The sequence below is a fragment of the Flammeovirga aprica JL-4 genome, from assembly GCF_012844305.1.
GTDB lineage: Bacteria > Bacteroidota > Bacteroidia > Cytophagales > Flammeovirgaceae > Flammeovirga > Flammeovirga aprica.
In genome coordinates, this window is record NZ_JABANE010000018.1 from 57,672 (window position 1) to 102,335 (window position 44,664).

Sequence of the window (44,664 nt, forward strand, 5' to 3'; positions counted from 1 at the left end):
AAATTTAGAAATTAGTTTTGAAGGAACAGCTTTTGATGTAATTCCTCCTGCCCTTCAGCTTTTACCTGTTATTAAATCTCTGAATATTAAGAACAGTAAAAAACTAGACTGCACAGGAATCAGTAAAATCAAAAAAATAGAAACTCTACACCTCTCTAATATCAAAGAGGAAAGCAAAGCTGAGATTATGAGTATCAAAAACTGTAAGCGTTTTGTTGGTTTTAGAGGAACCAGAACAGTTCATTCAGATGCTTCTAAGTTTTATGCTATTCTCTTTGGTTCCAATGTCACATTAACCCTCAAAGAGAAAATAATCAAAGTAATTCAGAAAAAAGAAGCTTTAGATCATTTCAGCATTTATGAATTATTGTGCAGTATTACAGTATCCAATAAAGAATGGCAATTGAAGGTGGAAAAAGTGCTTCAAAAAAGAATTTCGGAGCAATTGGAAGTGCCTTTAAATAAAGATTCAAACCTATTTATTCTAGGTAAAATATCAACTACGAAAACAGAATTTAAAGAGAAATATGCTCCTTATTTCAACATCAGCAATCGCCTAAATGATAAGGTGACGCATTTTGTGTTGGGAAGAATGCCGAAAGAAGTATTGAAGCTAGAGGAAGAACAAATTGATAAAAAGTTTATTTCTGAATCTGACCTTACGGATTATGTCAATAACATCAATCCAGGTTATATTATTGAAGAGGCAAGCAATGATTCTCAAATCAGTGACAATATTAAAAATTTACTCCTCTCAGAAGATGAATCAAGCCAATTGCTTGCTTTAGAAATGCTCAAAACAGGTGGTATTCCGAAGGACATTATCAATGAACTTTTCTTTATTCAGAAAACAACCAACAATAGTACAATTCGAAAAGCAACTGCAAATGTATTGAAAGCCAATGCTCCTAATGAAATGCTTGTGGCGGTCAATGATAGATCAGGTTTAAGAAATCCAGAGAAGTTTGAAGAATATGAACTTTATGCCAAATTCAAAAAGCTTAGTAAAAAATGGAATACAGAAGTAGCATGTCAATTGGCTTATCACATTTATCAAAAGCATAAAATAGGTCTTCGTTATATCGTTGTTTTCGGAAAGAAAACTACCCTATGGGAAAAAGTAATACCTTTCTTTTTAAAAGACGGTGTATTGGACTGGACAAGTGCATTAGGATATGAGAAAAGAACAGATGTTCCTAATTATCATGAGAGTTTTTTCAATGCTCATCGACCTCTTCCTAATGAAATTCTGAAGAATCATAAAGTGACAGAGCTAATTTTACACAACTCTAGACAGGAAAAAATTGAAGACACAATTTCTGAATACGTAGACCTTGAAATATTAGATATTTCATATAATGACCTGAATTCACTACCCTACTCGATCAGTGAACTTTCGAAATTAAAAGTACTTGATTTAAAGTATAATTTTAGCATTAAAGTACTTCCCAAAGGAGTATATGATATTCCTTCTTTAGAGCAACTTCATATCTCTGAACATGTGGAATTTAATGAAGAGATCTTCAAGAAAAAACTTCCAAACTGTCAGGTAATTAAATATGAATCAAAAGTAAAAATAGAATATTAATGATTTAAGAATGAAGAATGATGAATGAAGAGAAAATGGTTTTTGGGGTGGTCCGCAAAGTGCTTTTTTCGTGTTTTGATGAATGCTGTATTTCAAGGTCACCAGATCACAACAAGAACCATTTTTTCATCATTCTTAATTCTTCATTTTAAAAAGTAGAATACTACGCCTGTGCACTATTAAACTGCTTCTTTTCAGCAGACTTCTTTTTCCCTCTCATAAATAGATATAGGTTGAAAAACAGAACTACACCTAAATAAATAGAGAAGCTACCTAATTTGTACGAAAGGGTTTCTATCATGTCCTGATAGGTGTCATTATAGAGGTACATTTCTAGAATTACTAAAGCAAAACCAATATTGAGAAGGTAAAAGCCGGTTTCAAATAACTTGTTGGTCGCCATAGCGATTTCCTCTCTCCCATTAAAAATATCCATCATATAGACTTTACTGTTGGAAAAAAGTGTTTTTGAAACATAAAATGTCAGACATAAAACGACTGGCAAATAGATTGAATAAGCGATGATTAATTTCATAAGAGTTTTGATATAAATTTGTTGATGAGAAAAATATTTAAATAATGTAATACACCTATTATTAGGAGTATAAAACCTACTTTGGAAGAGACAACTGCTATCATTTGAATAGGAGTTTCGATCTTCTCCCAAGAGATCAATGTGATAGCTGAATACCCTAGATTGAGTAAATAATAGCCAATTAGAAGTATTCGATTGACTTGCATGGAGAGCGCTATATTTTCTTGTAATAGATTTCTGACAAAGATATTTCCGTTATCATAACAGCGTTTTCCTACTTTGAATATGACTATCCCGACAAATAACAAGTAGAGACCATAGCCTAAAATATTATAGTTCATAGTAGTTATATTATTGAAGTTTCAGATATTATTGAAACTATTTTTCAAAATTTTTTATTTCAATAATTTCAAAATCAATTTACTCAACCAATTCTTTTGATATTGTGCCACTTTCTCCACCATATTATCCGCCTTATTGACAAAATCATAAAGTTTTGTTGTTTGTTGCATAAACAACTGCTCTTGACTAGAGTCATTTGCATCAAATTCTGAAACTTCTTTCAGCATTCTAATAGCAGGCTTTAACTCTCTCCTACTACGCTCTTTAGCGATAGTTACCGCCAATCTATCTGGGTCTTTCTCTGCCGTGAAAAATTCCTTTCTTTCTCCTGATTTTGTTTCTTTAAAAACAATACCCCAATCAATCAATGCTCTTATATTCATAGAAGCATTTCCTCTTGAAATCTGAAGTTCGCTCATAATCTCTTCAATAGACAATGCTTCTGAATAGATCATCAATAAAGCGTGGATTTGTGCCATCGTTTTATTAATACCCCATTGAGAACCTAATGCTCCCCATGTTTGAATGTACTTATTTTTTGCTTCTTCAAATTTCATAATCCAAATATATGTAAAATATTTTAAAGTTTCAGAAATAATTGAAAGTTTATTTACAAAAATAGAATTATTGTTTTGTTAATGATTTACGCTTAAATTGAAAACAAAATAATAAAGCAAGCGCAAACCGCTTCTTTTCTAATCAAAATGCAAACTTTTCAATCAACTTCAGCTGGTATATTATGTTACGATTTTTTCCGCTCCTACTCTTCCTTCTTCATTTTTATTCATGTGATAAAAAGAAAGATCAAGATGATCAGGCACTAAATGAAAAGGCTATTCCAGAACTTCAAGATAATAAAAGAGACAGCCTGCAAAGACAAAAAGCGATTTTAGAAGAAGAGAAACGTCAGAGAGCAATAGCTGAAAAAGACTCTATTGAGAAGGTAAATAAAAAGTACTTGTCAGAGTTAGTTGGAACTTACGAGTATTCTTATCCTGTTCCTGAAGGGTCGCTCAATGAAAATCAATACATAGTAATTGAAAAAAATGAAGACGATTTTGATTGCTTATTTTACGGTACTTCAGATGAGTTTGATATGAGTAGAGAAGGTTATTATCCTGGTTATTATGTCACTCCTATACAGAAATTAAGGGTAAATAAGGAAGAAATTTACTTCACGTTAAATATTTCCTCTAAAGAAATATTTACAGAACCAATTAACCGTCAACTTAAAAGTCGTCATGAAGTGGCTAATATGGGCTACGAAAATTGGGAAGTGTATCTAAAAACAGAACCTCAAAAATACAAAGGGATCATATTACCTGACAAAGTGATTCTCCTTGAAAATGTAACTAATGGTACCAAAAAAAGATACACTCTGATGACAAATCAGAAAAGTACTGAAACAATAATAAATCAATAGAATATGAAATTTATTATCCTCCTTTTTATTTTATATATTCCTGACACTAGAGAAGCCTATTTACAAGGAGTACAATGTCCTATTTGCCAAACAAGAAATGTAAGAATTGTTGACAATGACTCCCTTTATTATGCACATTATAATCGCATCTCAAATTATACAACCTATTTAGCAAGATGTAATGAATGCTTATTTATTGCCACAGAAGATGATTTCGAAAAAGAATATACTTTTGAAGAACAAAACTATATTCTCAACATCACTAGTAATTATGACTCAGTACCTTTAGACCATAACCCTTCCCTGTATTTTATCATCGCTTCCATTAAGTAACACCTTAACCACCCTTCTGTAGAAATTGCAGAAACATTACTCATTGAGTTGTTTTATAAGCAAAAGCAGGATATGGCAGAAAAAGCATTGAGATATCTTGAAAAGATTGAGGAAGAGTATTCCTCTCCTAATCACAATAACAAAGAGATCAGGGTATATCAAGATAAACTGATTGAAAAATTGAATGATTTAAGGAAAAATAAAGAATAATTAAAAGTCTATTATCAATATCAATACACCATACTTTCAATTATTTCTGAAAGTTTAAAAATGTTTTATATATTTGTCAACAACAAAATTCTCAAATCAAACATTTATCCTCCAAAATTTCATGAAAACATAGAGATAGATAATAAAAACCGACTCAAACTTTCAATTTTATCTGAAACTTTAAAAATTAAAATAACTATGAATACTCACTCTCTAAAAACAATCATCTCATCTGCTCAAAAAACCGTAAAACGGTTTACCTCAACATGGCTTTGTGCTGTTATCATATGTATAACCTTAAACTATACAATACTTTTTGACACACTTGATGATAATTATTTAGTATTGAACCTGGTATTATCCTTGACGTTAGGGATATCTTTATTTTTTGCATTAGATATTTGGTCTGAGACAAGAAAGAATACTTTGAAATGGAGGGTAATTACAAACAGTATTGGTTATATACTTTTGATCCTCTATTATTTCACTTTACCAACCTCAAATGATACGAATAATACAGAAATACACATTGTGTATTATATCATTTATTGTATTATCCTGCATTTATTAGTATCGATTGCCCCTGCTCTTTCATCTAAAACTCAACACTCATTTTGGTCTTTTAATAAAAACTTATTTATACGCTTTTGGGTTTCCTTACTTTATGCTGGTGTTATCTATATAGGTATCACGTTGGCTCTTCTTTCTCTAAAATACGCCTTTAATATTAGTATAGAGGGTGAAATCTATTTATGCATTTTAATTCTTTGTGCTTCTATCATTAACATATGGATCTTCTTATCAGGTATTGATGTTGATTTATTCAAAAATGATAAAGAAAACGTTTACCCCAAAGGACTGAAAATTTTCACACAATATATTTTATTACCGCTTTTACTGATTTATTTAGTTATCATTTATGCCTATGGAATTCAAGTTTTAATTACTGGTGATTGGCCCAATGGAAAAATTTCACTGATGATTATAGGAGTAGCGATTCTTGGATATTTAACCAATCTACTTTTATTTCCAATTGCCTATTTGAAGCAAAAAAACTGGTTAAAAACTTTTTATAAAGTACTCTATTACTTAATGATTCCACTTGCAGTACTCATTTTATACCTCATTTATATCCGAATCAATGAATATGGGTTTACTATTCATAGGTACTATGTTCTCCTTATTGGGATTTGGATTTTTTTCACTTCAATTTATCAAATCATTCAACCTGGCAATATCAAGGTCATCCCCATTAGTCTTACTATTTTTATCAGTTTGTCCACTTTTGGTTTTTGGAGTATGGAAAATGTCAGTGAAAGAAGTCAAGTGAATCATTTAAGAGAAGTGTTAACTGAAGTTGGTGTCTTAAAACAGGGAAAATTACTTTTTGAATATGATATTAAAACTGATTCCTTAATTAGTGAATCTAACACTATTCCAACTACAACAAGTGAGAAAGTTGAAGAAATAGAATCTACCATAAATTACTTAGGCAGGTATCATGGTTTTAAGTCAATTAACCCTTGGTTTAAGCAAGACTTAGAGGAAATTAGAATTTATAAAGATAGTTCCAAAATTGATGCTTGGAACCTCCACTTCATATTAGGTTTAAATAAATTTCATTACAAAATTGAAGGTAAAAAGAATATAAGATTTTATAATTCTAAGGATAAGGTACTTCAACTAAATAGATTTGACTATTATTTAGAATATTCAATTTATTACAGTGATAATAATCTGAAGCAATATAATCTGGATGATAAACTAGTAGAAGTTGAATTAGAGGATTGTATAAATCTGGGAATTAGGCTTAATGGTGAAATAGTTAAAACGATTAATCTTGTTGATTTTACTCTTGATCTGAATAGAAAGTATCCTTCTCAAAAAAATGATCCTCCTAAAGAGGAATTTATATTGCAGTTCCAAAATGATAGTATAGCATTAAAAGTCTGCATATATACTATTAAGCTTACAAGAGATAAATCAGAAGACAAAATTATTGATATTGATACAGGAATTTTTGTAAAAATTCTTTGAGTGGGATTTAAGGGGAATGAAGTTATTGATTCATTCCTTTTTTCCTAAACACACTCGGACTCACCCCATACTTCTCTTTAAAAGCAGTAGAAAACTTTTTCAAGGAAGAAAAGCCACAGTCCAATGCAATCTGAGTCATGGACAGACCTGTTTCCATTAAGAACTGCTTTGTAGTTTCAAATCTATAATTTTGAAAGTATTTGTAGACAGTAGTACCAAACATTTGCTTGAAGTCTTTTTGAAGCTTGGTTTCACTGATGCCAAATTGTTCACAGAGGGCAGGGAGATAGGGTAATTGAGCTACATCTTTGATAAGTTCTGCTTCCACTTGAATCATTCTTCGGATATCATCAGGGTTCATGTTCGTTTGCTCATCATTTCTGTTTTCAATCAGGAATAAAAACTTTGTGGTTAGTTCTAATAGACGATACGTGATAAAGCTTGAAGTGAGTGCTTTTTCTCCTTTATAATCCATGAGTTCATAGAGCGATTTACTGATTTCGAAAGGAAGTAGCTCTACGTATGCATATGTTTTTTCAGTGAGGTATTTATTGATATTGAGTGTGTCTTGATGTTTTATATTTTCAAAATAAGAAGAAGGAATCTCTATACTGATCCACTCTCTTTTTTCTTGAGGTTCAAAATGTAAAGTCACCTCCCCTATGTTTTTTTCTATCAGAGCAATAGGTGATTTTGTATTTTGAACGACAGTTTTATCTTCCCAGTTTTTTCGTTGGAAATCAATTTGTGGATAAAAGCTGAAATAGAGATTGGAATCGTTTTGATCCGTTTGGTAATGTAATGCTACTTGTTCATAAAATGTGATGGTATTGGTTGTGATTTTGATACCTTGGATCCATTCATAATATTTTACTTTCAAGTCAAAAGCACTGTTTTTAATCTTCAATACATCATCTTTATAAGTACCCTGATATTGATGAGCTAGGGTTTGAAGGAAATCTTCTACAGAGAAATTTCCTTCGTAATGAAATGTAAATTGTTGAATGTTTTCTTTCATTGAAATACTTAAAATAATGGATCTGATTGCTTAAATGCATTGTAATCTAAGCTGTCCTCAACTTTAAATCAACATTTCTACCAGGTTTCTATGATCTACTTCCAAGCTTCCTTCTTCTTCATTTTTGTCTTAACACAAAAACGAAGTAAAAAAGTCAAGGCTTTGAAGTCAAAAGCTAAATTTCATTCCTCTCGTCTAAATGATTTTAAACTCGCTAAAGCTCAAACAAGAAAATCATTTTTAACAGCTCAATACATAAAATTCTTAACGCTTTTCTCTTCAAGGCCGGGGGAGTGCTACCAAACTAATAAGGTAGAAAGCCCACTAGCGTAAAGGTAAGCGTTAGCATCATTTGTGTTCTTCAGATCATCAGAAATTTCTTAATGCTATAAAATCATAAGTACAAAGTCAAAAATAAATTATAGTTAATTCTAATTTATTTTTTGTGAGTACAACGCTAAAAAACGTATTAATAGTGGTTCTATTAAAAGTTTATTGAAGGAAGTAATCGCAAAACAATAAATAGAATTAGTATTAGATAATTTTGAATTTGTACTTAAATTGAAATTAAAACAAAAAAATACCTCAAGCAAAACCTGAGGTATTAATAAGTATACTTAAACGATTAAAACTAATGAAAATTACCTGTGAAACTCATTGTTCCGGTTAATATAAATTGTACGCCCATTGCAAGGATTATTAATCCCATAAAACGGGTTGTGATTTGACTAGTTTTGGAAGCCTTTGTTTGATTTTTTCTAGACAATAATGCAATGATGATCCATGTTGCTACTAATACCACCGCTATTGAAATCAAGGCTACTACTGGCAAATGATTTTCTGCTTCTGATATGGATAGTGTGATCACGCCGGTAATAGTTCCCGGACTTGCAGCAAAAAGAATCAAAGGCATTAAACTTTTCTCATTACTGTCTTCTTCTTGATCTTCCTTTTTATTCAACATTCCAAAGCCGATGGATACTAATACTAATCCCCCTGCGACTTGAAAAGCATCTAAACTAATTTCTAACAGGTTTAATAATTTCGCCCCAAAAAACGCTGAAAGGGCCAATATTAATCCTACAGTTAAAACTGTTTCTGTAAGATCTCTTAATTTATGACTGTAAGATTTCCCCCTTTCAATGCCTCCAAATATTTGAGAACATATAACGGGGTTGATCAATGAGAATATTGTCAGAATACCTTGAAAATAGACTTCCATAATTGTTTAAATTTATTTTGTTGTGTTTTTATAGATTACTCCATCTTTCATAATCATCAGGAAATTGTTTTCAGGATCAGCTACTAAATCAAGGTTTTCCAAAGGGTTGCCGTCTACTAAAATCATATCAGCATAGGCTCCTTCTTCTACTACTCCTAACGGTCCTTCTTGATAAGGGTGTCTTGAACCTGACATCTCCAATAACTCTGCATTTCCTGATGTTGCTATTCTTAAAGCTTCATAAGGAGAATACCAATTTCCTAACCTCGCTAATAAGACGTTTTGGTTCTTAGTGTTTTCAGCATCAAATAAAATATCTGTTCCGAATGACACTTTTACGCCAATTTTTGATGCTTTTTGATAAACATTGTCTACCGCCTTAACCACTTGAAGCCACTTCTCTTGACTTCCTGGATCAGCAAAAGAATTATCATTTTCTAGAAAAGGCTGTGGGCTTAACCACACTCCTTTGTCTTTCATCAACTGAAGTGTAGAATCTGAAGCGAAGAAACCATGTTCAATTGATTTTACACCTGCATTTACCGAAGCGATGATTCCTTTGTCAATCATTACATGTGATTGCACATAAGTACCATAGTTCTCTGCCTCTTCCACAATGGCTTTGATTTCATCCATAGAATATTCCATTACTTCTAGTGGATCATACTCTGATGACACTCCACCACCCGTACATATTTTGATCTGAGTTGCCCCATATTTCAAGATCTCTCTTGTCACTTTACGTACTTCTGGTACTCCATCGGCTGTGATCGCCATCATATTTCTTTCCCAATAACTCATATCACCTACTGATTTTCTAGGTTCATCTAAAATACAATAGTGATCAGCATGGCCTGTAGTCTGACTCATAAAAGGGCCCGAAGGTAAAATACGGTGACCTGGATATTCTCCACTATCAATCAACTTTTTAATAGCAAATGGATTCCCACCCGGATCACGGACAGTTGTAAAACCTCTCATTAAGGTCTGTTCCGCTCCCTTCATACTACGAATGGCTACTTCCGGCATATCACCTTGGTTCATTAATAAAACCGTAGCTGGAGTGTAAGCATATGTAGTGTGCCAGTGTGCATCAATTAGCCCTGGAATCAATGTCTTGCCTTCTCCATTAATCACCTCAACGGAATCAGCATGTATATTTTTGGAGATCTTCTGTACTTTATTTCCATGAATAAGTACATCTACTCCTTTTTGTAATTTCTCGTTTTTCCCATCAAAAACATCAACGTTCTTGATGAGTATATCATTTTGTGCAAACAGTTGGCTACTTGTAAAAAGCCACAGTAGAATAAATAATTTTTTCATAATAGATTTTGATTGAATAATGTGTAGTCTGTAAGATTTCTTTCTTTCCCTAAATCTTACAATACAAAGGTCATACATTCACCAGCCAATCATTTGCACCATCCTAAAAGATATTTACACAAAAAAGTCAAAAGTAATTTTCAGGGTATTTTTCTTATTGAATTGATTTTCAATACAATCAACCTTGCTCATTTCTAGCTTAAATCTTTCCATAAAGAATTACACAAGAATTTGATATATATACAAAAGAGTCAGAAATCAATCCAATAGTACATTTGTTACAGTTATCACTCTCCCAAAAAAGATTGATAAACTCAAACCTCCCGTTTGAAAAGGATGCTATAGGATTTTTTTATTATTCAGAGTAAGTTTTGATCCAGCACTTTTTCTTGAAAAGAAAATTTAAACAATCGATTTCGATCAATAGAGTATGAAAAGTAATGTATTAAGATCTATATTATTGCTAAGCATTTTATTCTTTAGTATAAATGTTGAGGCTAAAAACAAACCTAAACCTAATGTCATTTTTATTTTAGTAGATGACTTGGGGTATATGGACTTGGGGTGTTATGGAAGTTCGTTTTATGAAACCCCTAATCTGGATGGTCTCGCTAAAAAATCCGTGATGTTTACAAATGCCTATGCCGCAAGCCCTGTATGTTCACCTACTCGATCAAGCGTCATGACAGGTAAATATCCTAGTAGAATAAAAATGACCAATCACAGTGGAATAGCTGGCCCAAAAGGTCCTGGATATAAAATGAATGCTCCTAAACCGGTAGGAAGTTTGCCACTTGAAGAGTATACACTAGCAGAGGCAATGAAAGATAATGGTTATTTTACAGCACATGTTGGTAAATGGCATTTGCAGAATCATGGAGAAAAGGGAAAAGCTCATTATCCTGAAGCACATGGATTTGATGTAAATGTAGCTGGTCACAATGCAGGGCAACCAGGCTCTTATTTCTTTCCTTATCAACACCCAAAACATATATGGAGCAATGTCCCAGGACTTGAGGATGGTTTACCTGAAGAATACCTCACTGACCGTTTGACAACTGAAGCAATCAATATTATTCAAGAAAAAAGAGAGAAGCCTTTCTTTTTAAACTTATGGTATTATACCGTACATACCCCATTGGAAGGTAAAAAAGAGAAAATTGAAAAGTATATAAAAAAGGCTAAAAAAATGGGTATTGATGGAGTGCTTGATGGTGTGCCTGAACATAATCATTACCAGAAAAAAATACAGAATAACCTTAGTTATGCCGCTATGGTAGAAAGTATGGATGAGAACATCGGAAGAATAATAGCGAGTTTGAAAAAGGAAGGATTATACGACAATACTATCATCATAATGACTTCTGACAACGGTGGTTTATCTACTGGTAGAGGTGCCTATTCAGCTACTTCTAATTTACCATTGAGAGCTGGCAAGGCTTGGGTCTATGAAGGAGGCATTCGAGAACCTTTATTAGTTTACTGGCCAGAAAAAACAAAAAAAGGAGTGCAATGTAACGAACCTGTTGTATCTACAGACTTCTACCCGACTATCTTGGATATGGTTGGAGCTAAAAAAGTAAATGAACAGCATTTGGATGGAGAAAGCCTTTTACCACTTTTGAAAAATAGCAATGCATCCCTGAAAAGAGAGGCACTTTATTTCCATTATCCACATTATCACAATGAAAATAGCATGGGTCCTTCTGGTGCTATTAGAATGGGTGATTATAAATTAGTAGAACGTTTTGATGATATGAGTGTGGAGTTGTATAACCTTAAAGATGATCTAGGGGAAACAAAAGACATTAGTAAGGAAAATCCTGAATTGACAGCAAAAATGAAAGAAAAACTGCATAAGTGGAGAAAGGAAACGGATGCTGTTATGCCTACTATGAATACAAATTATGATTCCTCCAAAGATCGTAATCTAATCAAAAGAACAATGGAAGAATTTTATAACAAGTAATAGCATCTGAAACTACCCCATTGTATTCATTTAAGTACTAGGACAGAAGAAATGGGATTTTTGAATGAAGAGGGAAGAATGAAGAAAAAATGGACCGTTTTGTGGTTCTAAAAGTGTTTTTTATGGTAGTTCAGTGGACGTTGCAATGCAAAATCCCAACAACGGAATCCATCATAAATGGTATTCTACCAAAAATTAAAAGTAGACTGTAGGGACGTTGTAGTCCAACGTCCGCTGAACCCAGCACAAACCATTTTTCTTACCTCTTCCTTCTTACCTCTTCCCTGAAAAAGTCCTAAAACTTTTTAATCTACCTTTTTTATTAAATATCATCAATTCCCAAAGCGTTGTAGCTCTCCAAAACATTTTTTTCCATTGGCAAATTCATATTAGTCACCCCTTGGTTTTTCATTGCATTCTCTTCCATTTCGAGCCACACCTTATATTGAAATTGATCTAAAATTTTCTTTACTTCTTCTTGATACCTCTTCTCAATTTTCTTAGAAACAGAAAAGAATTTTTGCGGTACGTTACCATATTCATAAAAAGCTTCAACCTTTGATAAATATCTTTTCTGAAGTGCTGTTCTCCATAATTTGTCATTATCAGTTGACACAAGGAAGCGTCTATACATTTGTCTCATTTCAAAATCAAGAACTTTCTTCTGGAAATAAAGTCCCATTTTCTTATCCAGATTCGTAAAACTATAAGTCATCCAATCCATTTTAGTAGGATTTTCCTGAATCTCTTTTGGAGTAGTATAACGCATCACATCTCTTGATTTTCTTCTTAATGCTACGATCACCTCTCCTTTTTGATGTGGAGCATAAAAAGCATTTATACCTTCAGGAGCTATACCTAAAAGTTTTCCATTGCAATAAACCTCTGCAGGTTCAGACAATAAGGTTACTACTTCAATACTATCTTCTGTTCCTGGTTCAAAGTAATTGACTCCATATTTTACTTCAGGATTTGTTTTCGAGAAGTATTTAGAATGATAGGCCTTATAAGAGGTCATTAATAGCTCTCTGTTGAGACTTAAATCTTCCTGCTTTTGCCATATTTTTTTATAATAACGGAGTAAAATTCCATATCCAAAACCATGATGAGCCTCCGGTGCGATGTGAGAAGCTTCATCAAAATGATTCCAAGAAGATAAATGAATCATTGCCGCATCATTTTCTATTGCATCGTTTAATAATGCACGATAAGTTGTTGTCAGTTTGAGATTTTGAGTTCTGACAAAAACATCATCCAATTTTAAACCTTTAGATTCCTCAGATTTTTCATCAATTTTCTTTTCTGAAGCTTTTAAATTCATTTGTGAACTCAAATGATCAGGGAACACATTTTGGATAAAAGGCTTTTTATTTTTATCACATACCCTCTTCATAGCTTCTACACTTCCTTCCAATGTGGTCGTTGATTTATTTTGGGAAATTGCAGGAAATACTTTTAAAACTTCAGCATTAAACTGCTCATCTAATGGGTATTTAGTCTCAAAGACAAATGCTAATTTTGACTTTACTGTAGATGCTAAACTATCAAAAACAGCACTTACTTCTTGCAACATTTCAGGCTGTGCTTCGAAATCTTTTTGCTTCGCTACTTTTGTTTTGTCTAAAACATCTAACGGTTCACTAGTAAAGATAACGATTTCATTTTTTGTATTTCTCAACCACTTATCAGAGTACTTTGTATTTTGGAAAACCTGTTTCAAACGCAACTCTAGAATCTCATACATCCGTTTTTCGGACATTGATTCAGGGTTTCTATCCAGCATCAATTCAATACTGAAATTAAAATCAAGATTCCTGTTATTCGCAGTATTTACATATTGAATTACATTGCTGATATAACGGTCAATATAATTTTTGTTTGAACTAACCGAAATTGGGAATTTGAATCCATCGATACCCATCTCTTTGGCAGTTTGAATCTCAAATTCCAAAGCATCTTCTGTCGACATAGGGTTCACCATAAAAGAAACAAGCGGCTGTTGTGTTCTATATCTCCCCTTCATCTCACTCTCTTTTTGTCCAAAGAGCGTCTCATACCTCATTTGCTGTAAATAGGCTTTTTCAGCACTGAGGTTTAAAATCGGATTATTGAGAGCGATAACCATTTTCTTTTTAAAGAAGGGATGCTCTTCTTGTGCATAACTTTTGTAGTGTGGTAGGACTAAAATCAGTGTTAATAATAGAGTCAAAGTAAAATTCATTTCTTTTTGCTTTTAATTATAAGTAATAAATACACTTGTTAAAATTAAGTTATTACCCCTTCACCCAATCTTTTGAGTTTATAGATGAGTAAGAATGGAATAACTAACTATTGAAAATGTACAACGTTGAAAAAATATAAATAGGAACTATAATGAACAGATATTGATTTCGATAGATTTGATTCATCATTATAGGACACATGTTGTTTTTTATTGTTGGTATAAGATAATCACTAATACGATTCTGCAGTAAAACTAATTGTACAAGACAGTCACTCTAAAAAGATGAATGACTGTCTTTTAAGGACTAGAATAGATGAAATAAGTTAAAATACCGTGCACCATGACTGAAAATCATGGGTCTACGAATTACCCTTAAGATCTATTCACGACCTCTAATATTTTAGCTTCGATTTTCTCGGCTATTTTTCCAAAATATTCACTTGTTGGATGAATTTCGTCTTTCCAACCTGAGGTTTCAATAACAGTTCCTCTTAAGTCCACATGATGAACATTCTCATAGTTACTGACAAGCTCAATCTGCATGTCATTGAACTTATCAAAAAGGTGATGAATAATATCTGCCTGCAAACTTTCATCTGTTATTCCTCTATCAGCTAACGGTTTGCCAAGCCACCTTTGACCACGTGGAATACAATAATCATAACCATGACAAATGATTTGAGTGTTTGGAGATGCTGCAATAACATTGTCAAAGATAGTTTTGTAAAGCACTTTCATCTCACGAAAAAACTGCTCGCCTTCATCATTAAGGTAATCATCTGCGGGTCTTGAACCAAGGTAAGTTTTTACAATGGTGCCCACTCGATTATTACCAGCAAGATCATTACCTCCACCACTCATAAGGAAAATATCTGGCTGTATTGCCCTTACCGCTTTAAGATACTCTTCTTCTGCAAAAATATTGGAGAGCCAATCACCACCGTAGCCTAAACTATAAATACCAAATTGATCATTTTCCCATAAATGATCGATAACGTCTTCTAAGAAGATAGGATATTGAAACCATGAGTCTCCCTCACTCACAATTTGAATTCCATTGAACCCATTTTCCATCTTCTCATTATAACGTTTTCTTCTGATTCGCCTTGATCTTTTATTTAAATACCCCAAAACAAAAGTATCTGCTGAGGAAAGGTTTAAAATATTATTAGGATTTACCTTATATGAAACATTAAATGCTTCAGATTTAGAATCATCTTCTAAGAGATATTGTTCCAATTCACTATCCTCTAGATCAAGGTCATTAATTTTTTCAATTAACTGAGCTTTAGATATTTGCATGGTTGACTTGTTGGTTTGTGTGTTTAAAAAAAATGGTTGCTTTCTTTAAGAAAAAATATAATAGATTGATTATTAGCTATTGACACTTACAATCTAAGCATTATTGACTAGTAATTCAAATATTATTATTTCATTTTTTAAGAAAAAACACACTATTGAAATACTACAGCTTTTATCACATTTAAAAAATAATATTTTAACAATGCAAATTATACTTATAGATTATCCTACAAACTCTTTTTAAGATTAGACAAACATCTGAATATATTCTAAAAGTCAAATAAGAACCAATATTGTATTATTCACTGATAAAGTAACCCCGCGTAATATGATCAATAATCAGAACTTTATCTTTAAAGAAATACATTCCCACTCTCAACTGACTTGATTTACGAATATCAACTGCAACTTCGTTAAATACAATTTCTCCTACTTTTACAGATGGTATTATTCCAATTTGCTCCGTTATGTTCTGACTCCCACCAATTGTATAAATTTCTCTTTCATTTTCTTTAAATTCATATTGATTTAAAAGCTGATCAGCCAACGGATGATTTGTAGGGATGTTTATTCCATTAGATGATGAACCTAAATCAATCACGGCTTTATACTCTTTACCTTCAATGTTCAACATCACATAGGGAATTCCCTCTTCTCTTATGATTTCAATCTTTTGAAAGCCTTCCACTGAGAAGCCTTTACTTGCTAATTCAATTTGCTGATTAGGATAATCAATTTTCCAATTGGCTTTATTGATAATAGATTGACCAATAATACCTCCAAAATCAGAAATCTGTTCTTTTAAACCTTTCAGGTCTCCATTCCAAGCAGCGGTTTGATTAAACTCCACCTCTCCTATTTTAATAGATTCTGTAATTTCACTTCCCAGCTTTGCTTTTTGGTTGGATGCTCCTCCCACATTAGAGGTTTTACCTTGGGGTGAATTTCTTTGAATGAGATTTAACTGTGCACCTGTGTCAAAAAGCATGTTTTTGGGTTGACCATCAATTTCTACCGGGAGTAAAATAAGATTTTTGACTGTTGTGAAAGATAGTTTTTCATGAAATGAAACAGGGTTAACCTCTCCTTTTTTCTGGTATTTTGTAATTGAACATGAAAAAAGTAATGCTAAAAATAAGTAAGAAGTGTGTTTCATTGAATTGGATTATAGGTGATGTAAATTCCGAAGCTCAATAATACAAAAAATATTTCTGAAGAGTAGTAATACAATCCATCACTTTCAAAAATTCATTCTGTTCAATTTTCTCAATCGTTGAGGGTAGAATACAAACTGAATGAAATTGAATTCAATAAACTGAAGGCTTAATGATTTCTGTTGACGTTCTAATTCCAATAAAGGAAAATATCTTAGGTTAGTACGTAAAATCCACCAATCCCCTTTTACACTAGGACGAATATCCCAACCGAAAACGATATTTGGTGTAAATGTAGATAATTGTTGAGGAGGTTGTGGAACGCCGTTGTTATTTTCTGTAAGGTGAATGTCTTCATAACTGACTCCCAAGCCTACGTAAGGTACAAAGCCATGATAATCCACCAAAAACTTATACGCTTCAAAATTAAAACCCTTTCTATTGATGTTTAGATCCAATTCATAGGCACTCCTTTTCTGCGTCATTTGACGATATGAGACTGCAGTGATCAAGTCCAGTTTTGTAAAATGATATCCTATGGCAATGTCAGCAAATATTCCGGGAAAAGCCTTATTATCTAAAAAGGGATAGAGATCGGTAACATAACTTGATGATGCTGTTGGGAAAGCAGAGGATGGACCGATAGCTAAAAATAATCCCCATTTATTAGAAACTCCAAATTCTTTATTGAGTTGTTTATTGGATTCTCGACTAGCACTTTTAGTAGTTTCTATCATATAGTTCAAACCAATCTGAAAAGTCTGTGAAGGGAATTGGTCTACACTTTTTACCGTACGTGAGAGGTAAGTATCAAAAGATGGATTTAATACTCGGCTGTATTCCATTGTGAAATAAAATTTAGGTAACTGAATCCCCAAACCAATATCAAAAACAGATTTTACTTGAGTATAACCGTACTTTTGTCCATTGATGTCTTCCTGTTTATATCTAAATGGTGAAAATTTATAGCCTAAATAAGGACGAATTGTTCTTTCTTTTGATGCAAAAGGATATACTCGCAATCCTGTAAACGTTCCAAAGCGATAGGAATTTTCAATTTCATCTTGCCCCATTTTGATAGAGGCAGTATTGATAGAAATATAAAAATCAGCATAACCCCAAAAGTGTGTCGCACCTATATTTATAGCAGGAGACATAAATCCACTTTTTGTAAAGGATTGTATACTTCCATTTCCCTCGGTATCGAGGTAACTGCCATTAGGAACATTCGGAACGATATAATTACTCACACCAAAATAAGCTTTGGCAAATTGATGTCTTCTCTCCCAGTCTTGGGCTTTAGTTTTTATGGAGATAAGTAAGAGGATAAAAAGAAAACAATAGTTAAGTTTTTTCAATAGCATAAAGAAAGAGTTAAGTGTAATTGAAAATAAAACTTTCTTTATTTGAATCAAAACACATAAGTATTAAGACAAAAAAAATGGTTAAAATACCGTGCACCATGACTAGAAGTCATGGGCTTATGGGAAGCTGTCCTATATTTCAGCTGTCATTATTAACTTGATATGTCTCAAAGATTTACAGTCTTACTCTATTTAAATTCGAATAAGTCAGATATTGTAAAATGAGTTATCTCCCCAAAAGCCCATAATTTCAATTATGGGTCTACAAAACACCTGTTTTCATTTGTCCTAGTACAAATAAAAAAAAGAACCACCAAAGAGGTGATTCCTTTAATTTAAACTTTAAGTTCCAATTCAATATTGCGTAACTGAATTGAAATCTAATCTATACTACTACTTTTCAATAGTTCTATAATTGTCAAATGCTTTTGTATTCCACCAAAGCGTTTTTCCATACATTGTGTTGGTGATTCCTTCCATTGCAGGAGCTAAATTCGCTCCATTGGTAGTTTGTTCCGAAATTGCATAAGGGAAACGGTATGGAAGGCCTAAACCTTTGTATTGTGTACCACCTCTTACAAAAGTAAGCTGTGGGAAATTAGTACGGCGAACTTCAGTAAATGCTTCAGGACCATTTGTGAAAATGGAAATAAATTTCTGCTCCGCAATTAACTGTGCCGTATTCCCTGCATTCCAAGCTACCGCCTCTGTTTCCAATGTTCTTTTGTAATGATCTTCTAAGTTGGCCAATGAAATTTCAATATCAGTACCATCAGATTCTGTTACCACTTTTTCTGAGAAAGTAGTGCTACCATTTTGGGCAACAAATTCTGCAGTTCTGATACCATATTGATCAGCCAATTTATATTGTCTTTCAAAAGAAGCGTGAATACCTCTTTCATAAGCCGACTGAGCATCACCTGCACTTCCTACGTTTAATACTGCAGCTGCTTCAGCTCTGATAAATTCTAATTCAGAATAAGACATCACATGTGAAACACTGTTTGCTGTTCCTCTGTACAATACACCAATTCTTGAAATATCAGCAATTCTGAAATCCTCCTCTTTTGGTTTTCCGTTTTCGATACCTTCATATTTAATATCTGCAGTATTTCCTGTAGAATCAAACATTGCAATAGAATTTGGTGTTGGCGTTGCGAAGATATACATACGCGTATCTTTTCTTTGCTTCATCATGTCAACCATTGTATACGAGATAGCATGATCATCACGTGAATCACGAACATAGTTTTCAAAGAAAGGGTGCTCGTAAGGTTGAGTACCTGCATACGTAAGCATTGCATCGTCTTCAATCGAAGTGAAAACTGGATATTTTGCTGGATTACTGAAGATCAAATCCAAACCACTTGCCGCTGTTGAAGGATCCACTTTTGAAATATGGATATATAATCTTGCTGCCAACGAGTTCGCAAACTTTTGCCATTTTGTAGCATCTCCACCGTAAATCATATCTGATTGTGGCTCTACATTTCCACCGTGAGAAAGTAATTCATTGGCTTCTGACAAACGGTTAAAGAAGTCGTCATAGATGTCCTTTTGGGCATCATATTTTGGCTGAGTAATCGTTGATTCATACCCTAATGCTACTGTTTTTAAAGCTTCTGAATAAGGAATATCTCCCCAAACATCAGTCATTACAGAGAAAAGATAAGTACGAACTACTAACATTGCACCTTCCATTGCTTCAGCATCTGCAATCGCTTTCACATCTTGATTCCCTTCTGCTTGTAATGCCTCTTTCAATTGACGAATTTTCATCAATGCCAGCTCTAAATCATACAATGAAGCCGTACCGTTTGATGATGAACCTGCATACATATACTTCCAGTATAAGTCGATTACATTGGATCTGTATTCATAGTAGTCTTCATCGATGTATTGGATTTTACCAAAATGCTGTGCCCAAAGACCGCTTCCTGTCATATTGAAATCTTCAGCTTGCACTCCATAAACACCTCCAATTCTGGAGAAAGTGGCATTGGCAAATAAATTACCTGGATTTACATCTGTAGGATAGTTAGGGTTGGTCTGCATATCTTCAAAGTTTTTGAAACATGAAGTCATCCCCAAGGTCATCAAAATTGATGCGATATATATAATTGATTTTATCATTCTTCTTCAAATTTAGGTTGAGAGAAATTTCTCCCAACTTTTTAATAATTCACTTGCTCAGAAATTAGAATTTCATTTTGATGTCGAAACCAAAACTTTGTGGTGATGGCAACTGACCAAATTCAAAACCTTGACCGTCTAAGCTAGAACCGAAGCCCGCTTGTGGATCAATGTTCGGAGCGTTTTTATGAATCATCCAAAGGTTATTACCTACAAATGCTACGCTCATCCCTTGAATACCATATTTCTTAGTGAAAGTAGATGGAATGTTATAAGCGATTGACAATTCAGCCAATTTCACATAAGTAGCATCGTATAAAAATTCTTCATGAATTCCGTAAAGTGACTGGTAGTAATCTTGAGAAGAAACTACAATTGTATTCGGATTACCGTCTACACCTACACCATTAGTTACTCTCCCAGCTTCACGATTTACAGCTGTTACATCGAGTACACCTGCATATTGGCCAAACATGTTAGTCACAGAGAAGATATCACCTCCAACAGAAATATCAATCAATGCTGATAATGTGAAGTTCTTGTAAGAAACCGAGTTGCGGATACCACCTCTCCAATCCGGGTTGATAGAACCTAACTTCACTTTCTCTTCTGTTTTCATTGGGAAACCATTTTCATCAACCATTACATTACCTGCATCATCACGTTGGTAAGCATAACCATAAAATGTTCCTAACTCTTCACCCGGACGAGCCTCTGTTGTTAAGCCCCAGTATTCACCTAATACAAATGAATCTACACCTTCTGCAAGCTCAACTACTTCGTTTTTGTTTTTTGAGAAATTGAATGATACATCCCAAGTTACCTCATCAGTCTGTACAGGAGTGGCAAATACCATTAATTCAAAACCTTTGTTATCGATTTGACCTGCATTGATATAAGAATATCTATAACCTGATGCTGCTGAAACGTCTGCTGGAACAATTTGATCGTAAGTTGCTTTTTCATAATAAGCTACTTCAAATCCTAAACGGTTATTGAAGAATCCCATATCCAAACCAACTTCCCATGATTGTGTTCTTTCTGATCTTAAATCAGGATTGGCTTGAGTAGTTTCATATTTAAACATCGGGTAACCATTATATGGCAATCCACTTGTGTAAACGTTCATTGTATTGTAAGGATCTGTATCGTTACCTACTTCGGCCCATCCACCTCTAATTTTACCTTGAGAGATCCATGAAGGCAAATCAATATGCTCTGAGAATACATAAGATAGGTTGATTGATGGATACATAAACGAGTTGTTTTGTACCGGTAATGTAGAAGACCAATCATTACGTAATGTTACATCGGCAAATAAATAATCTCTGAAACCAACCGAAGCTGTACCGTATAATGAGTTGATGATTTTCTCTTCAAAGTAAGTCTGTGATTCCACTTGACCAGTTGCATTGGCTGGTGTATAAACGCCCGGTGAAGCTAAACCAAAGGCTTCCATAGAGTTTGATTTATACACTCTGTACATGTTGTTTCCTCCAAAGTTGGCATTCACATTCCAGTCTGAACCAAAATCTTTTGAGAACGAGAACAAGAAATCAAAGTTGGTCTCATTTACAAAGTAGTTGGATTCATAGAAACCACCATCAGGGTCATTGATCGAGTACATTGCTGATTTCGATAAACGATTTTCTGTATACAAATCAGTACCACCTTTCACTTTGAAGTTTAAGTAATCTGTAATGTTCCATTTCAATGAAGCATAGCCATTTACACGGTCTCTTAACTGTGAGTTTGTGTTCTCATTCAAGATCCAATACGGGTTATCATGGTAGTTGTAGTTCCAGTTGTAAGGCGTTCCATCTGCCTTTTTGTAGTCTTTCAGCATATTTGTATCTACCTGACGACCAAACCATACAAACTGTTGCATGACGTTATTTTCACCGTAACCTTGCTGAGGCAAGTTATCTGAAGATCTTCTTGAATACGTAATTTTAGTATCTAATTGTAATTTTTCATTGATTTTATGACCAAAGTTTAATGAAGCCGAATAGTTCTCCAAACCTGTGTTTGGCACCATACCCTCTTGATCTGAGTACATCATAGAGAAACGAACATTTGACTTATCCGTAGCATTTTGGATGGATAAATTCGTTGTTGAAATATGTCCTGTTTCAAAGAAATCTTCCACATTATTAGGATTCGATACCCACGGCACTGGCTCTCCATTAGAGTAGAACTGAGGAATGCTTGTACCTTGATCTAATTTAGGACCCCATGATTCATCTACTCCATCATAAGTACCACCATTTTTACCATCTGAAAATGAGAATTGACCATTTAAACCTTGACCGTATTCGTTTTGGTAATTTGGTAAAACCAATGGCTTTTGGAACGTAGTAGTGTTGGAAAGTGTAACACCCAATCCTTTTGATCCTTTACCTGATTTTGTAGTGATTACGATAGCACCATTTTGTGCTCTTGAACCATATAAAGCGGCTGCGTTTGGACCTTTCAATACTGACATTGACTCAATATCGTCTGGGTTGATATCATTGATTGGTGAACCAAAGTCAGTGCCACCACTTGATGTGTTTCCTGAATTATAAGTGTTATCAATCGGTACTCCATCAATTACAAATAACGGTTGGTTGTTACCTGTCAATGAAGAGTTACCACGAATAGTAATACGAGAAGATGCACCAGGAGCTCCAGATGATGTATTGACTTGAACACCTGCCACTTTACCATTCAAGTTATTCAATACACCATTGTCTGCTCCTTTCAAATCATCACCTTTTACTTCTGAAACAGAATAACCCAGTGATTTTTTATCTTTTTCAATACCTAATGCGGTAACTACCACTTCTTCAAGCTGTTCCACATCTTCTTCCATGGTAAAATCAATTACTGATTTTGTACCAATTTCAGCATTCTGTGTTTTATAGCCAATCAATCTGACTACTAAAACCCCACCTGAAGCAGAAGTTGTTACCGAATAATTTCCTTCAAAGTCTGAAACAGAACCATTAGTAGTTCCCTCCACCATTACAGTGGCCCCCGGAAGGGTTTGTCCATCAGCGTCACGAACGACACCTTTAATTGTTCTCTCCTGTGAATAGGCCATACTGACCACCCCCAAGAAAAGAAAGAGAAATTGTAGTACTCTTTTTTTCATGTTAATAAAATAATAATTGATTGATTGGATATGTAGGACATTAGTAATCAGTATCCCAATGTAAAATCACAGGGCGATAGCAATCCACTTTAAATTTTGACATACGTATTAATCCTTCGATCTACTTAAACCGAAGTATATAATGTTATATAGCAAAACCGATTAGAAAGACATATAAAATAAATTAAAGTCTTACTATTCAAATTATGGAAAATGAAATAAGAATGACTATTTCAAGTCTATAGTACTACTGATTAAAATTGCCTTAATAGTAAAGACAATCCATCAAGCTACTAATAGCAAAATGAAAAGGCTCAATAAAATGTATGCTTTAGATTACTCCAATATTGAAGTAAGTCGAAAGTTCAGCGTGTTATAAGATGATGTATCTCATTAAATCAATTTTGATTAGGTTTAAAATAATAAAATTAGGTTGTGCTTTATGTTATTTACTGATACAATTCTAAGAAAGGTTTTTTGTAATTGAAAACTATTTAACTTTTATAAAAACATAGTACAAAATCACATATACACCTGATTAACTGCACTGTAACATTCATTAATTTTATTGCTTATAACATTATTCACACTCTTGAACATGTAGTACTAAACACATTTACAGCAGATTACAAGATAAGATGTAATTTATCAACCTTAAGTTATAGAACGACGAAAAATTATCTTAAATAATACACTGATTTATCTTATTTTAAGAAGTGTATAAAGTTCATAAAAAGATAATAATGCAACTGTGTCGCATTAAAATAACTCCTGTAATACAAATATCCTCTCGAAAAATTATTTCCTTCCTATTTTTTTATTAAGTTCACGCAGTGTCAAGACAAACTATAAATAAATTTTTAATCAATTCAATTTATGAAAAGACTAGTCTTTTTTGCCCTAATGAGTATTATAGGGTTTTCTAGCTTTGCTCAGTCCCCATTGTGGATGAGGTATCCATCGATCTCTCCCGATGGCTCAAAAATCACATTTGCATATCAAGGTGATTTATATGTTGTACCAACAAATGGAGGAAAAGCACAAGCAATTACACATCATGTAGCACATGATTATGCTCCCGTTTGGAGCCCTGACAGCAAACAAATTGCATTTGCATCTGACCGTTTCGGAAACTTTGATGTTTTCGTTATGAATGCAGAAGGCGGTGCACCTCAACGCTTAACGTATCATTCTAACAAAGAAATCCCATCATCATTCACACCTGATGGCAAATCAGTGTTGTACACTGCAACGATTTTGGACGATCAAAAAAGTGCTCAATTCCCTTATGCAAGGTTACCAGAACTGTATAGTATTGGGATTGAAGGAGGAAGACCTGAGCAGGTTTTAAGTATTTCTGCAGTCAATGCAAAATACAGTAAGGACCAAAAAACAATCCTTTATCAAGATGTAAAAGGGTATGAAGACAACTGGAGAAAACACCATACCTCTTCTGTGACTAGAGATATCTGGGTGTATGATATAGCTTCAAATAAGCACAAACAAATTTCCACTTTCAAAGGAGAAGACCTTTATCCTCAGTTTTATAAAGATGATCAAACCATCGTTTACTTAAGTGAGGAAGAAGGTTCTTTTAATGTTTGGACTACAAAACTTGACGGTAGTAACAAAGAAAGATTGACTTCTTTCGAAAAACACCCAATTCGTTTCCTAACGGTGGCTGAAGATGGAAAAATGTGTTTTGGGTATGATGGTGAAATTTACACTTTCGTGAAAGGGCAAACACCTCAGAAAGTGAATATTGAAATCCATAATGACAATAAAGTCAACAATGTCACTTTTGAGAGAAAATCAAGTGGCGGTAATCAGATTGCGGTTTCTCCTAATGGTAAAGAAATGGCCTTTATTTTAAGAGGTGATGTATTTGTAACTTCAGTAGATTATAATACTACTGTTCAAATCACTAAAACTCCTGAGCAAGAACGCTCAGTAAGCTTCTCCCCTGACGGCAGAAAACTTGTCTATGCAGGTGAAAGAAACGACTCTTGGAATATTTATACTTCTGAAATTGAAAATAAAGAAGATCTATATTTCGTTTCAGCTTCTTCATTTGTAGAAAAAGTGGTTACAGAAAAGGCTGAAGAAGAGTTCCAACCGATGTGGTCACCAAAAGGTGATGAAATTGCGTTTTTGGAAGAGAGAACTACTTTGAAAGTGATCAACCTTGATACTAAAAAAGAAAGGGTGATCTTACCTGGTACTTACAACTATTCTTATTCTGATGGAGATCAAGCGTATGACTGGTCACCTGACGGAAAATGGTTTGCAGTTCAGTACTCTCCTAATCAATGGACAAGCACTGATATTGCTTTAGTAGATGCATCTGGTAATCAGAATATTATCAACCTTACCGAAAGTGGTTATAACAGTGGTCAACCTAAGTTTGCAATGGACGGTAAAGCTATTATTTTCTCTAACGATCGCTATGGTTTTAGAAGTCATGGTAGCTGGGGTGCTGAAGATGATATATTCGCTTTATTCTTAACGAAAGAGGCTTTTGATGAATTCCAGCTTTCAAAAGAGGAGTTTGATTTATTGGAAGAAGCTAGAAAAGAGGCAGAGAAAAAGGAAAAAGAAGCAAAGAAGGAAGACGATTCTAAAAAGAAGAAAAAGAAAGGAAACGACAAAGAAGTTGATGAAAAAGAAGAAGCTTTAGTGATTGATTTTGATGGTATGAAAGACCGTATTTTACGTCTTACTATCAACTCTTCTTTTACATCAGATATGTTATTGACAAAAGATGGCAGTAAGCTGTTTTATATGTCAAGTTTTGAAGGTGGTTATGATTTATGGGCTAAAGATATCCGTAAAAATGAAACGAAATTAGTCTTGAAATTATCAGGCTATGGAGGCAATTTACAGTTTGATAAAGACCATAAAAATTTATTCTTCATCACAAATGGCAAATTTGCCAAAATGGACGTAAAGTCAAATAAAAGGAAAGGTATTTCTTATGGTGCATCCTATTATTTAGATCGTGCAGCGGAGAGAGAATATATGTTTGATCATGTGTGGAGACAAGTGAAAAAGAAGTTTTATGATTCAAATATCCACGGGATCGACTGGGAATATTACAAAACTTCATATGCTAAATTCCTCCCTTATATCAACAATAATTACGACTATTCAGAAATGTTGAGTGAGATGTTGGGAGAATTGAATGGTTCACATACAGGTTGTCGTTTCTATGCTCCTTCAAATGGTGATCAAACCGCTTCACTTGGTGCTTTCTATAATCCTGACTATCAAAATGATGGGGTAGAAATTCTTGAAGTGATTGAAGGAAGTCCACTGACAAAAGTGGAGGAAGATATAAAAGCAGGAATGATCATTACAGAAATTGACGGTCAAAAAGTAGTTGCAAATCAAGATTATTTCCAACTATTGAATCATAAAAAAGGCATTGCAACGCACCTTACAATTCTTGATCCTAGTAACAGCAAAGTATTTAGAACAGTAGTAAAACCTATTTCTCAAGGTAGTTTGGGTAACCTTCTTTACAAAAGATGGGTGAAACAAAGAGAAAAGGAAACAGAAGAAGCTTCTAATGGTAAAGTAGGTTACGTACACGTGAGAGGTATGAATAGTTCTTCTTTTAGAACTTTATACTCTGAAGCATTGGGTAAAAACTATAAGAAAGAAGCATTAATTGTAGATACGCGTTTTAATGGCGGTGGTTGGTTGCATGATGATCTTGTTACTTTCTTAAGTGGAAAAGTATATGCACAGTTTGTTCCAAACAATCAGAAATTCGGTACTGAACCGATCAACAAGTGGACGAAACCTTCTGCGGTTTTAGCTTCTGAAGGAAACTACTCTGACGCACACGCCTTCCCTTATGCATATAAAACATTAGGTATTGGCAAAATCATAGGTATGCCTGTACCAGGTACAATGACTGCTGTTTGGTGGGAAAGAATGCAAGATCCAACATTAGTTTTCGGTATTCCGCAAGTGGGTGTAAGAGATATGAATGGCAACTATTTGGAAAATCAACAAATTGAGCCAGATGTGAAAATTGCACAAGATAAGGATGTTGTTGTTGAAGGAATTGATCAACAATTACGCAAAGCAGTCGATGAACTATTAAAATAGATCTTATAAAATAGAGAAGCATCTCTTAGTCAAGAAGCTAGCATAAATTCGTTTTATGTTAGCTTTTTTTTAGTACAATACTTAGGATAATTTGAAAAAATCATGGTTTACTTTATTTTTGGATTGAGATAGATTTAATTCGTAATGATAATTAAACTACTCTTAAAAAAACCTTTTAAATGACAAACTAAACGTGACTACTAAAATGAAATTATTACGACTAATCCCCTTTGTCTTAATCACAGTCTTTGCACTGACAGGTTGGGAAGAGGTTTCTAGTATTGATCAATTAATTAAAATGATCAATACCAACAACCGATTGAAAACGAATGATGCTATTTATGTACACACCGATAAGCCCTATTATATGGCGGGCGAAAATTTGTGGTTCAAAGTATATTTAAGAAAGGCCTCTACCCTTTTGGGTGACCAATGGAGTAAAGCGGTCCATGTGGAACTTCTTTCACCTAGTGGAGAAATTGTTGATGAGAAAAAAATCTATGGTAAAGGTGATCACAGTAATGGTGACTTTAAACTGAGAACTGATTTAGAGGAAGGGCGTTATAGACTTCGTGCCTACACAAGCTGGATGAGAAACTTTGGCGACAGCAATTTTTTTAATCAAGAAATTCAAATCTATCAAATTAATCCTGATTCACTTAGAGTAGAAACTCCAGTATTGGAAGCTGGGACTACCAATGAACAGTTTTTAAATAGAAAGCAAAAATATGACCTTCAATTCTTCCCGGAAAGTGGTCAGTTTATTGAGAATTTATCGACCAAAATCGGTATTAAATTAGTAAATCAAAACGGTTATGGTGAAAAGTTCTCTGCTAAGGTTTATGACCAAAATGATGAACTGATCACCAAAGTAGAAAGTAATGACCTCGGTATGGGCAATTTCTTTATACATGCCTCAAACAATAACCGTTATTATGCTATTCTAGATAGAGATGCAAATGAGAAATCGCCGAAAAGGTATGCACTGCCTGAAGCTCAAAAGACTGGAACTACTCTTTTTGTTGTAAAAAGAAAGGACTTATATGTTAAGGTAATTTCTAGTAATGATGAATTAAAAGAAGGTGGCTATCTTTTGGCTTCCTCTGATAACAAAGTGCTGTATTCATGGAAATGCCCTGCCGATAAAAAGTTGATTCCTATCAAAATGCCTCTAGCGGATGTAAATAATGGCATCATCAAACTTACTTTGCTTAATCATAAATTGGAGCCTATTGTTGAAAGAGTTGTATTTCATTACACTCCTCAAGGGGTTAAACTGGGTTTAGATCGGGATGCTTACAAGAAAAGAGAAAAAGTAGAATTAAGCATTGATTTAAAAGACGAAAATGGAGATCCTCTTTCTGGGGATGCTTCAGTTGCAATTGTAGACCAAAAATTAGTAGATCTCTCTCAGAAAAAAAATAATATCATTTCTCAACTGATTTTGACTAATGAATTAAAGGGTAATATCGAAAACCCTTCATGGTATTTTGAGAATTTTGACGTCAAAAAGGAGTATGCCCTTGATGATCTGATGCTGACGCAAGGGTATAGAAAAATCAATTGGATTGAAGATGCTAAAGATAGTTTGGATTTGAAGTTTATTCCTGAGCCAGGTATATCTTTAAGAGGTAGAACGAGTAATTTCTGGAATGAAAAGAAATACCAGAAGTCGGAAATTACAATGACTTCATTGGATAGAGGCCTTATTCATGAATCTGTTTTAACAGACGACAAAGGTGGTTTTACTTTTACTGGAATGGTATTTTTTGATTCTACGAATTTTATTTTCCAAGCGAAAAAGTTTAGTGATAGAAGGCAGAAAGTGACGAATAATACTTCCGTTAAAATCTCGATTTTTGAATTAGAACCCCCTCTAGCCTCTCCTATTGGTGAGAAAAAAGCCGTTTTGCCAAAAGGTAACTCATTAGCCCAGTTTGAAAAAGAAATTTTAAATATAGAAAAAATAGACCGTGCTTTTAATACCAAAACCATCATTCTTGATGAAATAGAAATCGTTGACGAAGCAGAACTAGATGATTTTCAACCTTCTTCTAAGTTACACTCCAATTATACTGCAAGATATGTCACTGACTCTTTAGCCTATGCGGCTGGCCTTTCAGTATGGCAGTTTTTACAGCAGGAAATGAGAACTTCACAGGTACTTCGTCGCTCTGGTTTGATGGCTGGAAGCGGTGCTACGTTTGAAGAAGATGAAAATGGACAAACTATCGTAACGAGTGGAGGCAATCAAGAACTGCCGATTGTATTGGATGGTTTTCAAGTGGATATTGATATGTTGCAATCTATGTCCATGGCTGAAGTGGGATTTATTGATGTATTGGACATGACAGAAGGAAGTATCTACACATCCAATTCTCTTAATGGCGTAATTGCAATTTACACTAGTCAAGGTGGAGGCGGTTCTTATGTAGTGAAAGGGATTGATAGTATTATTTCTCCAGGTTTTTACACAAGCAGAACTTTCTATCAGCCAAAATACGATGTACAGAGTGATGATCATGCTAAACCTGATCATAGAATCACTCTATTGTGGGAGCCTAATATTACTTTTGATGAAAATGGAAAAGCTAATATTACTTTCTTTACGGATGACAAAGCCACAAACTATCAAGTAGAGATTGAAGGCATAACCACTTCAGGTAAACCGTTTTACAACACAACTTCTTTTACGAATAATTAAGATTTAGAGCCAAAAAGTTCATTTTGTTAACACTCTAAAATGTATTGAACTCAAGTATAGGTTCTCCGTTTGTTTAAAGTGAAAGAACAACTCTTTTAAATCAAAATAAAGAATCTATACTATGAAAGACATTTTAGACATTATCAAAGGAGCTACAGTAATTATCGGTACATTAGGCGTTATTTTGGCAGGTGTTCATTTTGGAATTCAACCCAAAGCAAACCCTTTACAGGAAGTGCCACAAACACATGTTTATACTGGTAATTAATTAAAATATAAATATTAAAAAGAGAGTCATGTTGATACGTTCAGCATGACTCTTTTTTGTATTGAAACTTATTTAGATTTAACTCTCTTAGATAAAGAAAGAATACCATTAAATTTGAAGATCTTTACGCCCTAAATTGATCAAAATGGAAAAAGACGAATTACTCCAGAAATACGGTGGAAAAAAGTTAAAAATGGACGAAGTGAGTTCTTATGAACAATGGTCCTTGGACTTTTTTCACCAAAAAGAAATTGTTAGAGAACCTAATCTACAAATGACCCTTCAGGTAGATATCACTAAAGGGTATCAGTTTTATAAGGAAAATTTAAAACAATATGAAGGTGCTTCTTTTACCGCTTACTTGATGTGGGCTTTAGTTGAAGCAATGAAAAAGCACCCCTATTTCAGATATAGAAAACTAGACGATGAATGGTATGTCTTTGATAATCTTCCGGTCTTCTCTCCTATTGCTGTAGGCGGTGAAACAAGATTTACAGAGATTATTGTGGAAGACCCTGCCCTTTCTACTGTTGAAGAATACTTCAAAAATTACAAGAAGTGTTTGGATTATGCTTTCAATAGAGATGGCAATTTCGAACCTTTACCGGTTTTAGTTTGGGCTTCTACACATTTTATTGGCAACTTACCCAACCTTCAATTTACAAGTTTTCAATTGCATGCTTCAGCTTTGGACTCTGCTAGACCTTATTTCTATTTTGGCAAGCGTTACCAACAAGGAGAACAATTATTGATTCCTTTGTCTATTACGTTTGATCATTCTAGCCTTGATCCTTATGTTCTTTCAGCTTTTATGGCCGATTTTGAAGCGATATTAAATAAATAGAGTTTTCAATTCGATAAAAAAAGTCCATCAGGAATTTAATTTTCTTGATGGACTTTTTTAAGTAATAAGCCAAAAATAAATGATAATTAATTCTTGATTATTTTTTATGAGTACAACGCTGAAAAACGTATAAATAGTGGTTCTATTTAAAGTTTTTTAAAAGGCAGTAATCAGAAAAAATAATATGAATTGGTGTTATTTAATTTTGTCTTATTACTTAGTTATGTTTGGTTTAGCAACAGTCTGGCTTACAACATCCCGTAATTGTAGTCGCATCTACCTCTTTTTTATCTAGTGGAGTTGCTTTAGGTTCGCAATCACAGTTGCAAGAATCCACTGTTTGTTTGTCACAAGTACAAGTGCAATTCCCTTCTTCATCACACTTACATTCGCAAGTACATTCTTTACCATCTTCGCTTTTACAAACACATTTGCCATTTTCATCATAAGTACACTCACAGCAATCACATGTACAGTTGCACTTATTATCTTCGCAGCATTTAATTTCTTTTTCGCTCATTGTTTTATTTGTTAGAAGTGTTCCAATCATTTTCACCCCTATAGACGTGGAAGTTTAAAAAAGACGCATCAATCAGAAAAAAAATCAACCTCTATTGCCTAATATCACCCAATGAAAAAGGTCCATAAGAATATTATAATTTTATCCTTATAGACCTTTTAATTTGATTTAGAAAAGCTTAGCAGCAGTCTGCATCTTTTGAAGTGCACTTGCAAGTACCGTTCTCCTCTTTAGTACAAGAACAGCAATCACAGTTACAAGTACAGCTGTTATTATCGGCACATTTGATATTTTTATCGATCATTTCTTTTAAATTTTAGAGGTGATTAATCCATTTTCACTTCTATAGACGAGCTTTTTGAAAAGGGACGCAGAAAAAACGAAAAAACTTTAATCATTAATGGCAATTACCTGATTTACAATCAAAAGTAATATTACCAAAACCATCATCAACCTGAGTGCAACAAGTCTCAAAAGAATGTTTTAATTGCTCCCTGCCTCTCTGTACTCTTGACTTAACGGCCGAATAAGATAGTTGATGTTGGTGTGCATATTCTTTTTGTGAAACTCTCTGATACGTTACTTTCATTAAAACATCTTGATATTTTTCGGGCAACTGTAAAATAAAAGGTTTTACACAGGCTTCACAAGCTTGAAGATTGCTATCTGTATCATCAAACTCTTGTGGTAAATCCATCTGATCGACATCAAATGTACTGTTCTGTTTTCTTTTTCTATAAAAGTCAATGATAGAGTTTCTAGTAATCTGATAGATCCAGCTCCCTAACTGTTTTTCATCTTTCAGTAATGCTTTTTTCTCATGTATCTTAATAAAGACGTCCTGAAGAATATCTTGTACCTCATCTTTTTCATTTACTTTTGAAGTAATAAAACCTTCGAGTTCTTGATGAAAATTATTCCAAATGTCTTTTGTATTCATATCTATACTTTTGGATTGTAGACGGTGATAATTAAGAAAGATGCATAAAAGCGACAGCTTTTTTGAAAGCAAAATTGTAATCTACTCTATACTAGACCATTATTATTGAAAACCTGAACGTCTTCCGGCTTAGGATATTGCTGTAATTTAGAAAAATCTTTTTTCCAGAAATCCATATCTAAAATCTCATTGCTCTCACTTTTTGTCAATGTAATCACTACAGGAACACTATCAATATCTCTATAGATAACTTGAATGATGTCTCCTTTATAAGGTGATTTTTCAGGAGGGGTAAAATTAATACTCCCCATCTTACCATTCTCATAATCATCCACCATAGTAGGCAATTCAAAATCCGATGGGTTTTCTCCTCCCAATTGAATTAAATGATTTGCCAAAATAAGCTCTTCTTCTCTAACTTCTCTTCTTTCTGCCATAACTTTTTTATTTGTAAAATTACACAAAAATAGCCCTATGATACGAATATCATAGGGCTATTGTCAATTCAGTTAATATTTATTTAGATTCTGAGAAGCCTAATACTTCTTCCTTCTTATTCTTTTTAGAGAAGATAAAAATCACTGCTCCTGAAGTGAAAAACATAATCAATGAATACACTCCTGCTGCAATAGATAGATCAACTCTACCCATGATACCAATCGCTATTGTGATAGCCATTGTACCGTTTTGAATACCCGTTTCAATGGCAATTGAAGTGGCTTGAGCTGATTTCAGTTGTGCTAATCGGGCCACTGCATAACCTAATCCCATAGTAATGATATTCAATAAAAGTGTAGCCATGCCTGCTTGCGCAAAATAAGCAATCACATTGTTTCTTTCCTTTACCACTATGCCCACAATCATTACAATTAGAATAACTGTTGAGGCAATACGTGTGGGCTTTGCCATTTTTTGAGCAAAACTGGGTAAAAATTTACGAATACTCATTCCAAGGATGATTGGAACGATACTCACTATCAATATCTTTTTGATAGTATCAGGCACATCTAATAAGATCGTTTGATCTTGACTTAGAAAGAATGATGAACCTAAGTTGATCACAAATGGAATGGTAACAATGGTAGCAAAACTGCTTACCGCTGTCAGGGTAACAGACAATGCTGTATCTCCATTGGCCAAGTGCGTGATAAGATTGGAGGTTGGTCCACCCGGACATGCCGCCAGAATAATTAAGCCTAAAGCAATAAATGAAGGCAGGGCGAGGTAATAAGCAATTCCGAAAGCGATAATTGGCAAGACTACAATTTGTAATACAAGTCCAATCAAAACCGCCCAAGGTTTTTTAATAATCCTTTTGAAATCGTCAGGTACCAAAGATAATCCCATACCAAGCATAATTATTGCTAAGGCAATGCCTAATAATAAGGTGCTCGTTTGATTCATAGTAACAGTAGTTTATAGTTAGATTAAATACTCGCACTACTTGTCAGATAGAATCATGCCAAACACGTTACTTTGCTATGGCTACACGGATCTTTATTTTCTTCACTTTTTCTTTATTGACGATCTCGGCTACCTCCTTTGCTTTGGATCTTTTCACCGCCACAAACGACATAAAGTCTTTCACCTCAATCAAACCAATCTCTTCTTTCTGCAGTTTTCCTTTCTTGGCTAATAAACCTACGATATCAATTTTATTGATCTTATTTTTCTTACCGCCACTGATATAAAGTGTTTCCCACTCTGGTAATTCTGGCATTTTTTCAACAGAAGGTAACGATAAGTGAACAGGGGTGTTTTCAATATACTCCGGAAACTCATCTTCTGAAGACATTACAAGGTAAGTCACTCCTTCTTTGTCCATTCTTGCTGTCCTTCCGTTTCTATGGATAAAGGCATCTTCTTTTGGTGGTAATTGATAGTGGATCACATGTTTGATGGAAGGAATATCCAATCCTCTTGCCGCTAAATCGGTCGTCAAGAAAACATGTACAGAACCATTTCTAAATTTTGTCAGAGCCCTTTCTCTCTGTTCCTGATCCATGCCACCGTGGAAAGATTCTTGAGGTATATTATTTTCTTTCAGATGTTCTCCAATACGGTCCACTGCCGCTCTATGATTACAGAAAATTAATGTAGGTTCATCCGCTACTTTGCAAATCAATTTGAAAAGTACAGCCAATTTGTCTACACCATCAGACTGAACAAACTTCAATTCTAACTTTGGAGGCAACTGTCCGCCAAGATGATTCATCACCACTGGATTGGTCATCTTCACAAACTCAGGGATTTCATCACTTTCAGTGGCAGAGGTCAACATTTTATAATGGATCGATCGAAGTTCCTCAATGATAAACTCCATGTCATTCTGAAAACCAAATTCCAAAGCTTTATCAAATTCATCCAAAATCAAAAACTCAACACAACTGAAATCAAATGTTTCTTTATCAATATGATCTGCTAATCTACCTGGAGTCCCCACCAAAACATGTGGAGGATTAGAGAGGTTTTTCTCTTCAATCTTAAAAGAATGACCACCATAAACACTATTAATGGAGAAAGCTGTTCCCATGCTCTTAAAAACACCTTCAATTTGCAAAGCCAATTCTCTTGATGGAGCGATGATCACACACTGTACTTCTTTTAAATCAAAATTGATTTTGTTGATCAGAGGTAATAAGAAAGCCAATGTTTTTCCAGACCCCGTAGGTGAAAGTAAAATCAACTCTTCATGCTTCTTTGAATTTTCTATTGTCTCCTTTTGAATGGTATTAAAAGATTGAAAACCAAGGTGATTTTGTATTTGCTCTAAAGATTGATTATGCTTTTTCATGGTGTCTTATATTGTTTTATGGAATATACCTCACTTCCATTGAAATAGAAAGCGGATGCGAAGATAACATAATGTTGGCAATTCAAAAGCACTAGAATGTAATCATACGTTAACCTCCCGCAACAAAATCTAATAAATCAATCTTTGCACACCTACATTCAGTATAAGTTAATAGTTAAACAAAAAAAACGTATAATGGTGTTGGACAAAGATTTACATTTTATAGGCGAATGTGATAACAAGCAATTAGGAATTTTATTTAATATTTTGTGTTTTGAGCAAGATCAATCGCTAAGAAAGCGAAGCAGGTTGCTCAATTCTATTGAATCTCAAGTTTTTGAGGAAGATTATTATAAATATTCAATACGAATCGGACAAGAATTACAAGTACTTGGAAATACAACTTTAGCGGGTTTATTAAGAGAGGAAAAAGTACCATACTTTCAAATACTTCAAAACCTGCTTGATAAATTATACGTTCCATATTCTTCAGGAAAAAATTGTTTAGAATTAGAACAACAGCTTTTAAACCACCTTCATGAAAAGGCTTTGGGTATCAAAAATTCTGGGGTAACTTCACTGCCCTTTGAAATATTAGTAAAGGAAGGAATGACCGAACAGATAGAAGGTTCTCCTAAAGATAGATGCCTATTACCTGCAGTCATTTATATTTCATTATTAAGGGCAAACTTGGGGAAAGGAAATCAGCAAAAAGGAAGAGAAACACTTCTGCAATAAATTTTGCTTTACATAAATGAAATCCCCCAATTGGCTATCATCGCCAATTGGGGGATTTTGTTATTCAAATTCTTTCGTTTTTACTCAAAGAATAACACAAAAAGTGTCAATGCTATTCCTCCCATTGTAAAATATATCCCTTTCTTGAAAATCTTTGTTTTGGGGGCAAACATCCAAAATGTAGAAAGTACAAAGAAGAAAAGTGATACTCCAAAGAATATATTCAAAAAGAAAAGCGGATCACCTGATGTTGCCTTATGCATATGATTCATTTTCTCAATCATATAAGGCTGTTTTTTCAAAGTATACTTTGCCTCACCTGTCTTTGCATTATATGTACCTTGCTTGTAGTAATATAGATCTCCATCTACTTTACTGACTTTTAACCTTCTCACACCTATGGCTTTACCAATTTTGTCTTTTGCTAGCCCTGCATCAACTGTTTTCTCGAAGTAATAATCCCTTTTAAGAAAATCAGTATCTCTAAAAATTAAAATTATACCACTAAATGCATATACGGCCATTATACCTGCTAGAAAAAAGCCAAGATATCTATGAATGATACGCATCCAGTAAGCAGTTGAATTCTTTTTTGCCATGTTTAGTTTAAATTTTGAATCAGTCTAATGAATAATAATGCAATGATACACATTTCAAAGAAGCCATAAAAGAAGACTCCGTATTCAAGCATTAAAATAATACAAAAATAAGTTTCAATAATCGCATAACATAGTATAAAATACTTATTTAGATATTTATTCTAAATGATAGAAAAAACCATAAACTGAACTAAATCACTTCATATAACACATTATTAATTTTAAGTTACTTTCACATTTAAATCTAAAAAAACAAATTTTGTTTGTGATTATATCCTTTACCCCACTGAGTTCTAAAAACTTGAAGCTAAATTGAATGATATTGGACTTAGAAAGTTTATTTTTAATTAAAACTAAATCAACAATACGCTATCTTACTGACTATCTTCATTTTAAAGAATAACAATCTTAATTAAACCCTTATTACTATGTATTGTAAAATAAAGCATTCACTTTAATATTTACCCAGAACTCTTATAAAACCAAATGATCTAAATGGTATTACACCTTTCAATAATAGGTTTTATTACAACTAATAATTTTCGGAATAAAAAATTATATTTTTCCATGAAAAAACTGATTATAAGGGTAATAACTCCAACAAAACCCTTGTAATATTTAAGACAAATAAAGATATTAATACTTATTAACAATGGTATTAAATCATTCGTTCGTTCAATATCGTATTAGAAATACATAATCATTAATACAGATAACTCACTTATTCAACATGAAAAAAAATTTAACAATTTCTATTTCATTACTTTTCTTATTCTCGTTACTGTTTTCTTGTTCTGAAGAAGAGCAACAAAAAAAAGAAGTGATCAGACCAGTAAAAGTAATCACAACAACTACTGCAGATTATCTTTCTAATAAAACATTTAGTGCAACAACAAAAGAGACAAAAGAATCGAGTCTTTCTTTTAGAGTGGGCGGACCACTTATCAGATTGAACGCTGAAGAAGGCCAAGATATTAAAAAAGGAAATTTGATTGCCGAAATTGATCCTCGTGATTTCAAAATAAACGTTCAAGCAAAGAAAGCACGTTTTATTCAAGCGAAGGCTGAGAAAACAAGATATGAAGGTCTTTTGGCCAAAGGGTCTATTCCTCAAAATGAATATGATCAGAAATTAGCGGCTTATCTTATTGCAAAATCAGAATATGAAGACGCAGAGAATGCACTGAAGGACACAAAATTATATGCTCCTTTTAATGCTATCGTTTCTAAAAAATTAGTTGAGAATTATCAAGAAGTCGCTGCAAAGCAACCTATTGCTAGCTTATTGGACTTCTCTGCTATTGAGGTCAAATTCACTATTCCTGAAAGCTTTATTCGTTACTTTGATTATGTAACAAGTTTTAAAGTAAAATTAAACGCCTACCCTGATGTAGTTTTCGATGCTACATTAAAAGAAGTTGGTGCCCGCTCAGAAGGTGCTACAGGTTTCCCTGTTTTCTTATACCTAACGACTACGAAAGATATGATCAAAAATACACCGGTTGGTTCAGGTATGGCATGTCAGGTGACGGTGGAAATGGATCAGAGAAATACTTCTAGAGGCGATGTGATCTTGTTGCCTATTTATTCTGTTCTTCAAAAAGGAGCGGATAAATCTCCTTCAGTAATGGTGTTTGATCCTGCTAAAAAAGTAGTGAACAAAAGAGAAGTTCGTTTAGGTCAATTAGTTGATAAAGATAAAATACAAATACTTGGTGGTCTTAAATCAGGTGAATTAGTAGTGGAATATGGAGCTAATTTACTTCAAGACGGGCAAAAAGCCAGAGTTCTTGATTTCAATCCAACTGCTTCTAAATAACAACTTCATAAAAGATATAACATGAGTATTGCAAAGTATTCCATTGAAAATAAAAAAGTAATACACTTCTTTCTCGTCGTATTACTGGTCGCGGGTATACAATCTTTCTTTAATCTTGGTAAACAAGAAGATGCCCCATTTACCATCAAACAAGTAATCATCACTACTGAATATCCTGGAGCAACCCAATGGGAAGTTGAGGAACTGGTGACAGAGGTGATTGAAAAAGAGCTTCAAAAAGTAGGTTACTTAAAACAAATCAAATCAGAATCAAGAAGAGGTTTATCTCAGATTGACCTTGAGATTGTTCCTAACTTTGATCCAGACCAATTGCAACAAAAATGGGATGAGATCAGACGTAGAGTGAGAGATGCTGAATTGAACTTGCCAGAAGGCGCTGGTCCAGTAAATATAAACGATAACTTCGGTGATGTATTAGGTATGTACTATGCCTTAAAAGCTGAAAATGGTATTGACCCTAACACGCTGAGAGATTATGCGATTTATATTCAAAAGAATTTAAAACCGATTAAAGGAGTTGCAAAAGTTGTTTTATATGGTCAACAAAATCCAGTAATCGATGTTGAGATCTCTCAAACAAAATTAGCCAATCTTGGTGTAAGCCCTACGGACGTTTTTAATACAATCGAACGTCATAACAAAATTGTGCAAGGCGGTACTTTCAACTCTGGAAGAACTTCATTAAAAGTAGATGCAACTAATTCTTTCAGCAGTATTGAAGATATTCAAGACCTGATTATTAAAGGTAAAAACGGTCAGCAATTCCGTTTAAGAGACATTGCAACTGTTAAACAAGCGTTCCAAGACCCTGCCGATGTATTGATGAGAGTAAATGGTCAACCTGCTATCGGTATTGCTGTTTCAAATGAAGCAGGATTGAATATTGTGGAAACAGGTGAGAAAGTTGAAGCCAAATTAGAGGCTTTAAAAGCTACAATTCCTGTTGGTTTAGAGCTTGTAGGTATCTACCATGAAGATAGAGTAGCACAGGAAGCAAACATGGATTTCATTGACAACTTAGTAATGTCAGTAATCATCGTAGTTTTGATCTTGATGTTTGCCATGGGCGTAAGACCTAGTTTATTGATCGGTTCAAGTTTAGTATTTGCCATTGTAACTACCCTTGTATTTATGGAATACATTGGCTTGACACTGAACAGAACAACACTTGCGGCGATTATCATTGCAATGGGTATGTTGGTAGATAATGCGATTGTGGTCGCTGATAATGCTATCAATGCAATGAAGAAAGGTGTGAAGAAAAAAGAAGCTTTAGTTAGTGGTGCTTCAATTCCACAGTGGGGTCTTTTTGGTGCGACGTTTATCGCTATCTTCTCTTTCCTTCCGTTGGCCTTGGCAACGGATGATACAGCAGAAACTATTCAACCATTATTCTACGTATTGTCAATCTCATTACTTTTAAGCTGGGTATTTGCCCTTACTCAGACAGTGGTTTATGGTGACTTTATGTTGAAAGAACCAAAAGAAACAGGTGATCCTTATGATAATGCATTCTTCAAAACATTCAGAGGTTTATTAGAAAAATTAATCCAACATAGATGGATCAGTTTAGGTGGTGTAATTGCAGTGTTTGTGGCTTTCGCAATGTGGGGTAACTCAGTGAAGCAAAGTTTCTTCCCATTCGTATCGAAACCATTATTCAAAGTAGATTACTGGTTGCCTACTGACACCCCTATCGACTTCACTTATGAAGATTCTAAAAAACTTGAAGATTTCTTATTAAGACAGCCTGAGGTAGAAACTGTATCGATCACAGTGGGTAGCACACCTCCAAGATATTATTTGGCTTCTGTATCATGGAGTAGCACTAGAAACCTTGCTTCTTTCTTGGTACAAGTGAAAGACCCATCAATGTCAAATGACGTGATGATGAGAGCACAGCAATTTGCTACAGATAGTTTACCTCACGCCATCAGTGTATTCCAGTTGTTTAAAGCTGCTCCAACGCCAAAAGCGGATATTGAAGCTTGTTTTACAGGTCCTGATCCAGTGGTATTAAGAGAGTTAGCTGAAGAAGCAAAAAGAAGAATCGCTCATGTAAAAACAGCGAAAAACTTCAGAGATAACTGGAGAGAAAAAACACCAATCTGGAAACCTATCTATTCAGAAGAAAAAGGTAGAAGATTGGGCGTAACGAAAGAACATATCGCCACTGCCACTCGAATGTTGAGAGAAGGTGTGAAAGTAGGTGAATACAGAGAGAGAGATAAGAGAATGCCAATTCTGGTAAAAGAAATTACGAGAAAGAATTACGACAATAGTAATTTAGGTACAATTCCAGTCTTCTCCGATGAAGGAAAAATGGTTCCCCTTGATCAAATTGTTGACGATTACGAATACAAATACGAAGAGGATTGGGTTTGGAGATACAACCGTCAGAGAATGATCGCTGTACAATGTGACGTAGTTTTTGGTTACGAAAGTCCTGAGGTTGAAAATGAAATTGTTCCTATCATTGAAGCAATGGAACTTCCGGAAGGTTACACATTATTCTGGGACGGTCTGAAAAGATACCAACAACAGTCTAATGAAGCGATTGCTGCTCCTCTTCCAATTGCAGCCGTATTGATGCTAGGTGTATTGATCATCTTATTCAAAGGCTTCAGAAAACCAATGGCGATCATCGCGATCTTACCATTGATTTGGGTAGGTATCATCTTAGGTATGAAAGTCTTCGGACAAACTATCGGATTCATGGCCATCTTAGGTCTATTAGGATTGGTAGGTATGGTAATCAAAAATGCCATCGTACTGGTGGAACAGGTAGAGATAGAAATGGAATCCGGTCTCAATGAATATGAAGCCTTGATTATGGCGGCACTTTCAAGAACAATTCCAGTATCCATGGCCGCCGCTACAACAATCTTGGGTATGGCACCAATCATCACCGATCCATTGTTTGGAGGTATGGCAGCCGCAATTATGGGTGGTTTATTTGCCGCTACCATCGCTACCCTAGTAGTGTTACCAATATTCTACGCGATTTTCTTCAACTTAAAAAAGGCTTAATTGTAATGAAAAAATATATCTTATTCGTCTTTTCAGCTTTATGCTTCTCTTTGAGTACTCAAGCACAAGAGGTATTAAAAGTGACAGATTACAGGCAAAAAGTATTGGAATATAATCAAGATATCCAATCCGCTCAAATGCAAATCAGTGCTGCAGATGAGTATATCAAAGTAGCTAACAGCGATAAAGGTCCTAAGATTGACGCTGGTGCAAGTTATAGTTACACAGGACGTCCATTTGATCCAACAGGTTTTAAGCCTGTTGGGGCTCCTGATGATCAATGGTTGCCAATTCATCATAACTACAACGCCAACATTACCATCAAACAGGATTTATATACTGGCGGAAGAGTGAAAAGTGCAATTAAATTGGCGCAAATGAAAAAAGAAATCGCCACTGCACACCGTGATTATACTGGATCTGAGCTTTTATTTTATGCTGATAAATTATACTGGAAAAGTGTAGGTGATAAAGAGTCTTTAGAGCTTGCTCGTCAATACCAAAATTCAGTACAAACGTTAGTAGATGTTGCAAAAAACAAATACGAAGCTGAGATTGTCAGTAGAAATGACCTTTTAATGGCTGAAGTGAAACTGAATGAGGCAGAACTTGAAGTCTTGAAAGCACAAAACAACTACAATATTTCCATCATGAACCTGAACAGATTGATGGGTAAAGAAATTATCTCAACAACAGTTGTTGAAGATACAGTGGACTTCTCTGAATTTATTTTTGATACCAACGATGTCGTTTCAAGAGCTTTAGATCAGAGGGCAGAAATCAAGCAATCAGTAGCACAAGTTAAAGCTACACATGCTAATGCTGATTTAACTGCATCAAAGTATAAAGGTAACCTTCATGTTTTTGCAAAAGGCTTGTACGGTGCTCCATCACCACAATTAGCCAATGCTCCAGAAGGAAATTACTATGCAGGTGCTGGGTTCTCAATTCCGATTTATCATACAGGGAAAAAGAAAAGAGAATTGGCGGCGAGAAAAATCGAAACTGAGATTGCAGTTTTAAATAAAGAAAAAATAACAGACCAAGTTATTTTGGATATTAATGAAGCAAGATATATTCTTGATGAAGCGGCAAAAAGAGTGGAATTGACCAATGCTTCACTAGCAAAAGCTGATGAAAACTTGAAAATGATTACGGACCGTTATAAAGATGGTTTATCACCAATCATTGAAGTTACAGATGCTCAAGTGAACTGGCAATTGGCTTATGCTGAATATATAGATGCTAAGGTGAAATATAAAGTAGCTTGTACGAATATCGAAAAAGCAAGCGGCGATTTATATCAATCAAAATAAATAAGTGATTATTGAAGAAGGGGTCAGTGAGAATTGGCTCCTTTTTTTGTGCTCAATTTTTAGATACTAACAAAAATGTTCAAAGACAAAAAAGCCATCCCACTTTAGTATAACCGGGATGACAATTTATTAATACGATGTCTGGTATCGTTTATAATAAAATGATTAACAATAGTACTATTATCACTACATAATAACCTTTTATCTAATCTCCTTTTTTGCTTTAAAAATGGAGAAAGTCATACATAAAATGGATGAGGAGGATTAGTCAAGATTCGTGCATGAAAGTGTATAGCATAAAAAAAGTGTTAGGTAATAAAAAATTCCAGCGTATTTGATATACCTTAAAATTCCAACTTGAAACGACGTCTTCCTCTTAAGATTTATTATACTACTAATGTAAATGATATTTTATTTATCACACTAATGTGTAGAATATTACACGCATGATTTTAACATATTTTTAGATAACAACGTGAATTATTTTTAATTTTAGACAATAAAAGTGGTTGAATTAATTTTTTTCACTAATTCAAATCTGAAAAAATTTAAAAGTTTGATAAGATGTTACGCTGTTACTTTGAGTACGATATCCTTTTTCTATGCAGTTCTGTGCTAATATTTAGAGAAAAGAGAAAAATAACAAAACCTTTTGTTGAGTGGGAAGTAGTTGAATAAAGCCCCAACTACCTATTCCCTTACTGCCATAAGACTAATATTTACTATCACTCCTATAGCAATAAATAAAATAGCTGGTAAAGGTGCTTTCAATATGAAATAAAGAATACTCTGATTGATTATTACCTTGTCAGGAGATAATTCATTTGAACGGATTATTTTCGTGTTCCATGTTGAATTGTCTATCCAAAAATCATAATTATTGTAGTTCACTGTTTCTCCTGCTCTTTCAGTAATATTGTAAACATAATCAGGTAGTATTTCTTGATGTATCAAGACACCGGATCTTGAAAATAATAACCTTTTATTACCTCTAGCTGTAACAACTTGAATATTTTGACTTTTTGTTTTCAGCATCTTAAATACACCATTTCCAGCCTTTACATTCCAACTATTAACAAACTCACCTAATTGATTGTAACATAGTATCTTACTGTAAAACTGTGAACTTAAATATATGAATCCATCTTGATCAATAATAATATCTTGAACATCGCTCAACGGGACCTCACCTTTATAATCAAACTTATCAGATGAAAGTATAACGCCGCTTAAAAAAGAGCATGCTCCAAAAATCATCAAAAATACACCAATAATTCTTAGTCGGATTTTAAAATTTGATGTTAGTTTTATTAGACTTATTCTATTCATTTTATCTCAATTTACACTTTCAGCTAAGTTACAAATGCACCTGAAAGTATCTTGCATATTCCCTTTAGATGAACTTATTCAATACTCTCTTTCAAACTCTTATAAAAAAGTGTTTGCTTTATAACATTATATAAATCAATACTAAGTATATGACAAAAAAAATGACTTTCCATCGAATTGATTAAATTTGAATTTCGACATACAAAATTTCTCAATTATGGAAAGTCAACACGAATATACGAAATTGTTTGAAAAAATAAATTCACAGATCAAAATCAACAAAGCTAGATTAGATTGTTTGACATATCTA

General features: G+C 34.0%; 31 protein-coding genes (1 of these 31 cut by a window edge). 14 read left to right on the forward strand and 17 right to left on the reverse strand.

Annotation, left to right across the window (positions count from 1 at the left end):
- Positions 1-1,588, forward strand: the 3' portion of a protein-coding gene (locus HHU12_RS08755; protein ID WP_169656362.1) for a leucine-rich repeat domain-containing protein. 929 nt of this gene lie to the left of the window's left edge; only the last 1,588 of its 2,517 coding nucleotides appear in the window; the start codon falls outside the window, past its left edge; it ends in the stop codon at positions 1,586-1,588.
- A 163-nt stretch (positions 1,589-1,751) separates the two neighbouring features.
- Here HHU12_RS08755 and HHU12_RS08760 read toward each other — a convergent pair whose 3' ends face one another.
- Positions 1,752-2,123, reverse strand: a complete 372-nt coding sequence (locus HHU12_RS08760; RefSeq protein WP_169656363.1) for a hypothetical protein — start codon at positions 2,121-2,123, stop codon at positions 1,752-1,754.
- Between the two features lie 395 nt (positions 2,124-2,518).
- Complete coding sequence (locus HHU12_RS08765) at positions 2,519-3,022, reverse strand: GbsR/MarR family transcriptional regulator (protein WP_169656364.1); 504 nt, start codon at positions 3,020-3,022, stop codon at positions 2,519-2,521.
- Between the two features lie 182 nt (positions 3,023-3,204).
- Here HHU12_RS08765 and HHU12_RS08770 point away from each other — a divergent pair, with 182 nt between their 5' ends.
- The 4 genes from HHU12_RS08770 to HHU12_RS08785 all read left to right on the forward strand — a co-directional run bounded on the left by HHU12_RS08770 (position 3,205) and on the right by HHU12_RS08785 (position 6,468).
- Complete coding sequence (locus tag HHU12_RS08770; RefSeq protein ID WP_169656365.1) at positions 3,205-3,888, forward strand: hypothetical protein; 684 nt, start codon at positions 3,205-3,207, stop codon at positions 3,886-3,888.
- Positions 3,889-3,891: 3 nt separating this feature from the next.
- Positions 3,892-4,221, forward strand: coding sequence for a hypothetical protein (locus tag HHU12_RS08775; protein WP_169656366.1), 330 nt, complete (start codon positions 3,892-3,894; stop codon positions 4,219-4,221).
- Positions 4,222-4,293: 72 nt separating this feature from the next.
- A complete protein-coding gene (locus HHU12_RS08780; RefSeq protein WP_169656367.1) occupies positions 4,294-4,431 on the forward strand; it encodes a hypothetical protein in 138 nt (45 codons plus the stop codon).
- A 60-nt stretch (positions 4,432-4,491) separates the two neighbouring features.
- Positions 4,492-6,468 carry a DUF4153 domain-containing protein gene (locus HHU12_RS08785; RefSeq protein ID WP_169656368.1) on the forward strand — a complete coding sequence of 659 codons (1,977 nt, stop codon included), beginning with the start codon at positions 4,492-4,494 and terminating at the stop codon, positions 6,466-6,468.
- Positions 6,469-6,490: 22 nt separating this feature from the next.
- Here the strand turns inward: HHU12_RS08785 and HHU12_RS08790 are convergent, their stop codons facing one another.
- From HHU12_RS08790 to HHU12_RS08800, 3 genes are all read right to left on the reverse strand, one after another.
- Positions 6,491-7,486, reverse strand: coding sequence for an AraC family transcriptional regulator (locus HHU12_RS08790; protein WP_169656369.1), 996 nt, complete (start codon positions 7,484-7,486; stop codon positions 6,491-6,493).
- A 631-nt stretch (positions 7,487-8,117) separates the two neighbouring features.
- Positions 8,118-8,708: a MarC family protein gene (locus tag HHU12_RS08795; RefSeq protein WP_169656370.1), complete on the reverse strand. Its 591-nt coding sequence runs from the start codon at positions 8,706-8,708 to the stop codon at positions 8,118-8,120.
- 12 nt (positions 8,709-8,720) lie between these two features.
- Positions 8,721-10,034, reverse strand: a complete 1,314-nt coding sequence (locus HHU12_RS08800; RefSeq protein WP_169656371.1) for a metal-dependent hydrolase family protein — start codon at positions 10,032-10,034, stop codon at positions 8,721-8,723.
- Positions 10,035-10,464: 430 nt separating this feature from the next.
- Here HHU12_RS08800 and HHU12_RS08805 point away from each other — a divergent pair, with 430 nt between their 5' ends.
- On the forward strand, positions 10,465-12,003 hold the full coding sequence (locus HHU12_RS08805; RefSeq protein ID WP_205959831.1) for a sulfatase: 1,539 nt from the start codon (positions 10,465-10,467) through the stop codon (positions 12,001-12,003).
- A gap of 322 nt (positions 12,004-12,325) precedes the next feature.
- Here the strand turns inward: HHU12_RS08805 and HHU12_RS08810 are convergent, their stop codons facing one another.
- From HHU12_RS08810 to HHU12_RS08835, 6 genes are all read right to left on the reverse strand, one after another.
- Entirely contained in the window at positions 12,326-14,224 is a 1,899-nt protein-coding gene (locus HHU12_RS08810; protein ID WP_169656372.1) for a glycoside hydrolase family 71/99 protein, read from the reverse strand.
- Between the two features lie 375 nt (positions 14,225-14,599).
- Positions 14,600-15,529 (reverse strand): SGNH/GDSL hydrolase family protein, encoded by a 930-nt coding sequence (locus HHU12_RS08815; RefSeq protein ID WP_169656373.1) that lies wholly within the window; start codon positions 15,527-15,529, stop codon positions 14,600-14,602.
- A gap of 298 nt (positions 15,530-15,827) precedes the next feature.
- Complete coding sequence (locus HHU12_RS08820) at positions 15,828-16,685, reverse strand: pepsin/retropepsin-like aspartic protease family protein (protein WP_169656374.1); 858 nt, start codon at positions 16,683-16,685, stop codon at positions 15,828-15,830.
- Positions 16,686-16,769: 84 nt separating this feature from the next.
- Positions 16,770-18,047, reverse strand: a complete 1,278-nt coding sequence (locus tag HHU12_RS08825) for a hypothetical protein (protein ID WP_169656375.1) — start codon at positions 18,045-18,047, stop codon at positions 16,770-16,772.
- 393 nt (positions 18,048-18,440) lie between these two features.
- Positions 18,441-20,180: a SusD/RagB family nutrient-binding outer membrane lipoprotein gene (locus HHU12_RS08830; RefSeq protein ID WP_169656376.1), complete on the reverse strand. Its 1,740-nt coding sequence runs from the start codon at positions 20,178-20,180 to the stop codon at positions 18,441-18,443.
- A gap of 64 nt (positions 20,181-20,244) precedes the next feature.
- The gene (locus tag HHU12_RS08835) at positions 20,245-23,316 is read right to left on the reverse strand and encodes a SusC/RagA family TonB-linked outer membrane protein (protein WP_169656377.1); all 3,072 of its coding nucleotides are present in this window, start codon (positions 23,314-23,316) and stop codon (positions 20,245-20,247) included.
- 876 nt (positions 23,317-24,192) lie between these two features.
- Here HHU12_RS08835 and HHU12_RS08840 point away from each other — a divergent pair.
- The 4 genes from HHU12_RS08840 to HHU12_RS08855 all read left to right on the forward strand — a co-directional run bounded on the left by HHU12_RS08840 (position 24,193) and on the right by HHU12_RS08855 (position 31,248).
- Positions 24,193-27,432: a S41 family peptidase gene (locus HHU12_RS08840; protein WP_169656378.1), complete on the forward strand. Its 3,240-nt coding sequence runs from the start codon at positions 24,193-24,195 to the stop codon at positions 27,430-27,432.
- A 205-nt stretch (positions 27,433-27,637) separates the two neighbouring features.
- Positions 27,638-30,136, forward strand: a complete 2,499-nt coding sequence (locus tag HHU12_RS08845; RefSeq protein WP_169656379.1) for a hypothetical protein — start codon at positions 27,638-27,640, stop codon at positions 30,134-30,136.
- A 121-nt stretch (positions 30,137-30,257) separates the two neighbouring features.
- Positions 30,258-30,404: a hypothetical protein gene (locus tag HHU12_RS08850; RefSeq protein WP_169656380.1), complete on the forward strand. Its 147-nt coding sequence runs from the start codon at positions 30,258-30,260 to the stop codon at positions 30,402-30,404.
- A 145-nt stretch (positions 30,405-30,549) separates the two neighbouring features.
- On the forward strand, positions 30,550-31,248 hold the full coding sequence (locus tag HHU12_RS08855) for a CatA-like O-acetyltransferase (protein WP_169656381.1): 699 nt from the start codon (positions 30,550-30,552) through the stop codon (positions 31,246-31,248).
- Between the two features lie 917 nt (positions 31,249-32,165).
- On the opposite strand, the gene HHU12_RS08860 is transcribed toward HHU12_RS08855, so the two are convergent.
- The 4 genes from HHU12_RS08860 to HHU12_RS08875 all read right to left on the reverse strand — a co-directional run bounded on the left by HHU12_RS08860 (position 32,166) and on the right by HHU12_RS08875 (position 35,502).
- Entirely contained in the window at positions 32,166-32,708 is a 543-nt protein-coding gene (locus HHU12_RS08860; RefSeq protein WP_169656382.1) for a sigma-70 family RNA polymerase sigma factor, read from the reverse strand.
- Between the two features lie 86 nt (positions 32,709-32,794).
- Positions 32,795-33,145 (reverse strand): DUF6984 family protein, encoded by a 351-nt coding sequence (locus tag HHU12_RS08865; protein WP_169656383.1) that lies wholly within the window; start codon positions 33,143-33,145, stop codon positions 32,795-32,797.
- 79 nt (positions 33,146-33,224) lie between these two features.
- Entirely contained in the window at positions 33,225-34,112 is an 888-nt protein-coding gene (locus tag HHU12_RS08870) for a bile acid:sodium symporter family protein (protein WP_169656384.1), read from the reverse strand.
- 67 nt (positions 34,113-34,179) lie between these two features.
- Entirely contained in the window at positions 34,180-35,502 is a 1,323-nt protein-coding gene (locus HHU12_RS08875) for a DEAD/DEAH box helicase (RefSeq protein WP_169656385.1), read from the reverse strand.
- A 201-nt stretch (positions 35,503-35,703) separates the two neighbouring features.
- On the opposite strand from HHU12_RS08875, the gene HHU12_RS08880 reads away from it, so the two are divergent.
- A complete protein-coding gene (locus HHU12_RS08880) occupies positions 35,704-36,240 on the forward strand; it encodes a DUF3944 domain-containing protein (protein ID WP_169656386.1) in 537 nt (178 codons plus the stop codon).
- 80 nt (positions 36,241-36,320) lie between these two features.
- On the opposite strand, the gene HHU12_RS08885 is transcribed toward HHU12_RS08880, so the two are convergent.
- Positions 36,321-36,839 (reverse strand): hypothetical protein, encoded by a 519-nt coding sequence (locus HHU12_RS08885; RefSeq protein WP_169656387.1) that lies wholly within the window; start codon positions 36,837-36,839, stop codon positions 36,321-36,323.
- A 730-nt stretch (positions 36,840-37,569) separates the two neighbouring features.
- On the opposite strand from HHU12_RS08885, the gene HHU12_RS08890 reads away from it, so the two are divergent.
- The 3 genes from HHU12_RS08890 to HHU12_RS08900 are packed head-to-tail and all read left to right on the forward strand — an operon-like array spanning position 37,570 to position 43,025.
- Positions 37,570-38,658 carry an efflux RND transporter periplasmic adaptor subunit gene (locus HHU12_RS08890; protein WP_169656388.1) on the forward strand — a complete coding sequence of 363 codons (1,089 nt, stop codon included), beginning with the start codon at positions 37,570-37,572 and terminating at the stop codon, positions 38,656-38,658.
- 21 nt (positions 38,659-38,679) lie between these two features.
- Entirely contained in the window at positions 38,680-41,709 is a 3,030-nt protein-coding gene (locus tag HHU12_RS08895) for an efflux RND transporter permease subunit (protein WP_169656389.1), read from the forward strand.
- 5 nt (positions 41,710-41,714) lie between these two features.
- Positions 41,715-43,025 carry a TolC family protein gene (locus HHU12_RS08900; protein WP_169656390.1) on the forward strand — a complete coding sequence of 437 codons (1,311 nt, stop codon included), beginning with the start codon at positions 41,715-41,717 and terminating at the stop codon, positions 43,023-43,025.
- Positions 43,026-43,715: 690 nt separating this feature from the next.
- On the opposite strand, the gene HHU12_RS08905 is transcribed toward HHU12_RS08900, so the two are convergent.
- Complete coding sequence (locus tag HHU12_RS08905) at positions 43,716-44,354, reverse strand: hypothetical protein (protein WP_169656391.1); 639 nt, start codon at positions 44,352-44,354, stop codon at positions 43,716-43,718.
- Positions 44,355-44,664 lie beyond the last annotated feature (310 nt).

Excerpts from the sequence above, each read along its gene's own strand:
- HHU12_RS08760 (WP_169656363.1), bottom strand. The coding sequence starts at position 2,123 with ATGAAATTAATCATCGCTTATTCAATCTATTTGCCAGTCGTTTTATGT.
- HHU12_RS08765 (WP_169656364.1), bottom strand. The coding sequence starts at position 3,022 with ATGAAATTTGAAGAAGCAAAAAATAAGTACATTCAAACATGGGGAGCA.
- HHU12_RS08770 (WP_169656365.1), top strand. The coding sequence starts at position 3,205 with ATGTTACGATTTTTTCCGCTCCTACTCTTCCTTCTTCATTTTTATTCA.
- HHU12_RS08775 (WP_169656366.1), top strand. The coding sequence starts at position 3,892 with ATGAAATTTATTATCCTCCTTTTTATTTTATATATTCCTGACACTAGA.
- HHU12_RS08780 (WP_169656367.1), top strand. The coding sequence starts at position 4,294 with ATGGCAGAAAAAGCATTGAGATATCTTGAAAAGATTGAGGAAGAGTAT.
- HHU12_RS08785 (WP_169656368.1), top strand. The coding sequence starts at position 4,492 with ATGTTTTATATATTTGTCAACAACAAAATTCTCAAATCAAACATTTAT.
- HHU12_RS08790 (WP_169656369.1), bottom strand. The coding sequence starts at position 7,486 with ATGAAAGAAAACATTCAACAATTTACATTTCATTACGAAGGAAATTTC.
- HHU12_RS08795 (WP_169656370.1), bottom strand. The coding sequence starts at position 8,708 with ATGGAAGTCTATTTTCAAGGTATTCTGACAATATTCTCATTGATCAAC.
- HHU12_RS08800 (WP_169656371.1), bottom strand. The coding sequence starts at position 10,034 with ATGAAAAAATTATTTATTCTACTGTGGCTTTTTACAAGTAGCCAACTG.
- HHU12_RS08805 (WP_205959831.1), top strand. The coding sequence starts at position 10,465 with ATGAAAAGTAATGTATTAAGATCTATATTATTGCTAAGCATTTTATTC.
- HHU12_RS08810 (WP_169656372.1), bottom strand. The coding sequence starts at position 14,224 with ATGAATTTTACTTTGACTCTATTATTAACACTGATTTTAGTCCTACCA.
- HHU12_RS08815 (WP_169656373.1), bottom strand. The coding sequence starts at position 15,529 with ATGCAAATATCTAAAGCTCAGTTAATTGAAAAAATTAATGACCTTGAT.
- HHU12_RS08820 (WP_169656374.1), bottom strand. The coding sequence starts at position 16,685 with ATGAAACACACTTCTTACTTATTTTTAGCATTACTTTTTTCATGTTCA.
- HHU12_RS08825 (WP_169656375.1), bottom strand. The coding sequence starts at position 18,047 with ATGCTATTGAAAAAACTTAACTATTGTTTTCTTTTTATCCTCTTACTT.
- HHU12_RS08830 (WP_169656376.1), bottom strand. The coding sequence starts at position 20,180 with ATGATAAAATCAATTATATATATCGCATCAATTTTGATGACCTTGGGG.
- HHU12_RS08835 (WP_169656377.1), bottom strand. The coding sequence starts at position 23,316 with ATGAAAAAAAGAGTACTACAATTTCTCTTTCTTTTCTTGGGGGTGGTC.
- HHU12_RS08840 (WP_169656378.1), top strand. The coding sequence starts at position 24,193 with ATGAAAAGACTAGTCTTTTTTGCCCTAATGAGTATTATAGGGTTTTCT.
- HHU12_RS08845 (WP_169656379.1), top strand. The coding sequence starts at position 27,638 with ATGAAATTATTACGACTAATCCCCTTTGTCTTAATCACAGTCTTTGCA.
- HHU12_RS08850 (WP_169656380.1), top strand. The coding sequence starts at position 30,258 with ATGAAAGACATTTTAGACATTATCAAAGGAGCTACAGTAATTATCGGT.
- HHU12_RS08855 (WP_169656381.1), top strand. The coding sequence starts at position 30,550 with ATGGAAAAAGACGAATTACTCCAGAAATACGGTGGAAAAAAGTTAAAA.
- HHU12_RS08860 (WP_169656382.1), bottom strand. The coding sequence starts at position 32,708 with ATGAATACAAAAGACATTTGGAATAATTTTCATCAAGAACTCGAAGGT.
- HHU12_RS08865 (WP_169656383.1), bottom strand. The coding sequence starts at position 33,145 with ATGGCAGAAAGAAGAGAAGTTAGAGAAGAAGAGCTTATTTTGGCAAAT.
- HHU12_RS08870 (WP_169656384.1), bottom strand. The coding sequence starts at position 34,112 with ATGAATCAAACGAGCACCTTATTATTAGGCATTGCCTTAGCAATAATT.
- HHU12_RS08875 (WP_169656385.1), bottom strand. The coding sequence starts at position 35,502 with ATGAAAAAGCATAATCAATCTTTAGAGCAAATACAAAATCACCTTGGT.
- HHU12_RS08885 (WP_169656387.1), bottom strand. The coding sequence starts at position 36,839 with ATGGCAAAAAAGAATTCAACTGCTTACTGGATGCGTATCATTCATAGA.
- HHU12_RS08890 (WP_169656388.1), top strand. The coding sequence starts at position 37,570 with ATGAAAAAAAATTTAACAATTTCTATTTCATTACTTTTCTTATTCTCG.
- HHU12_RS08895 (WP_169656389.1), top strand. The coding sequence starts at position 38,680 with ATGAGTATTGCAAAGTATTCCATTGAAAATAAAAAAGTAATACACTTC.
- HHU12_RS08900 (WP_169656390.1), top strand. The coding sequence starts at position 41,715 with ATGAAAAAATATATCTTATTCGTCTTTTCAGCTTTATGCTTCTCTTTG.
- HHU12_RS08905 (WP_169656391.1), bottom strand. The coding sequence starts at position 44,354 with ATGAATAGAATAAGTCTAATAAAACTAACATCAAATTTTAAAATCCGA.